The following is a 56658-nucleotide window of genomic DNA, read 5'->3' on the forward strand; positions in this document are numbered from 1 at the left end:
AGGGGATGTTGTCCACGATGGCGGACAGCGCCGCGGAACCCCACAGCAGCACCATCGTCGCCGGCAGCAACCGGCCCTCGGTGGCGCCGATCGCGGCGCGGGAGATCTGCTCGACCACGCCCGTGTTGACAAGTGCGCCGACCATGATGAACAGCCCGGCGAAGAACACCAGGGTGGGCCACTCCACGTCCCTGCTGATCTCCCCGGCGTCGAGCCGCGACAACGCCAGCAGCAGCAGGCCGCCGAGCAGCGCGACCACGGCCGGTTCCAGGTGCAGCGTGGTGTGCAGGACGAACGCGGCGGTCACGGCGCCCAGCACGGCCAGCCCGAGGACCAGCAGACGGCGGTCGCGGATCGCGTCACGCTCGTGCAGCGCGGCGATCTGTGCGGCCCGGTCCGGGTCGTAGCGGAACGCCGAGCGGAACAGCACCCGGCACAGGCCCAGGAACACCACCAGCAGCAGCACCACGAACGGCGCGAGGTGGATCAGGAAGTCGTTGTACGACAGCCCGCCCCGGCTGCCGATGATGATGTTCGGCGGGTCGCCCACCAGGGTGGAGGTGCCGCCGATGTTCGAGGCCATCGCCTCGGCGATGAGGAACGGCGCGGCCGGCACGCCGAGCCGCTCGCAGACCAGGAAGGTCACCGGGGCGATCAGCAGCACCGTGGTGACGTTGTCCAGCGCCGCCGACGCGACCGCCGTGATCACGACGAGGATCACCATCACCCGGTACGGCCGGCCCCGCGCCCGCTTCGACGCCCACACGGCGACGTACTCGAAACCCCCGGTGCGTCTGAGGACGGCGACGATGAGCATCATGCCGACCAGGAGGAAGATCACGTTCCAGTCGATGCCGGCTTCCTCGGAGAAGAACGCGTGCGCGGTGTCGGTCGCCCCGATCAGGAACATCACCGCGGCGCCGCCCAGCGCGGCAGCCACCCGGTGGATCTTCTCGGTGGCGATGAGCACGTACGCGACGGTGAAGACGGCCACCGCCGCCCAGGCCACCGCCGTCACGCGTCGAGCATCCGGTCGAGCAGGGCGTCGAGGGTGATGCCGCCGATCATCGGCTCACGGGGCGCGGCCACCGCGACCAGCGGGCTGCGCTTCTGCGCCATCACCGCGGCGACCTCGAGCACCGTCGCCTGGGGTTCCACCACCGGCGGCTCGGGGCGCTCGGTCGGCAGCAGGTCGGCCACCGTACGCCCTTCGGCGCCGCGCAGGAACACGTCCGCCGACGGCTCGTCGATCATCCGGGCCAGGGTCGGGTCCTCCCGGCAGTAACCGGGGATCACCAGGCGCAGCACCTGCGTGCCGGGGAGCACGGTGACCGGGCGGCCACGATCGTCGACCACGATCAGCCCGGGCAGGTTGTAGCCGGCCAGCAGGCGGGCCGCCTCCAGGACCGGCGCGGCGACGGTGATGGTGGGAAAGGGTACGGCCAGGTCTCGGGCTCGCACGACGACTCCTGCCGGATCGGTGGACGCGACGGATCACACGCCGACCAGACTTCCCGGCACACCGACGATCACCCTAGTCCCCGACACCCCCGAACTCATCGGTACACCGGACATCGGTGACCGGTCATGCGGTCACCCCGTGCCGATTGCCGGATCCCGGAAGGACCCGCCGCCCGATCTCGGCCGGGTCCCGCCCTGGATGGTGGCGGGGCGCAGCGCCACGATGTGAGGCATGACAAGCGACATCGCCGTGCTCGTCGAGGACCTGACGAAGTTCTACGGCCAGCGCCGCGGCATCGAGGGCCTCACCCTGGAGGTCCGTACCGGGGAGGTGATGGGCTTCCTCGGGCCGAACGGCGCCGGGAAGACCACCACCATCCGACTGCTGCTGGATTTCCTGCGCCCGACCTCCGGCCGCGCGACCGTGCTCGGGCTCGACCCGCGGCGGGACAAGGCCGCCCTGCACCGGCAGATCGGCTACCTGCCCGGCGAGCTGGCGTTTCCCGGCCGCGAGAAGGCCGAGGACCTGCTGCGGTTCTTCGGCGCCGCCCGGGGTGGCGTGGCGTGGTCGCAGGTGACCGACCTGGCCGAGCGGCTCGACCTGGACCTCTCCCGTCCGGTACGCGCCATGAGCAAGGGCAACAAGCAGAAGGTCGGCCTGGTGCAGGCGTTCATGCACCAGCCGGCCCTGCTGATCCTGGACGAGCCCACCAGCGGCCTGGACCCGCTCATGCAGCAGGAGTTCCTGGCCATGGTCCGCGAGGCCCGGGACGGCGGCCAGACGGTGTTCATGTCCAGCCACGTCCTCGCCGAGGTGCAGCACACCGCCGACCGGGTCGCGATCGTCCGCGACGGCAGGCTGGCCGCGGTCGAGCGGGTCGAGTCGCTCGGCAAACGGGCGATCCGGTCGGTGGAGATCCACTTCGACGATCCCGTCGACCCGGCGGAGTTCGCCGTGCTGCCGGGGGTCAGTGACGTGGTGGTGTCCGGGCCGGTGCTCAGGTGCACGGTGGACGGCCGCCTCGACCCGCTCGTCAAGGCCGCGGCCCGACACGACGTCGTGGACATGCTGTCGGCCGAGCCGGACCTCGAAGAGACCTTCCTGTCGTTCTACTACCACTCCGAAGGGGCTGGCGATGTTTCCCGCGCTGGTGCGTAAGACGTGGCGCGACGACCGCCGAGCCGTGATCGGTTGGGCCGTCGGCGTCGCAGTGTTCACCGTCATCTACACCTCCTTCTACAGCCAGTTCCAGGGAGCGGCGGAGCTGAAGCAGGACGCCCTGCCCCAGGGAATGCTGGACTTCCTCGGCATCGCCGACATGATCTCGCCGGCCGGCTACCTCCAGGCGACGATCTTCAGCCTGATCGGGCCGCTGCTCGTCCTCATGTGCGCGGTCACCCTGACCGCCCGCACGATCGCCCGGCCCGAGGAGGACGGGGGCATGGAACTGCTGCTGGCCAACCCGCTGTCGCGTACCGCCTTCGCCGGGCAGCGCCTCGCCGCCACGGGCAGCGCCGTCACGGTGGTTGCGGCCATCCCGACGCTCCTTCTGTTGATCATCGTGCCCAGGGTGGGCATGGACATCGCCCTCTCCAACGTCGCGGCCGCCGGCGTCGGCCTGGTCGCCCTGGCCTGGTGCTTCACCGGCATCGCCTTCGTCGCCGGCGCGGCCACCGGCAGACGCGGGACGGTTCTGGCCGTCACCGGTGTCCTCGCCGTCACCACCTACATGGCAAACGCCATCGGCGCCATGTCCGACGGCTGGCACTGGATGCGCTGGCTCTCGCCGTTCCACTACTTCATCGGCACCGATCCGCTGCACACCGGCTGGCACCCGGCACACCTGCTCACCCTCGCGGCTGTCGGCGCGGTGACCACGGTCGTCGGGGTGTTCGTGTTCGATCGCCGCGACGTCGGTGTCTGAGGCGGACCGTCGCGGCCACCGGCGGCGGTGGGACGGCCGCGGCCACGTCCGGGAGGACCGGCCCGGGAGCGGGCACACCTGGCTGGCCCGGACCTGCGACGACCTCGTGCGTGCCCCGGCCGGCGACCAGCGGAACGCCGCGGCCGCCCGGCTGGGCGCCCACGCCGCCGACCAGGACCTGCCACCACACGACCTGGTCAGCGGCGTCTTCGCCGCCGCCCGCGCCTGCTGGAGCGGGTCACCCCCCGGATCCGCCGACACCCCGGCCGCCGTCCACGACCGGGCCGCGGCGCTCCTGGACACCGCGCACTCGGTGGTGGTGGCCGCCCTCGACGGCTACCACCAGCAGACCCGCGCCGAACTGGCTCGTCACGACACCGAACGCACCGCGTTCGTCAACGACCTGCTCACCGGCCGGGCCGAGCCGGGCAGCCTGGCCGAACGCGCCCACCGATACGGCATCCGCCTGTCGGCCACCCACACCGTCCTGGTCGCCCGCGCGCCCCGCCTCACCGCCGACCTCATCCACCGCGTCGACGCGGCGCTCGCCGCCCGGTTCGGTGAGGGGAACACCCTCACCACCCTGCGCGAGGGTGACCTGGTGTGCATCAGCGCCGGCGGCCTCCGCGGCATCGGGGCGGAACTGGCCCACCTGCTCCTCGCCGAACTCGGCGCCGACGGCTGGCAGGTGGCCGTCGGCCGCCCGCACCCCGGCGTACACGGACTGGCCACCTCGCTCGACGAGGCCCGTAACGCCCTCGACCACGCCGCCAAGCTCGGCTTCAGCGCGCCCGTCCTCAACGCCGCGGACCTGCTGGTCTTCCCCGTCCTGCTGCGCGACCGCGACGCCATCACCGACCTGGTCACCACCGTCCTCGGCCCGCTCACCACCGCCCGCGGCGGCGCCCAGCCCTACCTGGACACCCTCACCGTGCTCTTCGACAACCAGGGCAACCACACGGCCACCGCCCGCCAGATGCACCTCTCCGTACGGGCCGTCACCTACCGCCTCGACCGCATCCACCACCTGACCGGCTACCACCCCAACGAAGCCACCCAACGTTTCACCCTCCACGCCGCCGTGCTCGGCGCGCGGCTGCTCGGCTGGCCAGGAGCGGCCGGCGCGTCGTGAATGCCGTGCCGGCCCTTTCGGTGGTGCTGTACGTCGTGGTGCTGGTCCTGCCGATGCTCTGGCTGTCACCGTCCACATCACGCGGGGGAGCCCCCTGGAGGTGCCTTCCCCGTTCCTGAGGCGCCCGACCCGGTAGCGGATGTCGCCGTGCGGTCGGATCACGGTTCCGGGCGGGGCTCGCGGGCTGCCCGCGCCGGCCGGCGCCGCGGGTCTCGCCCGCCGGCATCTCGGCCGACACCGGGGAACCGGTGGGGCAGTGCGATGGAGACGCCGACCGGCCCGGCCACGGGGGGAACGCGACGGGGCGTGAACCCGTCGACGGCCGACGACGTCGGCGAACAGCGCGGTGGCGGCGAGCAGCGCCAGTCGGGGTCGCTTCACGACGGGGCGCCGTCCCACAGTTCGTAGACGGACGTTCGCCGGAGCGGACGGAAGCCGAGGTGCCGGAGTGTGGCGAGCAGGTGCCGATCGTCGGCGGCGCCGGCGGTTTCGATCTCGGTGACCTGTGGGTGGACCTCGCGCAGCCGCTGGATCAGGGCGGCGTTGACCCAGCGGCTCAGCCGACGTCCGCGATGGCCGGGGAGCACCACCGGTCCGTACTGGTGGGCGCGGCCCCCGGAGGGCGTGCCGACGACCGCCACGACGTAGGCCCCCACGTCGCCGTCCGCGTCCGCGGCGGTCCACACGGCGTCACCGGGCCGGCTCGGGCTTCGGAGCAGGTCCTCAACCCGAGGCGCGCCGAACAGGTCGCCGGTCCAGTGGCTCAGGCGGTAGCCGGGGTGCTCGGCGTCGACAAGTTCACCCAGCCACGCCTGGTGGACGTCGCCGTAGGTGAGCAGCTCGTGGCGCCAGGACCGGGTGTGCGAGAAGCCGTGCCGTGCGTAGAACCGCTCCTCCGGCGAACCCACGGCCACGTAGGAGACCAGGCACGGCACGGCGGTCTGTTCCCGGACCGCGGTCAGGAGCCGTGAGCCGACGCCGCGACGGCGCCACCGCGGCGCCACGTACACCCGCAGCTCGGCGGCGCCCGGCCTCGTGACCGGGGCGGTCGGCAGCAGGAAGTCGAGCCCGAAGGGGGTGACCGGCCACAGGCCGGCCACCCCGGCCACGGACCCGTGCGGCGCCAGGGCCTGCCACCGTGGGGCGCCGGACCGATCCGGCGCCGGCACGATGTCGAGCGGAGGTTCCATGGCGACCACGATCGCCGCGCCGGCGGTGCCGAACAACGCCGAAGATCGCACCGCCGCATAAGCCACGGGTTATCGCTCACCGCCACCCGCGGCTCCACGGTCGCGTCCCCGCCACCGCCGTAGACTTCTGGGCCGCGTACGTCAGGACGGGTCGCGGACGCGCCGAGGACGGGGGAGAGACGGCCGAGTGGAGCTGCGGGACATCGAAATCTTCCTCACGCTCGCCGAAGAGCTGCACTTCGGGCGTACGGCCGAACGTCTCCGGGTGTCCCAGGCGCGCGTCAGCCAGTCGATCAAGCAGCAGGAGCGCCGGATCGGCGGCGCCCTGTTCGAGCGGACGAGCCGGAGCGTGCGGCTCACCCCGCTCGGCGAGCGGCTCCGTACCCGGCTCGACGTGGGTTACGGCGAGATCATGGCCGGCCTCGACGAGGCTTCCGCCACCGCTCGTGGGCAGGTCGGCACCCTGACCGTCGGCACGTTCGACGCGCAGGCCCAGGAGATCGCTTCCGTTCTCGACCTGTTCCGGCAGCGGCATCCGCAGTGTGAGCTGCGCATGCGCGAGATCCTTCCCAGCGACCCGTTCGGCGGGTTGCGCTCCGGCCGGCTGGACGTCGGGGTGATCTGGCTGCCGGTCCGCGAGCCCGACCTCGCCGTGGGACCCGAGCTGTTCACCGAGCCGCTGGTGCTCGCCGTCGCGCCCGATCACCCACTCGCCGGGCGGGGCCAGGTCGAGATGGAGGATCTCGGCGACTACCCGGTGGTGTATCCGGACGGGCCCGTCCCGGACTACGTCTGGGAGGCGCACACTCCGTCCGTGACACCGGCCGGGCGACCGGTCCGCCTCGGAGCCGCCGTGGCCACCCTCGCCGAGGCGTTCACGGCGATCAGCGCCGGCGGTGTCATCTCGCCCGTCGGGTCGTACTCGGCCGTCTCCCGGGTGCGCCGGGACATCACCTTCCTGCCCATCGTCGACGGACCGGTCCTGCGCTATGCGCCGGTGTGGCGCCGCACCGGTGTGACGCCGCTGGTCCGTGCCTTCGTCCGAGCCGCCGCCGACGCGCCGGCCCGCACGGATGACGCAGACCGGCCGCGGAACTCAGATCATGCGTCGTAGCGCGGTCTCCACGGCGTCGATCAGCGGATCACCGTCGCTGCGGGGGTGCCGCGCGAGACCCAGTTCGACGTCCGGCAGGGTGGGCAGGCCCCCCGCGTCGTGGCAGGCCATGGCCGGTTCGAGGTTCGCGGGCATGAGCGCCGCGACGCCGAGTCCGGCCCGTAGCGCGGCGAGCACCCCGACCAGGCTGTTGCTCTCGAACGCCACCCGCCAGGGCCGGTCGGCGCGTTCCAGCGTCTCCAGCACCGACGTACGCCAGGAGCAGGTGCCCGAGAACAGCACCACCGGCAGCGGATCGGCCGTCACGTCCACCCCCTGACCGACGGCCCAGACCAGCGGGCGGCGTACCGTCCAGCGCGCCGGCCCGGGGAGGTCCGGCGCCTCGTCGAGCACGAGTTGGACCCGGCCCCCGTCGTACGCCTCCCGCATCGCGCTGTCGGAGAGGCTGAGCACCTCCAGCCTCGCGCCGGGGTGCAGCCGGGCGAGGTCGGCGAGGGCCTGCGGAAGCCGCGACGCGGCGAGGTCTTCGAGCAGCCCGATGCCGCAGCGGCCGGTGAGCGCGCGCCCGGTCTCGGTGAGCGCCTGCGCGGACAGCGAGAGGATGCGTTCGGCGTACGGCAGGAGTTCCGCGCCCGCCCGGGTCGGCGAGACACCGGACGGCGACCGGTGGAGCAGCGGACGGCCGACGACGCTCTCCAGCTTGCGCAACTGCTGGCTGAGGGCGGGCTGGGTCTGCCCGAGCGCGGTCGCGGCGCGGCTGATGCTCCCCGCCCGCACGGCGGTGACGAAGGTGCGCAGCAACGCGGTTTCCAGATCCCTTGCCATAAGAACCCATTATGCAAGCCCCAACAAAATAAGCGGTTCCTATGGCGCGATGGACGATCTAGCGTCGGGTGGTGACGAGATACCGGGACGTGCTCGCCCTGCCCGGGATGGCGGCGCTGCTGGGCGTGTCGCTGCTGGCCCGCGCCGCGATCACGGCTGACGTGCTCGCGCTGACGATGTACGTGGTGCTCGGCCTCGGCCTGAGTTACGCCGCGGCGGGCGGTGTGGCGGGGGCGCTGACCGCCGGGGTGGCACTGGGCGGGCCGCTGCTCGGCCGCATGATCGACCGGCGGGGCCTGCGTACCGTCCTGCTGGCCACGGTCGCGGTGCAGGTCGTGTTCTGGCTGAGCGTGCCGCACCTGCCGTACGGGATCCTGCTCGGCGCCGCCTTCGTGGCGGGTCTGCTGATGGTGCCGGCCCAGGCGGTGACCAGGCAGGCGATCGCCGCGATGACGACGGCGGAACACCGCCGGACCGCGTTCGCGCTGGAATCGGTGCAGGGCGAGTTGTCGTACCTCGTGGGCCCCGCGGTGGTGATCGTGGGTGCGGCCGAAGCGTCCCCCTCGGCGGTGGCCTGGGGGGTCGGCGCCGCCGTCGCGGCCGGCGGAGTCGGGATCGCCGTGCTCGACCCGCCGCTGCGCGCCGAGGGCGAGGCGGCTGCCGGGGCGGGCCGGCGGCCCCCGCGCCGGGAGTGGCTCGGCACCGGCATGGTCGCCGTGCTGACGATGGCGTTCGGCGCCACGACGCTGCTCAGTGGCGTGGACCTCGCCATCGTCGCCACGCTCCAGGAGGCGGGCCAGGTCTCGTGGGCCGCCGTGGTCGTGGCCGTCTTCGGCGTCTCCTCCGTCGCCGGCGGGCTTGTCTACGGCGCGCTGCCCCGGCCGCTGCCCACCTGGTTGCTGCTCGGCCTGCTGGGGCTCGTGACGATTCCCGCCGGTCTCGCCCACGACTGGCCCTGGTTGTGCGCGGCCGTGGTGGGCGCCGGGATTCTCACCGCGCCGACCCTGTCCACGGTGGCCGACGCGGTGAGCCGGCTGGCGCCGGCCGGCGCGCGGGGCGAGGCCACCGGTCTCCAGTCCTCGGCGCAGAGCGCGGGATTCGCGCTCGGCTCCCCCCTCGTCGGGGTGGCGATCGACGCCTCCGTGCCGGCGGGCGGCTTCGCGGCGGCCGGGCTGGCCGCCCTCGCCGCCGCACTGACCGGAGGCCTGCTGTCCCGCCGCGCGTCCCGAACGCGGCACCCGCTCACCGAACCGCGCCGCGTGGAGGTGCCGGACCGCGAGCCGTGCCGGGTCGACGCCGGTGCTCCGCGCTGAACGGATCGCGGCGGGCGGTCACGGTGCGGCCGCCGCCGGTTGGAACAGTTCGATCAGGTTGCCCGCGGGGTCGGCCAGCAGGATCTGCCGCCCACCCGGGCCGGCGACGACGTCGCTGCGGAACGGCAGCCCGGCCGCCCGGTGCCGCTCGATCTGGGCGGCCAGGTCGTCGACGACGAGGTGGACGGTTGCGGCCGGGCTCGGCGGCGTCCTCCGGCGTGGCCCGGGCGCCCGAGCTGGCGGGCCCGGACAGCAGCAGCCGCAGGGGGCCGCGGAGCACCTCGGCGAAGGCGGGTGCGGCGTCGGCGCCCAACCGGAAGTCGAGGTGGGTGGTGTAGAAGTCGACGGCTGCGGCGACGTCGTCGACCAGGTAGCGGACGCTGGCGTACTCGTGGCTTCCGGTCATGGCGGACCCCCTTGCTCGAGGACGGGTAGCAGATGGCGGATGCGGGTGTCGATGTCGGCCGCGGTGCGGGTGAAGGCCGGGTGGCCGGCCTGCTCGCCGTCGCCCGCCGACGCGGGGTCGGGGATGCTCCAGTGGATGCGGCGTGGGTGCCGCGGGAACTCGGGGCAGACCTCGCGGGCGCGGTCGCACAGCGTGATCACGTAGTCGAACCGGCGGCCGGCCAGGGTGTCCAGGTGGCGCGGGCGTTGGTCGGCCACGTCGATGCCGTACTGGTCGCGCAGTACCCGCACGCCGCCGGGGTGCAGTCGCGGGCCCGGTCGGCTCCCGGCGCTGACCGCCTCGACGCGTCCCGCCGTGTGCCGGCGGAGCAGGGCCTCCGCGATCGGTGAGCGGCCGCTGTTGCCCGTGCAGACGAACAGCACGGCGAGGCGGCGCGACCGCCGGGGGCGGACAGGCGGCGGTGGTGGGCCGATGACCGGACGCAGGGCCGGGTGCAGGGCGGCACCCGCACCGGCGAGCCCTTCGGCGCAGCGGTCCAGATCGAGGTGGTAGTAGCTGTCGCGGCCGTCGAAGCTGCTCCGGGTGGCGGCGACCAGACCGCCGTCGCGCAGCAGCCGCAGGTGGTAGGACACCAGGTTCTGCGCCTCGCCGGTGAGCGTGGCCAGCTCCCGGACCCGCAGGTCGCTGCCGGCCAGCTCGGTCAGCAGCCGCCAGCGCAACGGATGGGCGGCCAACCGCAGGAAGGCGGGAGGGGCCGGCCCGGACGCATCCATGCCTCAGAAGATACATCAAATCGGTTTGATGTATCGCGGCGACGTCGGACCTGGTGCAACCTTCCTCCCGGCGGCCGCCGACATAGAGACGACCGGAGCGCCACGGCCCACGCCGGCAGGACAGGGGAGCAGCATGCGGCCCGACCTCGAACGGGAGTACGTCGAGTACGTGACAGCGCGGTTACCGCGGCTGCACCGCACCGCGTACCTCCTCTGCGCCGACGCCTTCCAGGCGGACGACATCGTCCAGGCGACGCTCACCGCCCTCTACCTCAACTGGCAGCGGGCCGCCGGCGCCGACAACCTCGACGGCTACGTGCACCGGATCCTCGTGCGCCGGTACCTCGACGAGCGGCGGCGCGGGTGGACGAGAGTGCTGCTCGGAGACCGGCTGCCGGATCTCCCCGTCCCCGCGGAACAGGGCATCGAGGAGCGGGACGTGCTGCTGGCGGCGTTGCGCTCGCTGCCGCCGGGGCAGCGCGCGGTCGTGGTGCTGCGCTACTTCGGCGACCTCTCCGTCGAGGCGACCGCGGAGGCTCTCGGCTGCTCGGCGGGCAACGTCAAGAGCCAGTGCGCGCGGGGGCTCGCCGCGCTGCGCGAGGTGCTGGGCACCGGGCGTCCGGTCGTGATCGCACAGGGGGAAGGGGCTCGGCCATGAACGACGAACAGGAACTGCGGGAACGGCTGCGCGCGATCGAGGTGCCGGCCAGCCGGATCGAGATCGACGGGCTGGTGCGCGCCGGCCGCCGGCGCGCCTTTCGCCGCCGCTCGGTGGCGGGGGCCGGAGGCGTGGCGCTGGCGACAGCCCTGCTGCTCACGGCGCCGTCGGTCCTGACGACGGCGGGCACGCGGCCCGACGCCGCGCCGGCGGGCGCCTCGCCGGGCGCCACCGGTCCGACCGGCGCGGGCACCACCGCGGCGGCCGCGCCCGCCCCGTGCCAGCCGAGCGAACTGCCCCTTCCGGCCGGGATGAGGAACGTCACGGCCGCCGGCGTCGACCCCACCGGACGGTACGTGGTCGGCAACGACGTCGTCGGACAGGACTTCCGGCCGGTCCTGTGGACCGACGGGAAGCCGCAGGCGCTCCCGGTGCCCGGCAGGTCCGTCGAGGTGACCGCCGTCAACGCCGCCGGCGTCGCGGTCGGCCTGGTCCAGGACGGGCGACAGGAGTACGTCTTCCGCTACCAGCACGGTGCTTCCACGCGGCTGCGCACCCCGCCGGGGAACTGGCACGTGTACCCGAGGCCGGCGATCAACGCGGCCGGCGACGTCGTCATCAACGCCGAGCCGAGCGGCAACTCCGGTGGCGAGGACAGCGTCGTGCTGCTCTGGCGGGCGGGCGCGACGCAGGCGGTGAAGCTGCCGCTCCCGGCCGGCGCCAACGCCTTCGACATCACCGACGACGGGACCGTCGTCGGCGCGCTGTACCGGGACGGCGTCGCGAGCGCGGCGTACGCCTGGGATCAGCAGGGCAAGGGCCGGAAGCTGGCGGCGCCGGCCGGCGAGACGGCGGCCGGCTACGCGGCACAGGGCGACTGGGCGACGGGCGGCCTGTGGCCGTCCCGGTCCGCGGCCCTGTGGAACCTGCGGACCGGCGCGCTCACCCGGCTGACGGCCGACGGTCCCGGCGACGCGGTCAACACCTCCGGCTGGGTGGTGGCCGCCGGCGTCCTCCTGCGCGACGGGGCGGCGGTCGAGCTGCGGGTGCCCGGCGGGCGGACCGGCCTGGCCGTGGCCGTGTCCGACACCGGGCTGGTCGTGGGCCTGGCGCGGCCCGGCGGCGACGGCGCGGAGAACGCCGGCCCGCGCGTGTGGCGGTGCTGACAGCCTGACGCGCCGGCGCCGCCGGCCGGCCGGTCAGCCACGCTGCTGGCACGGTACGCAGAACCGGGCCGAGGGCCGGATCTCCAGCCGAGCCGTCGGGATGTCCCGGCCGCAGCCCTCGCAGACGCCGTAGGTGCCCTCGGACATGCGCTTCAGCGCCTGGGCGGTGTCGGCGACGCCCTGCTGGGCCGCCTCGATGAGCCGGCGCAGGGTGTCCGGGTCGTGGCCGCCGTGGCCACGCTGCCGCGAGAGCAGCGTCAGCTCCGTCAGCTGGTCGGTGTGCTCGACGAACTGGCGTTCCAGCACGTCCCGCAGCGTCTCGGTGCGGTCGTCGAGGGTGTCTGTCATGGTCGTGGTCCTCTCCGGTGGAAGGTCTGGTTCAGTCGCTCGCGGGGTGTCGGATCGCCGCGACGGCGGCCATACCGGCGCCGGTCAGCGCGGCGGTACGCGGTGACGCGGCACGGTGCACCGTCGCGCCCAGCGTGGCGACCAGCCGGGCCGTGAGGTCGGGTCGGGTGGCTCCGTCCCCGACCACGATCACGCCCCGGCCCAGGGAGGCGCGGACCAGCGGCCGCAACGCGGGCTCCTGTCGCAACTCGCGGATCAGCCGGGTCGTGGTCTCGGCGAGCATGGCGGCGGTCACCGCGTGGTTCAGGTCGCGGGTGCCGACCTCGGCGCGCCGGGCGGCGACCACCCGCCCGTCCTCCAGCAGGGCCACCTCCGTGAGCTGGGCGCCGATGTCGGCGAGCAGGAGGGTGCCGGCGGCGGCGCCGGCGCCGATGGCGCCCGCGCGCACGCTGTCGACGAAGAGCAGCCGGGACGGCGCGAGTACGGCGTTGAGCACGCGGCGCGTCGCCTCCTGGTCGGCCGGGGTGGCGAGTACCGGACGGCACGCCACGACGAGCGCCCCCACCGGCACCGGGGTGCGCTGGTCGCGCAGCAGCCGCCGCAGCTCGGTGGCGCAGGCCGGGCCGTCGACGACCCGGCCACGCCGCACGACAGGTGTCCGCAGGCCCTGGCCGACCGGCACGCTCAGCACCCCGCCGGGTCCCAGCCAGATCCGCAGCTGGGCGCTGCCGAGGTCCACGGCGATCGGCTCGGGGCGGACGGCCACGACCGGGCGGGTGGTGTGGGACCGGCCGACGAGCATGCCGGTGCGGGCGGGAACGTGAACGGAAGTGGCGTTGCCGGACATACCGACCTCATTTACGTAGCGGTGCACAGCCGTCCGGTGGACGGCGCGGGATGCGGGGGGACGGGGTGGCCGGGCCCGTCCGCGGGCGACCGTCAGGCCGCCGCGCTCGACGGCGTCAGCCTTCCGGCGTCACGGGCGTCGGCGGTCCGCCGGCGGCGGGGGAACGTGGCGGTCCGGGACGGGGCCGCCGCCGGCCGGACCGGGAATCCGGGCCGGTCCGAGCCGGGACAGCGGCGGACGACAGGCGGACACGGGCGGCGTGGCCACCGGCGTGCGGGTCGTCATCACCGCCTCCTCGCTGTTGGTTCGGGTACCGCGTCGGACCTCCAGCGTCGCCCGCAAGCAGAGGGTTGGCATTGCGCGTGGCCGGCAAATAACAGCGCGCCCGATTGCCGGCCGCCGGAGGGCGTCATCGCTTCCCGTCCGGCCACCGTCACCGGTCGTGGTCGTCTCGCTTCCGGGGGTCGGCTCCGGGAGGCGTCCCTGTCTCGGGGCTCCGGCGCGGTGTCCGGCGGTTCGGGACAGCCGCTCGACAGTCCACCGCGTTGCCGTAGCGCCGACCCGCTCCCGGCCGGCCCTGGCAGCCGTCCCGCAAGGAGCGCTCCCTGTGAACATCGAACGCACGACGCTGCCCGGCATCGGGGTACGACACACCTTCACCACCGGACAGGGCCGCCGGATCGGCATCGTGGAGTACCAGGTGGGCGACCGCCGGGACATCGTCCACGACGACCCCGACGATCCCGACCGCATGGTCAGCCTCACCCTCACCCGGAGCGAGGCCAGCGCGTTGGCCGCCCTGCTCGGCTTCCCGGAACTGGTCGCCGTCGCGGCCTGAGCCGCTAGGCCGCCAGCGGCCGGCGCGGCCAGTCCAGGGCCCGCGCGCCGAGCACGGCGGCGTGCAGGGTGAACCGGTCCCGGGGATCGGCCGGGTCGTAGCCGCTCAGCGCCCGGATCCGGTCCAGCCGATAGGTGACGGTGCGGACGGACACGTGCAGGCGGCGGGCCGCCTCGGTGGCGACCTCGCCGCAGGCGAAGTACTCGTTCAGCGTGTCCAGCAGCGGCTCGACACCGCCCCGCCTGACCCAGCGGTGCCAACACCGCCTGCACGAGGTCCACCATGGCCGCCTGGTCCCGCAGCAGGACGCGGTAGATCAGCAGGTCGTGGGCGTCGATCACCGGTGTGTCGGCGTGCAGTCGGCGCGCCGTGGTCAGCGCCTCGCGGGCCTCCTCGTAGGAGCGGGCGATGCCGTAGACACCCGGGTGCGGGCGGCCCACCGCCACCTGCCACGGCCGGCCCCGCACCAGGCGGTCCAACTCGCCGTGCATCAGCCGGCCCAGATCCGCCACCGACCCACCGTCGCCCCCGCCCCGGCCGGGCGCCACCGTGTCCGCCGGGGCGATCACCACGAGCAGCCCCTCCTTCGTGGCCACCAGCACGTCCCGGTCACCCAGCCGGTCGAAGATGACCCTCTCCAGCGCGCTGATCGCCGTCTCGGTGTCCGGCAGCCGATGACCCGGCGAGGCGAGCGCGACCTGGTGCACCCGGGCCAGATCCAGCCCGAACGGCTCGGCACGCTCCACCAACCCACCGAGGTCGGAGTCCCCACGCAGCAGGTCGTCGACGAGTTCCCGGCGCAGCGTCTCCTCGCGGCGGACCAGTTCCCGTCGGGCCGCCGCGTAGCCCTCGGCGAGAGTGGCCACCGCGGTGTCGACCACGTGGAGCACGGCGTCCGCCGCCGCGCGTACCGTCTCGCTGTCGGTGGACCGGGCCAGGTGCGGCAGGTGCCGCCACAGCCGCCGTGCCGCGGACAGGTAGAGACGGACCGCCCGGCCCGCGGACACGCCCTGCTCGGCGGCGCGCCGGCCGAGCGCGCCCACCGCGTCGAGTTCGCCGCGGCGCGGGCGGCGGCCGGTCATCGCCGCCTCGGTCAACAGCCGCAGGTAGTCGCCGAGCAGTTCCACCGGCACGCCGCCGGCGTCGGCGCTGGCCCCACGGGCCACCTCGGTCAGCCACCCGTCGTCGCCGTGGGCCCCGGCCGGAGCCGGTCGCCGGGCGCTCTCGCTCATCGCGGTCTCCCCGAGCGGGGCCGGCACCGGACACCGACCCGATCCGTCCAGCCTATGGGCGCGGCCCCGACGCGTCGGGTCAGCCGATCTGGTTGTTGTCCTTGAGCGCACCCCACCCGTGCCAGCGGTCGATCTCGATCAGCGCGCTGACCCGACGGCGGTCCCGCCGCGGATACGCCCTCCCCGTGTAGTGCTCGGCGAGCCGGTCGATGTCGGCCAGGTCCTCGTCGTCGTGGAGTTCGACGACCCGCCCGACGATCGTGACATGCGTGTACCAGGCCTGCTCGTCCAGCACCGTCAGGGTGACCCGGGGGTCGTTGCGGATGTGGTCCAGCCGGCGGCGGCCCTCGTCCATGTTCACCAGGATCCGGCCGTCCTTCCACAGGTACCAGGTGGCCGCGGAGACCGGCTGGCCGTCGGGTCGGACCGTGGCGATGACGGCGGGGTTCGCCTTCCGGAGCATGGTGATCGCGGGTTCGGGCAGCGGCGGCTTCGACATGGCTCTCCTCTTCGCGGCGGCGTGACCTCCGCAATGTACGCAACCGCCCGGCTACGGTCTGGCCGCCGCGCGCGCCGCCCTCCGTCGCCAGGGGACCGCCAGGAGCAGGACGGCCAGGGCGCCGGCCGCGCCGGGGCCGAGGATGATCAGCCACGGCATCGACCGCCCGGTCCGAGCCTGCCCGTGCTGCTCGGCTCTGACCTGCTGGGCGACGGGGCGGTCGGGCTTCTTCTCGTCCGGTGTCACCAGGCGACCGACCGACGCGCCGGAGGGAAGCGCGAATCCCCAGTTCAGCAGCGCCGCGGCCTCGCCGAGGCTGCCCAGCGGCGCGGTCTCCGCGCCGAGCAGGGTGACGGCGAGCCGCCGGCCGTCGCGTTCGGCCACCCCCACGTACGTCTGCCGTGCCAGGTCGGTGAAGCCCGTCTTCCCGCCGAGCGTTCCCGGGTAGTGGTCCAGCAGCGTGTTGTCGTGGGTGATGGCGAACCCGGGCCGGCCCGGCTCGGCCGGTATCTCCGCCACCCGGGTGGCGACGTACCGCCGGAAGTCCGCGCGGGCGTAGGTGGCGCGCGCGATCAGCGCCAGGTCGTACGCGCTGGTGTACTGACCGGGACCGTCCAGGCCGGACGGTGTCGCCGCGTGGGTCTGGTTGGCGCCCAGGCGGTGCGCCTCCTCGTTCATCGCCTGCACCCCGCCCTGCCGGCCGGCGGCGCCGCCCCCGACGCGGGCCAGCACGTTGGCGGCGTCGTTCCCCGATCGGAGGAGGAGCCCCAGCCACAGGCTCTCGACCGAGTAGCGGCCGCCCGGCACCAGCCCCATCACCGAACTTGCCGGATCGAGGTCCTGGAGGTCCGCCCGCGTCACCTCGACCACCTGTTTCGGGTCGAGGTGGGGCATCAGGGCCGCGGCGAGCAGCATCTTCTGCACGCTGGCCGGCGTCCGGTGTTCGTGCGGGCCGCACCCGCCCAGCACCGTGCCGCTGTCGAGGTCGGCCACGACCCACGAGGTGGCGGTCACCGCCGGGGCCGCCGGCGCGCCGGCCGGAATGGACAGTCCGGCCGTCGCCAGCGACTGCCCGCCGACGGCCAGGTCCGCGGGTGCGACTGGTGGCGGCGACGGTGCGGCGGGCGGGGGCACCGGCGGCTTCACGGCCGGGCAGGGCACGTACGGCGCGGCCGCCTGCGCCGGTGCCGCGGGCGCGACGGGTGTGGTCACCAGGGCGCTGAGCGCCACCGCGACGATCCTGATGATGGTCACGTCAATGCACCGTAATCGCCATGCGTGCGGCGCCGGCCCGGTTGCCGAAAGTGGTCCGCGGAGGGGCGGGAATTCCGGCCTGGGCCCGGCCGGCACTCCTTCGGCCGCCTTGTGCCCGTCCGCGAGGCTTCCGCGCCCGTGACGATCGGCGCTCCAACGGTGAACCGGCACAGTCGGGACATCCTCCGGCCTGCCCGAACTACGCGGTCGGGCCAGGAGGGGATGAGCGGGCGGTCCGGCGCTCATCCGTGGCGCGGGACGACAGACGAGGTCAGGTGCGGCGCGACGCCCCGAACAGGAACCACCCGCGCACCGCGCAAAGCTGGCGCGGCGTACACCCGTCGCGCTCGGCCTTTGATCTTGCCGACCGTCCACTGTGGGATCATGGTGGCTCGTGCGCGCGGTCTCCGCGCCGGAGCATCTGGAGGAATGTGTGCGTGCATCAGCGCGACGACTGGCCATTGCGAGTGTCACCGCGACCGTTGCCGCGGTGACACTCGCCTCGCCAGCGCGGGCGGCGACGAATCCGTTCACGGCGGCCCAGGCGTGCAACAACGACTTCGGTGGCTCGTGGGCCTACGCCAGTGACGGGCACCGGTCGATCTACGCCTCGGACGGCACCAAGGTGGGCGACGTCTACCTCATGTACAACGGCGCGAGCGGCTACAACTGCGTCGCCACCCTCAAGCGGGTCGCCGTCGGCTCGACGACCGGCGTCTCCGCGGGGATCCGGGTGGAGGGCAGCTCCTGGGTCGACGACTCCGGGAGCTACAAGTACTACGCCGCGATCCAGCGTTCCGCCGTCGACAAGTGTGTGATGTACCGCGGTGAGGTCCTGTACGGCACGAGCTGGCAGGGCGCCGGCCGGTCCAGCTGGGGCAACTGCGGCTGAGCCGCCACCGCCGTCGGCCCTCCGGCCGGTCCGAGGACGAGCCCGTGGGTCACGCCTCGGACCGGTCGCGGGCCGGCGGAACCGCCGCGGTGCCGGGTCAGCCGGGCCGGCGCTCGACCCGGAACACGGGGTAGCGCGCAGCCACGGCCTCGAACTCGCTCACGGGCGCGGCCGGGTCCACGGGGATGTGCGGGCGAGCGCCCGGCGCCTTCCGCACGTAGCGCCGCAGGATCGGCGCGCGGTCGCCGGCCGGCACCTCGACCAACCGGCAGGGCGTTCGACGACGCCGGTGGATGATCGCCCGGCCACCGTTCGCCCGCACGTTGCGGACCCAGTTGCACTGCTCGCCGAGCATCGACACCAGGAACCAGTGGCCGTCGTGGTCGGCCATGCCCAGTGGGAAACCGGTGACCCGGCCGGTGCGACGCCCGGGAACCTCCAAGGTCACCCACCGCTTCGGTGCCAGGCCCAGGCGGAACACCGCCGCCCAGAACCGCGCGAACCGCCGGGCCGTGGCGTCGCCCCGGCCGCCGGCGTACATCCGCCGGGCCGCGCTGTCCGACACCAGCCATCCGGCCATTCCGCCTCCTCAGAGAACGCCCGGCCGCCCGATCGTACCGTGACGGCCCTGCGTGATGCGGGCATGGCCGGCCGTCGGGATGCGGCGTCGTCGAAGCCCATGTGATTTAATCAGCAAGCATCGATGTTATCGATAACATTTGGTCGGGGTCCCCGCCTCCGGGGCTGTGGCGCCAGCCGAGTCAGCGCTTGCTGGCCGCCTGCAGCGGCGGCAACGACCAGAAGTGGAGCCGGGGCTGACGCCCCGACCAGCGGCTACCGGGAAGGAACGATCATGCGCACAACGGCACGATGGCTCGCGGGGTGCGCCGCAACGGCCGTCCTGGTCACCGGCGCGGTGGCCCAGGCCGGCCCGGCCGGCGCGGAATCCAACGGTGGGGTACGGGTGATGCCGCTCGGTGACTCGATCACCGAGGGCACCCAGGTGCCCGGCGGCTACCGCATCGGCCTGTGGCAGCGCCTCGCCAACGGCCGGTACACCACCGACTTCGTCGGGTCCCAGTACAACGGGCCCGCCGCTCTCGGGGACCACGACCACGAGGGCCACCCCGGCTGGCGCATCGACCAGATCGACGCCAACATCGTCGGCTGGCTGAACACCTACCAGCCGCACACCGTTCTGCTGCACATCGGCACCAACGACATCCTGCAGAACTACAACGTCGCCGGCGCGCCGAACCGGCTCTCCGCGCTTATCGACCACATCACGAGCACCGCCCCCGGGGCCGAGGTGTTCGTCGCGCAGCTGACCCCGTTGGCCAACAGCGGCCAGGAATCAGCCGTGCGCGGCTTCAACGCGGCCATCCCGGGCATCGTGCAGAGCAAGGTGAACGCCGGCAGGCACGTCCACCTCGTCGACATGCACACCGCCGTGACGACGGCCGACCTGATCGACGGCATCCATCCCACCGCCAACGGCTACGACAGGATGGCCGCGGTCTGGTACAGCGCCCTGCAGGCGGCGCCCGGCAGCATCGGCACCCCGGGTGGCGCCGGTGGCTCGGCCACCCAGGTCGTGGGCGCGCAGTCCGGGCGGTGCCTGGACGTCCCGAACGGCAGCACCACCAACGGCACCCAGGTGCAGTTGTACGACTGCTGGGGCGGCACCATGCAGCGCTGGACATACACCTCGGCCAGGCAGTTGCAGGTGTACGGCACCAAGTGCCTGGACGCCGAGGGCGGTGCCGGCGCGAACGGCACCCGCGTGATCATCTGGGACTGCAACGGCGGCGCCAACCAGCAGTGGAACATCAACGCCGGCGGTACCATCAGCGGAGTCCAGTCGGGACGCTGCCTCGATGCGTACAACTTGGGCACCGCCAACGGGACGAGGATCGTTCTCTGGGACTGCCACGGCGGCGCCAACCAGCAGTGGAGCCTGCGCGGCTGACAGCTTCGCAGCGTGGCCGTACGAATGCGGATGTCCCGGTGCTCCCTGGGCGGGAGCACCGGGACATCCGGTTCAGCGGGCCGATCCTCAGGCGCCCGGGGCAGCGGCGTCGGCTGCGGGGAGCGCGCCCGTCACCCCACCCGGACGAGTTGCCATTGCTGGTTGGCGCCGTTCCAGTCGGTGTACTGGACGATGTTGGCGCCGTCGGTGGTGGCGGCTCCCTGTACTTCGACGGCTTTGCCGCTGTTGCGGTTGAGGAGTCGGAGGTAGCCGCCGGAGTCGGCGAGTTGGAATTGTTGGTTGGTGGCGTTGGCGTCGGTCCATTGGATGAGGGGTGCGCCGTCGGTGGTGGCGCGGTTGGAGACGTCGAGGACCTTGCCGGAGTTGCGGGACTTGAGGCGGTAGTAGCCGCCGCCGGAGTCGACGAACTGCCATTGCTGGTTGGTGCCGTTGTTGCGGGTCCACTGGGTGATGCGGGCGCCGTCGGTGGTGGAGGCGCCGTAGACGTCGAGGGCCTTGCCGCTGTTGCGGTTGAGCAGCACGTACCAGGCACTCGTGTCGACCGGCCCCGGGGGCGGTGTGGTGCCGCCCGCGTTGAGGGCGTTTAGCACGGCGGTGTAGGCCGGCTTCTTGTTGCCGCTGCCGTCGAAGAGCAGGGGGTTGTCACCGCTGCGCCAGGAGTCGCTGTCGCGGACGCCCCAGGTGGTGATGCCGGTGCAGCGGGTCACGGCCAGGCACGCCTTGGTGACGGCCGCGTACATGTTGGCCTGGTTGGAGCCCTGGCTGATGTCCAGTTCGGTGATCTGGACGTCGACGCCGAGGTCGGCGAAGCGCTGGAGGTTGGCCTGGTAGTCGCCGGGCAGCGTGGTGCCGAGGTGGGACTGGAAGCCGACGCAGTCGATGGGCACGCCGCGGGACTTGAAGTCGCGGACCATGTTGTAGACGCCCGTCGACTTCGCGTTGACCCCGTCGGTGTTGTAGTCGTTGTAGCAGAGCTTCGCGGCGGGGTCGGCGGCCCGCGCGGTGCGGAAGGCGACCTCGATCCAGTCGTTGCCGGTGCGCTGGAGGTTGGAGTCCCGGCGGGCGCCGCTGCCGCCGTCGGCGAACGCCTCGTTGACGACGTCCCAGGCGTAGATCTGGCCGCGATAGTGGGTGGCGACCTGGGTGACGTGGTTCATGGCGGCGTTGCGCAGGGCCGTGCCGGACAGGCTCTGCGCCCAGCCGGGTTGTTGGGCGTGCCAGAGCAGGGTGTGCCCGCGGACCCGCATGCTGTGGGCCTGGGCGTGGCTGACGATCTGGTCGCCGCCGGTGTAGCGGAACTGGTTCTGGGACGGTTCGGTGGCGTCCCACTTCATCTCGTTCTCGGGCGTGATCGCGTTGAACTCGCGGTCCAGGATGCCGGTGAACTGGCCGTCCGACAGCTTGAACGCCGGGACGGCGGCGCCGAAGTAGCGGCCCTTCTCGGCGGCCGAGGCACCGAGCGTGGTGCCCGCGTCGGCGGAGCCGGCGATCACCAGTGGGGCGCCGACCGCGACAAGCGCCGCCGTCAGCAGGAGCAGGATCGCCCGTAGCCCCTGCGGGAGTCGCCAGTGCGGCGGGCGGGGATGTTGCCTCATCTTTCACACCTTTCGGGTCATGGCTGGTGGCGGTGCGCGGTCAGGGGGTGGTCATGTCGAATGTGCGGACGGTGACGGCGCCACCGAGGGCCCGGGTGGCGTAGTTGAAGATCGCGTAGCGGTAGCCCATGAAGAACTGCCAGGCGTTGTTGAGGGTGAAGGCCGGGCCCAGGGCAGTGAAGGTGACGCCGTCGGTGCTGTAGGAGAACCGGGCCTGCCGGCCGGTGCCCGGGCGGATGTCCGCGGTGGCCCGCAGCCAGATCCGGCCGCCGGAGACCGCGGCGGAGGCCGCCTCGGTGCCGATTCCGGTGGTGTTCCAGTTGCCGTCCATGGTCAGGCCGTTGACGAGCGTGACCCGGGTGGCGCCGCCGTCGCGTCGGACGCCGATCCACGCCGAGGAGTCACGCAGCATCGCCAGGCCGGACCGGTCGCCGTCGGCCATGGCCGAGTAGTCCAGCTCCACCGTCGCCGTGGACGTCGGTCCCTGGATGCGGTGCGTGAGCGTGTTGCGGGCCGCGTACAGGTCGTTGGTGACGGTCGCGGTCTGCAGGCGCAGCCCGCTGCCGGTCGACCACTTCGTGTTGTCCGGGTTGTGGTTCCACTCCCACTGCGGCCCGAGGCCGCTGCCGGTGAAGGTGTCCGCCCCGGTCATCGGGCGCACGGTCTTCGACGAGGCGGGGATGTTCGGCGCGGGGTAGGTGGCGCCCCAGGCCCCGTTGACGGTCTGCACGGTGGGCCACCCGTCGGCGGTCCACGTGATGGGCGCCAGGACCGGGACCCGGCCGCCCGGGTACGCGTCCTGGAAGGCCATGTAGTACCAGTCGCCGTTCTGGGTCTGCACGAGGCCGCCCTGGTGCGGCACGCCCCCACCGGCGATCGGGCCGGGCATGTTGAGCAGCACCTGGTGCATCTCGTACGGGCCGAACGGGCTGCTGGACCGCAGGACGTACTGGCCGTTGGCGGGGCGGGTCAGGAAGATGTAGTAGTAGCCGTTGCGCTTGTAGAACCGGGAGCCCTCGAGCGTCCCGACGCTGGACGGGGTGGTGAACACCTGCTGGGCGCGGACCTGGCTCAACCCGTCGGCGGACAGCTGGGCGACGCTGATGGTGCCGTTGCCGTAGGCGACGTACATCGTGTCGTTGTCGTCGACGAGCAGCCCGGTGTCGTAGTAGCAGTTGTTGATCTGCGAGCGTTTCTGCCAGGCGCCGTCGACGGCCGTCGAGGTGTACACGTACGTGCGGTTGAACTCGACGCAGCCGATCCAGTAGTAGGTGCTGTTGCTCCTGCGGTAGTTGAAGGCCGAGGCCCAGATGCCCTTGACGTACGCGCGACCGCCGGTGAGGTTGTACGCGCTGGAGCCGAAGTCGAGGCTCGGCACCGAGTGTCCGGCGTACTCCCAGTGCACCAGGTCGTACGAGCGCAGGATCGGTGCGCCGGGGGAGTAGTGCATGGTCGAGGCCGAGTAGTAGTAGGCGTCACCGACCCGGATGATGTCGCCGTCGGCGAAGTCCTGCCACACCACGGGGTTGGCGTAGGACGTCGCGGGCGGTGTCGACGTGGTGGGTGTCGGGTCGGTCGTGTCGACCCGGACGAGTTGCCATTGCTGGTTGGCGCCGTTCCAGTCGGTGTACTGGACGATGTTGGCGCCGTCGGTGGTGGCGGCTCCCTGTACTTCGACGGCTTTGCCGCTGTTGCGGTTGAGGAGTCGGAGGTAGCCGCCGGAGTCGGCGAGTTGGAATTGTTGGTTGGTGGCGTTGGCGTCGGTCCATTGGATGAGGGGTGCGCCGTCGGTGGTGGCGCGGTTGGAGACGTCGAGGACCTTGCCGGAGTTGCGGGACTTGAGGCGGTAGTAGCCGCCGCCGGAGTCGACGAACTGCCATTGCTGGTTGGTGCCGTTGTTGCGGGTCCACTGGGTGATGCGGGCGCCGTCGGTGGTGGAGGCGCCGTAGACGTCGAGGGCCTTGCCGCTGTTGCGGTTGAGCAGCACGTACCAGGCACTCGTGTCGACAGTCGCCGCGGCCGCCTCGGTGGCGGTCACCGCGGCGGCGGCGACGCTCGCCAGCAGCGTCACGGCGGCGGCGACGGCCAACCCCGGACGTCGGCCGCGTCGGTGTCCTGCGGTCGGTGGGGCCGTGCCGTTGATGGTCATGGGCGTGTTCCCTCCGGTGGGGAGTCGCTACCGGCTGTTAGCGCTAACAACAGGCGGTCGACATGCGGTGTGGGTGGTGGTGGTCGGGGGATCCCGAGGCGTGCCGGGCGGCGCCGAATGCACGGACAACGGGGCCGTCAACGTTGCCAGAATGTTTCTCCGCATTCAAGAGCTAAGGCGTTTGTCGATGCGTTGCGTCCCGTGCGGAGATCCACCACCACGCTGTTCCGGCGGGTCGACTTGTCGCCGTCATGCCGCATAACGTTTTTCGGCCGCCAATTCTCGTCGCGCATGAGGCCGCGGATCAGCGGGGCTCGCACCCCGGCCGCCCCTTCTTGACGCGGCCGCCCGGATCGAGTTGTGTGACTGCGACGTGAAGATGCGAGCTACCGGCGCCAACGAGGCGGACCTCGTGGTCGCGGCGCAGGCGGGTGACCGGCGGGCCATGGACGAGTTGATCGCGGCCGGCCTGCCGCTGGTCTACGCCCTCGCGCACCGCGCGCTCGGCGGGCACCCGGACACCGACGACGTCGTCCAGGACACCATGCTGCGTGCCGTCCGCCGGCTCCCGGAGCTGCACGCGCCGGAGAGCTTCCGGCCCTGGTTGGCGGCGATCGCCCTGCGCCAGCTCAGCACTCTCCTGCACCGCCGGCAGGTCGCCGCCCGACGGGCCGCCCCCCTGGACGAGGCCGCCGGGCTGCCGGATGCCGGCGCCGCCTTCGAGGACCTGGCGACGCTGCGCCTGGAGCTGTCCGGGCAGCGCCGACAGCTCGTCCGGGCGAGTCGATGGCTCGACCCGGACGACCGGGCGTTGCTGTCCCTGTGGTGGCTGGAGACGGCCGGCGAACTGACCCGGACCGACGTGGCGGCGGCCCTGGCCGTCAGCGTCGCGCACGCGGCGGTGCGGGTGCAGCGGATGCGCCATCAACTCGACGTGAGCCGCGGCCTGGTCGCCGCGCTGGAGTCCGGACCGAGGTGCGCCGGGCTGGAAGCCGCGGCGGCGGGGTGGGACGGCGTCCCGAGTCCGTTGTGGCGCAAGCGGTTGGCCCGGCACACCCGGTCCTGCGGCCGCTGCGCACGCGCCGACAGTGGCATGATCGCCCCGGAACGGCTGCTGCTGGGCGTCGGCCTGCTCCCCGTTCCGGTCGGGCTCGCCGCCGTGCTGCTCGGCCGGGGCGCGCTCGGCGCGGCCGCCCCTTCCACGGCCGCCCTGTCGGGTGCGATCGGCGGCGGATCCGGCGGTGGTGTCGGCGCGGGCGCCAAGGCCGGACTGCTCGCCCAACTGCTCCAGGCGGTGGTGGCGCACCCCGTCGCCGCGACAGTGGTCGCCGGTGCGGTCGCCACCGGCGCCGCGGCCACCGTGACGGTCCTGCCCACGCACCCGCCACCCCCGGCGTCCGCGCCGGTCGCGGCACCGACCTCGCCGTCCGGGCCGCGTGCCGTCCCGTCCTCGCCGCCGGCGGCCGCGGTGCCCGAGCCGGCACCCCGGACGACTCCGGCCGCCGGACCCTCGGCCGGCCGTACCGCGTCCCTGACCGCGGGACGGCCCCTGTCGCTGGAGTCGGCAAACGGAAACGGACGGTACGTCGCCACCGTCGACGGTCTCGGCGTCCTGATGCCGGTCGGTCCGGACAGCACCGACGCGGCGCGCCGCCAGGCGACCTTCACGGTGCTCGCGGGCCTGGCCGACCCCCGCTGCTTCTCCTTCCGTGCCGGGGACGGGCGGTACCTGCGGCACTCGTCCTGGCGGCTGCGGCTCAGCCCCGCCGACGGGACCGAGCTGTTCCGTGGTGACGCCACCTTCTGCGCGCGCGACGGCGCGACCGCCTCCTCCACGGCGCTGGAAGCGTCGAACTACCCCGGCTGGTTCCTGCGGCACCGCGATGGGCAGTTGTGGGTGGACCAGGCGGACGGCACCCCCGCCTTCCGCGCCGACAGCTCATTCCGAATCCGGCCCGCCCTGGCGGGCTGACCGGCTCCGCCTGACCCCACCCAGGCGCCGGTGATAACAGTTTTCGGCATTACGGTTCCGGTCCTGGTGAGTGACACACCCGAACAATTTACATAGACGCAATTCATTGAGGATGGCGTCTGTTATCGCTAACATGCGTGCTGCGGGACTGAGCGGGACGCTGGGAGCCGGGCGATGCGGCGCCCGCTCAGCCCGGGGGCGGCCCGGCTCGGCCTGCCCGCTGCAGCCGCGAGCCCCCGCACCTGCCTGCCCGCAGGTCACCTCGACGTGCTGACGCCACCACCGGCACCGGCACACACACGCGGCGCGCGTCCACCCTGCCGGCGCGTGACCCGCAGCGAAGGAGTGGTTCATGAATGTCAACGGTCCGGCCCGTTCCACCGCTCCACACGGGCATCGCCGGCGGTCGCCACTGGCCGCGGCAACGGCGGCGCTCGTCGCGGCCGGCGCACTCGTCACGGTGAACGCGGCGCCCGCCTCGGCGGCGACGGTGGACACAAACGCCTCGTACGTCCTGGTCAACCGCAACAGCGGCAAGGCGCTGGACGTGTACGGCGCGTCGACGGCCGACGGCGCGCGGGTCACCCAGTGGACCCGCAACAACGGCGCCAACCAGCAGTGGCAGTTCGTGGACTCCGGTGGCGGCTACTACCGACTGAGGTCCCGCGGGTCCGGCAAGGTCCTGGACGTCTCGGGCGGCTCCACCGCCGACGGCGCACCCGTCGTGCAGTGGAGCGACCACAACGGCGCCAACCAGCAGTTCCGGTTGGCCGACTCGTCCGGCGGCTACGTACGCCTCATCAACCGCAACAGCGGCAAGGCCGTCGAGGTCCAGAACGCCGCGACCACCGACGGCGCCAACGTCGTGCAGTACACGGACTGGAGCGGCGCCAACCAACAGTGGGAACTGGTCATGCTGACCGGCGGCGGCACCGGTGGGGGCTGTGGCAGGCCCCCGGGTCTGTCCAACGGCAGCCACACGATCCTGAGCGGCGGCAAGAGCCGGAGCTACATCCTGCGCCTCCCCGGCAACTACGACAGCAACCGCCAGTACCGGTTGATCTTCGCGTTCCACTGGCGCGGTGGCACGGCCAACGAGGTCGACTCGGGGGGCACGAGCGGCGCCGCCTGGTCCTACTACGGCCAGCTGGAGCAGTCGAACAACAGCGCCATCCTCGTCGCCCCGCAGGGCCTCGGCAACGGCTGGGCCAACTCCGGCGGCGAGGACGTCACCTTCGTCGATGACATGATCAGGCAGATCGAGGGTGCCCTCTGCGTCAACACCGGGCAGCTCTTCGCCCTCGGATTCAGCTGGGGCGGCGGCATGAGCTACGCGCTGGCGTGCGCCCGGGCGAACGTCTTCCGGGCCGTCGCGGTCTTCAGCGGCGCGCAGATCAGCGGGTGCAGCGGCGGCACCCAGCCCGTCGCGTACTTCGGGCTGCACGGCATCGGCGACACGGTGCTCAACATCGCGCAGGGCCGGGCGCTCCGTGACACCTTCGTCCGGAACAACGGCTGCACGCCGCAGAGCCCACCGGAGCCCTCGGCCGGCAGTCGCACCCACGTCACCACCGCCTACTCCGGCTGCCGTGCCGGCTACCCCGTGCAGTGGGCCGCGTTCGACAACGGCCACATGCCGGGCCCGGTGGACGGGACCTACGCCGAAAGCGGCGTCACGACGTGGACCAAGGGCGAGGTGTGGAGATTCTTCGCCCAGTTCTGACGCCCTGCCGCCCCACATCAGACAGCAACCCGCAGCCACTGGAGGCAGACATGAGGGTGTTCCCTCCACTTCCCGGGAGAGCCCGCATCCGGCGGGTCGTCGCCTGGGTCGCGGCGGTGCTCTGCGCCGCCGCTCTCGTCCCCGGCGTGGCCAGGGCGGACAACCCCATCGTCCAGCACATCTACACCGCCGACCCGGCTCCGCTCGTGCACAACGGCCGGGTGTACCTCTACACGGGCCACGACGAGGACGGCTCGACCTGGTTCACCATGAAGGAGTGGCGGGTCTGGTCGTCGGCCGACATGGTGAACTGGACCGACCACGGTTCCCCGCTCAACCTCGCCAGCTTCAGCTGGGCCAGCGCCGACGCCTGGGCCGGCCAGGTCGTCGCCCGCAACGGCAGGTTCTACTGGTACGTACCCATGACCGTCCGGGCGACCGGCGCGAAGGGCATCGGGGTGGCGGTGGCCGACAGCCCGACCGGTCCCTTCCGGGACGCCATCGGCCGGCCGCTGGTCTCCAACGGTGAGATCGACCCGACCGTCTTCGTCGACAGCGACGGACAGGCCTACCTGTACTGGGGCAACCCCAACCTCTGGTACGTGAAGCTGAACGCCGACATGATCTCCTACTCGGGCAGTCCGACGAAGATCCCGCTCACCACCGCCGGATTCGGCACCCGCACCGGCGACGCGAACCGACCGACGCTGTTCGAGGAAGGCCCCTGGGTCTACAAGCGGAACGGCCTCTACTACAACGTCTTCGCGGCGAAGTGCTGCTCGGAGTTCATCGCCTACTCGACGGCGCCCGGCCCCACCGGACCGTGGACCTACCGCGGGACGGTCATGCCGACCCAGGGCAGCAGCTTCACCAACCACCCCGGCATCGTCGACTTCAACGGCGGGTCGTACTTCTTCTACCACAACGGCGCGTTGCCGGGCGGCGGCGGCTTCACGCGGTCGGTCGCCGTCGAGAAGTTCTCCTACAACGCCGACGGCTCGATCCCGACCATCTCCATGACCAGCGCCGGGGCGCCCCAGATCGCTGCCCTCAACCCGTACAACCGGCAGGAGGCCGAGACGATCGCCTGGGAGTCGGGTATCGAGACCGAGGTCGCCAGCGAGGGCGGGATGGACGTCGGCTGGATCGAGAACGGCGACTACATCAAGGTCAAGGGTGTCGACTTCGGTGCGGGGGCGAACTCGTTCACCGCGCGGGTGGCCTCGGCGACCAGCGGCGGCACCATCGAACTGCGCCTCGACGGCACCACCGGCCCGGTGGTGGGACGGTGCGCCGTCCCGGGCACGGGCGGCTGGCAGACGTGGGCGAACACCTCCTGCGCCGTGACCGGCGCCGCCGGCACCCACGACCTCTACCTGCGGTTCACCGGCGGCAGCGGCAACCTCTTCAACGTCAACTGGTGGCAGTTCGGCGGGAGCGGCGGGGGCAACCTCATCGCCAACGGTGACGCGGAGAGCGGCACGTCGGGCTGGGGGGTCATGGGTGCCGGAACCCTGTCGTCGAACGCCGCGGTCGCCCACGGCGGCGCGGCGTCGTTGTCGGTCAGCGGGCGTACGGCGTCGTGGAACGGTCCCAGTCAGGACGTGACCTCGAAGCTCACCAACGGCCGGAGCTACACCACCACCCTCTGGGTGCGGAGCCAGAGCGGGACGCCGACCGTGAAGGCGACCCTGGCCCTGACGGCCAACGGCACGACGAACTACGTCTCCCTGACGCCGGGAACCGCGGTGAACCCCGACGGCTGGACGAGGCTCACCGGCACGGCGACGGTGTCCTGGAGCGGAACGCTCTCCGGAGCCACCTTCTACGTGGAGACGGCGTCGGGCACCGACGGCTTCTCCGTCGACGACCTCTCGCTGCAGTAGCGCGCACCGTGCGGAGAGCATCGATGTTAGCGACAACATCGACGCCAACCGGCTGCACCACCGGCTGCCACATGGCGTGCTGTTTCCAGAAAGTTGCGGGTTGACTATCGGAATGTTATCGCTCACAGTCGATGGACAGGGACGGCGACGCCAGGGGCTTACCGGGCAGGCCCGCTTCGTCCGACCTCGGATCAGGCGCGGGCCGGCACACGCGGGCCAGCTGTCAGCGCTGACAACCCAGCCTGTACGTCCGCGCCGCGGTGCGCCCATCGTCGGCGGACCGTTCGGCTCTTGGTCACAGAAGGAGGATCATGTCTGCCTTTGGTACGGCTCCCTCGGTCGCGCCGCCGTCACGGCGGCGTGGATGGCTGCCGCGGCTGGTCGCCGCCGGCGTGGCAGCGGTGGTGGTCGGCGGCGCCGCCGCGGTGGCGGTCTCGACGCCCGCCGCCGCGGCGACGGTCGACACGAGCGCGTGGTACGTGCTGGTCAACCGCAACAGCGGCAAGGCCCTGGACGTGTACAACCTGGCCACGAATGACGGCGCCCGGATCGTGCAGTGGACGCGGAACAACGGCAACCAGCAGCAGTGGCAGTTCGTCGACTCGGGCGGCGGCTACTACCGGCTGCGGTCGCGGCTGTCCGGCAAGGTGCTCGACGTCTACAACTGGTCGACCGCCAACGGCGCCAACATCGTGCAGTGGACCGACGGCAACCAGGCCAACCAGCAGTTCCGGCTCGCCGACTCCGACAGCGGCTACGTCCGGTTGATCAACCGGAACAGCAACAAGGTGGTGGAGGTGCAGGGCGCCTCGACCGCCGACGGCGGCAGCATCGTGCAGTACGACGACTGGAACGGCGCCAACCAGCAGTGGCAGCTCGTCCGCGTCGACGGCGGGAGCAACCCCACCACGCCGCCGCCGGGCGGCTCGTGCACCCTCCCGTCGACGTACCGCTGGTCGTCGACGGGCTCGCTGGCGAACCCGAGGTCGGGGTGGGTCTCGCTCAAGGACTTCACAAACGTCGTGCACAACGGCCGGCACCTGGTCTACGCCACGACGCACGACACCGGGTCGTCGTGGGGCTCGATGAACTTCAGCCCGTTCACGAACTGGTCCGACATGGCCTCGGCCAGCCAGAACGCGATGCCGTTCTCCGCTGTCGCGCCCACGCTCTTCTACTTCGCCCCGAAGAACATCTGGGTGCTCGCCTACCAGTGGGGCGGGACCGCCTTCTCCTACCGGACGTCGAGCGACCCCACCAACGTGAACGGGTGGTCGTCGCAGCAGACGCTCTTCACCGGCAGCATCTCCGGCTCCGGCACGGGACCGATCGACCAGACGCTCATCGGTGACAGCCAGAACATGTACCTGTTCTTCGCCGGGGACAACGGCAAGATCTACCGGGCCAGCATGCCGATCGGGAACTTCCCGGGCAACTTCGGTTCGAGCTACACCACGATCATGAGCGACTCGACGAACAACCTGTTCGAAGGCGTCCAGGTCTACAAGATCCAGGGCCAGAACCAGTACCTCATGCTCGTCGAGGCGATCGGCTCGCAGGGGCGCTACTTCCGCTCGTTCACGGCCACCAGCCTGGGCGGTTCGTGGACGCCGCAGGCCGCCACCGAGAGCAATCCCTTCGCCGGCAAGGCGAACAGCGGCGCCACCTGGACCAACGACATCAGCCACGGCGACCTGGTGCGCAGCAACCCCGATCAGACCATGACCGTCGATCCCTGCAACCTGCAGTTGCTCTACCAGGGTCGGGCCACCAACTCCGGCGGGGACTACGGCCTCCTGCCGTACCGGCCGGGTGTGCTGACGTTGCAGCGCTAGTGGCGTGACGCGGGTCCGACCCGGATCGGCCCTCGGAAGGCTCGCGGGCGGGACCGGGTGGAACCGGAGCGGGCGGGCTCGGTGCGAGGCCGAGCCCGCCCGCTCGCGCCTGAGGCACATCGACCACCGGGGCGGGCCGTGCCTCGGCGGGCGGGACGCGGTCTGGGCGTACACTGGCGCTGGTCCTGTGCCGGGCTGCCCTGAGGGTTCAGCCGGGGTGGGTGCAGGGCCGCGGATGGCGCGTCCCGCGGCTCCGGCGTCGACCGCCGGGCGTGGTCGAGGGCTTGGCGGGGAGGGTGGGTGCCGTGCGGGGTCCCGCGATGACGGATGTGGCCCGCCTTGCCGGGGTCTCCCATCAGACCGTGTCGCGGGTGCTCAACGGGCACCCGAACGTCCGGGAGCAGACCCGGCTGCGGGTGCAGGCGGCGATCGCCGAGTTGGGCTACCGGCCCAACCGGGCCGCTCGCGCGCTGGTGACGGGCCGGTCGCAGGTCATCGGCGTGGTCGCGCAGAACACCACCCTGTACGGCCCGGCCTCGCTGCTGGCGGCACTGGAGCAGACCGCCGCCGAGGAGGGCTTCGCGGTCAGCGTGGGCAGTGTCCGGGACCTGGACCAGGTCTCCATCTCCGACGCGGTCGAGCGGCACCTGGCGCACCGGGTCGCGGGGATCGTCGTCATCGCGCCCGTCGAGTCGGCCGGTGAGGCGCTGGAGCACCTGCCGAAGGACGTCCCCCTGGTGACCGTCGACGGCGACCCCCGGCGCCCGGTGCCGCTGGTGACTGTCGACCAGGTGGCGGGCGCGCGGGAGGCCACACGGCACCTGCTGGAGGCCGGTCACCGCACGGTGTGGCACGTGTCGGGGCCCGCCGACTGGTTCGACAGCGCCGGGCGGATCGAGGGCTGGCGGGAGGCGTTGGAGGCGGCGGGCGCCGAGGTGCCGCCGCTCGTGCCGGCGGACTGGTCGGCGGCGTCAGGCTACCGGTGCGGGCAGATGCTGGCGCGGATGCCCGAGGTGACGGCGGTCTTCACGGCCAACGACCACCTGGCACTGGGCGTGTTGCGGGCCCTGCACGAGTTCGGCCGCCGGGTGCCGGACGAGATCAGTGTGGTGGGCTTCGACGACGTGCCGGAGGCGGCGTACTTCATTCCGCCGCTGACCACCGTCCGGCCGGACTTCGCCGCCGTGGCCCGGGCCAGCCTGGACCTGCTGCTCGCGCAGTTCGAGACCGATGCGGTCGGCGAGCTGCGGCAGACCATCGCACCGACACTGATCACCCGGCAGAGCGTCGCCGCCCCACCCCGGTGACCGCCGGCCGGGCTGGTCCACCGCCGGACCGGCGCGGCGGTGCCGCCTGGCTGCCCCACCCCGCCGATCCGCGGTCTGATCCGGTGCGCCGACGCCGGCCCGGCCGGCGGCACCGTCAGTTGCGCAGGCTCCACTGTTGGTTGGCCCCGCCGTGGCAGGTCCAGAGCACGATCCTGGTGCCGTTCGTGGTGCCCCAGTTGTAGGCGTCGAGGCAGAGCCCGGACTGCACCCCGCTGATGGTGCCGTTCGAATTGAGGTTCCACTGCTGGTTGGACTGGCCGTTGCAGTCCCAGATGATGGCGCGGGTGCCGGGTGCGGTGCCGGCCGCCTCGGCGTCGAGGCACTTGTTGCCGTACACGGTCAACTGCTTGCCCGACGTGTACGTCCAGCGCTGCATGGCGCCACCCCAGCAGTCCCAGAGCTGCAGTTGGGTCCCGTTGGTGGTGCTGCCGTCCGGCACGTCGAGGCAGCGGCCCGACTGGTTGCCGACGATCTCGACGTTCTGCCGCCCGCCGCCGGTGCCGGCCGCGTAGCCGGCAGCGGCGATGTTGGCCTGGACCGAGTTCTCGGTGGCGTCCGAGGGGTAGCCGGAGGTCATCACGCCCTCGTAGAAGGTGCCGGCGGCGCCGTGGCTGTTGTCACCGCCGATGCCGAGGATGATCGCGCCCTCCTTCTTCATCGGGTTGTAGCCGGCGACATTGGGGCGCGGCCCGTTGTAGTAGGTGGACAGCCCGCCGGACTGCGCGTTGCCGGCCCGGATCGCCCAGTGGTTCGGCTCGCCCTTCACGATGGCGGTCAGGAACCGGTGGGTCACCGTCGGGTCGTTGGCGTTGTAGCCGGCGTTGACGCCGGAGAAGAGGCCGTTCTCCAGGTCGGCCATGACCCAGGGGCCGGGTCCGGTGCCGTAGCCCCAGACCTTGATGTTGCCGAAGTAGATGGCCTCCATGGTGCCGTTGCCGTTGTCGCGGCTGTTGGTCTCGGCGTTGCCGTAGTCGAAGCAGCATCCGCCGTTGTAGTGCGTGCCGTCGAAGATGGCGTACATGCCCTCCGGCTGGTCACCCTTTGCGATGCCGTTGGTGCTGTTGTTGCGGTAGCCGGTCCCCGGTGCCACGAACACGCCGTACGCCTTGTGGCCGTTGAGGGTGACCGGCGCGAGGGTCGCGTCGGCGAGGTTGTCGTAGCCGCCCGGCGCCGGGCCGGAGAATCCGCCGGGCGGCGCCTGGGTCAGGTGGTTGCCTCGACCGGACTGGTCGTAGATGACGGTGATCAGACAACTGGTGCCGGCGCAGAACGCGTCCTGCGTGGCGGCGTTGGCCACGTCTCCCGGCGCGAGTGGGGCGACGTCGCGGGTGGCGTTGTCTGATGCTCGCCTGAGCTGGTAGAGCGGCCCGTTGTAGGAGCCGTAGAGCGCTCGGGTGGTGCTGTGCGCGGCGACGCACGGCGTGCCGCCGGCCGCGTAGATGTCGCAGGGTCCGGTGGTTGCCGCCTGCGCCTCCGGCGACGCGGAGGTCACCGCGGCGGCGGTGGCCGCGATGAGCAGTGCGAGGGGTGCCAGGCCGGTTGCCAGACGACGCCGCCGGCGGACGTACGGTTTCATCGTTACCTCCCGGTGCGGACGGTCCTGTGAGCGTTAACATCGATACTCAGCGTCATCCTCACATTGACTTGTGTCAACACTCCCTGCCGGAGAGGCTATTGACGCGGATGCCCATCCGCCTGTTTCATAGCAACGACGAGCGATGTTATCGATAACAGCAGCTCGCACCATTCCGGCTCGCCGCGGCCCCACCCCGATGCCGGGGTCGCGCACGCCGGCCGCCCCGTCCGGGTCCGCGCCCTCCGCTGCCACCGTCACCGGGCGACGGCGATCCCTCGCTGACCCCGAAAGGACTCAGATGGGAACCCAGGACCTGCCCATCCACCGTCGGACCCTGCTGCGCGCGGCCGGCGTCGTGCCCGCAGCCGTGGCTGTCGGCGCCACGACGCTTCCCGTGTCCCGGGCCGAGGCGGCCGTCGCTCCCGCCCGCCCGGACATCGGTGTCTCGGCGTACCCGTTCCCGCCGGGCCAGGTGCAGCTCACCGCCAGCAGGTGGATGGACAACCAGAATCGAACGCTGAACTACCTGCGCTTCGTCGACGCCGACCGGATGCTGTACAACTTCCGCGCCAACCACCGGCTCTCCACCAACGGCGCCGCGGCGACCGGCGGCTGGGACGCGCCGAACTTCCCCTTCCGCACCCACATGCAGGGACACCTGCTAACGGCCTGGGCCCAGGCCGCGGCCGTGCTTGGCGACACCACGTGCCGGGACAAGGCCACCTACTTCGTCGGCGAGCTGGCCAGATGCCAGGCGAACAACGGCGCGGCCGGCTTCACCGCCGGCTACCTCTCCGGCTTTCCCGAGTCGGATTTCACCAGCCTGGAATCGGGCTCGTTGTCCAACGGCAACGTGCCCTACTACGTCATCCACAAGATCATGGCCGGCCTTCTCGACGTCTGGCGGTACCTCGGCAGCACGCAGGCCCGGGACGTGCTGCTCAAGCTCGCCGGTTGGGTGGACTGGCGCACCGGGCGGCTGAGCTACAGCCAGATGCAGTCGGTGTTGAACGTCGAGTTCGGTGGGATGAACGCGGTGCTGACCGACCTCTACCAGCAGACCGGCGACGGCCGCTGGCTGACCACCGCGCAGCGCTTCGACCACGCTGCGGTCTTCAACCCCCTGGCGGGGAACCAGGACCAGCTCAACGGGCTGCACGCGAACACGCAGGTGCCGAAGTGGGTCGGCGCGGCCCGGGAGTACAAGGCCACCGGGACCACCCGGTACCGCGACATCGCCGTCAACGCCTGGGCCATCACCGTCGGGGCGCACACCTACGCCATCGGCGGGAACAGCCAGGCCGAGCACTTCCGCGCGCCGAACGCGATCGCCGGGTACCTCAACCGCGACACCTGCGAGCACTGCAACAGCTACAACATGCTCAAGCTCACCCGGGAGCTGTTCACCCTCAATCCCGACCGGGTCGACCTGGTCGACTTCTACGAGCGGACGCTGCTCAACCACGTCATCGGGGCGCAGAACCCGGCCGACAGCCACGGCCACATCACCTACTTCACCCCCCTCAACCCGGGTGGCCGCCGAGGTGTCGGGCCGGCGTGGGGTGGCGGCACCTGGAGCACCGACTACACCTCGTTCTGGTGCTGCCAGGGGACGGGGGTCGAGGCCAACACCGCGCTCACGGACTCGATCTACTTCTGTTCCGGCACGACCCTGTTCGTGAACCTGTTCATGCCGTCGGTGCTGACCTGGACCGAGCGGGGCATCACCGTCACGCAGACCACGAGCTACCCGGCGAGTGACACGACCACCCTGACGGTCACCGGCGCCGTCTCCGGGACGTGGGCGATGCGCCTGCGCATCCCGGCCTGGGCCAGTGGGGCCACGATCAGTGTCAACGGCGTGGCACAGAACCTCGCACCCGCACCCGGCACCTACGCCACCCTCAGCCGGTCCTGGACCTCCGGCGACACGGTCACCCTCCGGCTGCCCATGCGGGTGGTCCTGCGCGCCGCCAACGACAACGCCAGCGTCGCCGCTGTCACCTACGGCCCGGTCGTGCTGGCCGGCAACTACGGCAACACGAGCCTGTCGTCGCTGCCGTCGCTGACCGCCTCCTCGGTCACCCGGTCCGGCGGCTCGTCGCTCGCCTTCACCGCCACCGCCAACGGTGCCGCGGTCAACCTGGCCCCCTTCTACGACGCGCAGGGATACAACTACACCGTCTACTGGAGTCTCGCCGGGGGTTCCCCTCCGACCGGCTACGTGAAGATCGCGAATGTGACGACGGGTCTTGTGGTGGACAGTGGCGGGAGTGTCGGCTCGGGGTCGGTGGTCAAGCAGTGGAGCGATGTCACAAGCGTGAATCTGCAGTGGCAGATGGTCGACGTGGGGGGCGGCTTCCACCGGATCGTGAATCGGGCCAACGGCATGGTGGTCGACAGTTGGGGCAACGCGGCCAACGGGGCGGCCGTGCTCCAGGCGCCGTGGAACGGCGGTGACAACCAGCAGTGGCGGTTGACCAGCGTGGGCGGCGGTCGCTACCAGATCGTCAACCGGGGCACCGGCACGGCCCTCGACGGGATGGGCAACGCCACCGTCGGGTCGACGGTCTGCATGTGGGCGCCCAACGGGAACACCAACAACCACTGGACCATCACCGCCGTCTGAGCGAGCCCCGATCGCGCGGCCCGACCACGTCGGGCCGCGCGATCGCGTCGGGCCGCGGCCTCGCCATCCGCTCGACCTCGACCTCCGGCGAGTCGCGGCCGGCCCTGGGTCCGCATCTGGTTGTGACCGTTCACAGCGGCGTGGCCGCCTGCGCCCGGCATCCCCTCCACCAGGGCTCCGGTGAGGCAGGAAGGGTTAGCGCTAACAGCTCACCGTCGCGCCGTCATGAGGTCGACGGTCTCATGAGGGGCGCAGCCTTCCATCGATGTCTGTGTACGTTAACACCTGTGCGTCCGCGTGGGCCGTGCGGCGCGGGCAGCCCGCCGAGGTCGGTGGCGTACCCGTTACGGGACTGTTGCGATCGCGTCTTGACCGACGCCGATGTGAGCGCTAACAATGTGAGCCACGGCACGCGGAGGTGGAGATGACGGGTGTGGACGGACCGGGGGACCGGTACGTCGTCGGGGTCGACTACGGGACGTTGTCGGGCCGGGCGTTGGTGGTCCGTGTCGGTGACGGCGCCGAGCTGGGCACCGCGGTCCACGAGTACCGGCACGGGGTGATCGAGTCCTCGCTCCCAGGCACGGCGGCGCCGCTCCCACCGGACTGGGCGCTCCAGGACCCCGAGGACTACCGGGACGTGCTGCGCCACGCGGTGCCCGCCGCCGTGGCCGCCGCGGGCATCGACCCGGCGCGGGTGATCGGCATCGCCACCGACTTCACGGCCTGCACCGTGCTGCCCACCCTGGCCGACGGCACGCCGCTCTGCGAGGTGCCGGAGCTGCGCGACCGGCCGCACGCCTGGGTGAAGCTGTGGAAGCACCACGCCGGGCAGCCGCACGCCGACCGCATCAACGTCCTCGCGCGGGAACGCCGCGAGCCCTGGCTCGGCCGGTACGGCGGGAAGATCTCCGCCGAGTGGCAGTTCGCGAAGGGCCTCCAGCTCCTCGACGAGGACCCCGAGATCTACCGGCGCGCCGAGCGGTTCGTCGAGGCGGCCGACTGGATCGTCTGGCAGCTGTGCGGCGTGGAGACCCGCAACATCTGCACCGCCGGCTACAAGGGCATCCGGCAGGACGGCCGCTACCCGTCCCGGGAGTTCCTGGCCGCACTGGACCCGGGATTCGCCGACTTCGTCGCCAAGCTGGACGGTCCGCTGCTGCCGATGGGCGCCCGGGCCGGCGGCCTGACCGCCCGGGCGGCGGCCTGGACCGGCCTGCCCGAGGGCATCGCGGTCGCGGCCGGCAACGTCGACGCCCACGTCACCGCCGCCTCGGCCCAGGCCCTGGCGCCCGGGCACCTCGTCGCCATCATGGGCACCTCGACCTGTCACGTGGTCAACGGCGCCGACCTGGCCGAGGTGCCCGGCATGTGCGGCGTCGTCGAGGGTGGACTCAGCCCCGGCGCCTGGGGGTACGAGGCCGGCCAGAGCGGCGTCGGTGACATCTTCGGCTGGTTCGTCGAGCACGCCGCCCCGGCGGGCGTGGACTCCCACGAGCGGCTCTCCGCGCTGGCCGCGGAACAGCCGGTCGGCGGCCACGGGCTGATCGCGCTGGACTGGTGGAACGGCAACCGCTCCCTGCTGGTCAACCACGACCTGAGCGGTCTCGTCGTGGGGCTCACGCTGGCCACCCGGCCGGCGGACGTCTACCGCGCGCTGCTGGAGGCGACGGCGTACGGCACCCGCATGATCATCGAGGCGTTCGTCGAGGCGGGGGTGCCGATCCGCGAGCTGGTGGTGGCCGGCGGCCTGGCCGGCAACCGGCTGCTCATGCAGATCTACAGCGACGTCACCAACCGGCCGTTGAGCCTCATCGGGTCGGCCCAGGGACCCGCGCTGGGCTCGGCCATCCACGCCGCGGTCGCCGCCGGCGCGTACCCGGACGTCTACGCGGCCTCCGCGGCGATGGGCCGGGTGGACCGCGACGTCTACCGGCCGGATCCCGAGCGGGCACGGGCCTACGACGCGCTCTACGCCGAGTACCGGACCCTGCACGACCACTTCGGTCGCGGCGGCAACGACGTCATGTCCCGCCTGCGCGCGATCCGCAACGCCGCCGTCGACCGATCGGCGGAACCCGCCACGACGCCGCTGGAGGTGGTCGCATGAGTGCCGAGCCCGGTCAGCAGATCCGGCGGCTCCGGGAGAGCGTCGCCCGGTTGCACGCCGAACTGACCCGCTACCGCCTGGTCGCCTGGACGGCGGGGAACGTCTCCGCCCGGGTGCCCGGCCAGAACCTGATGGTGATCAAGCCGAGCGGCGTGGACTACGACGACCTGGCGCCGGAGAACATGGTCGTGTGCGACCTCGACGGGGTCGTGGTCGAGGGCGACCTCTCGCCGTCCAGTGACACCGCCGCCCACGCCTACGTCTACCGGGCAATGCCCGAGGTGGGCGGGGTGGTGCACACCCACAGCGCGTACGCGACCGCCTGGGCGGCCCGTGGGGAGCCGATCCCCTGCCACCTCACGGCGCAGGCCGACGAGTTCGGCGGCGAGATCCCGGTCGGACCGTTCGCCCTCATCGGCGGCGACGACATCGGCAAGGGGATCGTGGAGACCCTCGCCGGGCACCGCTCGCCGGCCGTGCTCATGCGCAACCACGGCGTGTTCACCATCGGCCGGGACGCCCGGGCCGCGGTCAAGGCCGCCGTGATGTGCGAGGACATCGCCCGCACCGCCCACCTGGCCCGCGCGCTCGGCGAGCCGCTGCCGATGGCGGCTGTCGACGTCGACGCCCTGCACGACCGCTATCAGAACGTCTACGGACAGCGACCCCCCTCACCCGCGAGCCCCTGACGGCCGCCCCGATCGCGCGGCGCCCACCCGGGCCGTCCGCGTCGCACCACCCCCGGACACCACCACCTACGCAGGGCGTACGCCTTCCCGGGCGTGCGGCTCGCGGAACGCTTACCCCGAGGAGATTGCGGTGAAGAGAATGAGGACCCACCTGCCGTCCCGGAAGGTCATCGCGGTGCTCACCGCCGCGCTGCTCGCCACCGGCATGGCGGCCTGCGGCAACAGCGACACGGGCGGCAGCGCCGGCGGCGACGACGGCAAGATCACCCTGGGCTTCTCCCAGGTGGGCGCGGAGAGCGGCTGGCGTACGGCGAACACCACCTCGATCAAGGAGGCCGCGGCGGGGGCCGGGATCGACCTGAAGTTCGACGACGCGCAGCAGAAGCAGGAGAACCAGATCAAGGCCATCCGGAACTTCATCCAGCAGAAGGTCGACGTGATCGCCTTCTCGCCGGTGGTCGAATCCGGCTGGGACACCGTGCTCAAGGAGGCCAAGGACGCGAAGATCCCGGTCATCCTCACCGACCGGTCCGTCGACTCGGCCGACAAGTCCCTCTACAAGACCTTCCTCGGCTCGGACTTCGTGAAGGAGGGCAGGCTCGCGGGGGAGTGGCTGGTGGAGCAGAAGAAGGCCGCCGCCGGCCCGGTCAACATCGTCGAACTCCAGGGCACTACCGGTTCGGCCCCGGCGAACGACCGGAAGAAGGGCTTCGCCGAGGCGATCGCCGCCAACCCGAACCTGAAGATCATCGCCTCGCAGTCGGGTGACTTCACCCGGGCGGGCGGCAAGCAGGTGATGGAGCAGTTCCTCAAGGCCAACCCGAAGATCGACGTGCTGTTCGCCCACAACGACGACATGGGTCTCGGCGCGCTGGAGGCGATCACGGCGGCCGGGAAGGTGCCTGGCAAGGACATCACCATCATCACCGTCGACGCGGTCAAGGACGGCATGCAGGCCCTCGCCGACGGCAAGTTCAACTTCATCGCCGAGTGCAGCCCGCTGCTCGGTCCCCAGCTCATGGACCTCGTGAAGAAGGTGCACAACGGCGAGGAGGTCCCCGCCCGGATCGAGACCCAGGAGACCACCTTCACCCAGGAGCAGGCCAAGGAGGCGCTGCCCAACCGCAAGTACTGACACCGACCGCGGGGGTCGACGCCCCCGGCATCCGACGCGGCGGCCGGGCCTCGGGCCCGGCCGCCGCGCGGCCCCACCGACCGGGGCCCGCGTGCCCTTCTCACCCATCTCAGGAAAGGCCCGGTGGCATGACAGGCAGCCATCCCGTCCTGACAATGACGGGGATCAGCAAGTCCTTCCCCGGCGTACGCGCGCTCGACAACGTGGCCTTCCGCCTCTTCCCCGGAGAGGTGCACGCCCTCATGGGCGAGAACGGAGCCGGCAAGTCGACCCTCATCAAGGTGCTCACCGGTGTCTACGGCACCGACGACGGCACCGTCACGCTCGGCGGCGAGCAGGTGTCCTTCACCGGCCCGATGCAGGCCACCGCCGCCGGAGTGAGCACCGTCTACCAGGAGGTCAACCTCTGCACCAACCTCTCGGTGGCGGAGAACATCTTCATCGGCCGGGAACCCCGCCGGCTCGGCGCGGTCCGGTGGGGCGAGATGCGGCGCCGGGCCCGCGGCCTCCTCGCCCGGCTCGACCTGGACATCGACGTCAACGCCCAACTCGGCAGCTACTCGCTGGCCGTCCAGCAGATGGTGGCGATCGCCCGCGCCATCGACATCGAGGCCCGGGTCCTGGTCCTGGACGAGCCGACCTCCAGCCTCGACGCCGGTGAGGTCGCGCAGCTGTTCCGGGTCATGCGGCAACTGCGCGACGACGGCATCGCGATCCTGTTCGTCACCCACTTCCTCGACCAGGTCTACGAGATCGCCGACCGGATCACCGTCCTGCGCAACGGCCAGCTCGTCGGCGAGTACGCGACGAGCGAGCTGCCCCAGCTCGGCCTGGTGGAGAAGATGATCGGCAAGGAGTTGCGCGTGCTGGAGCGTCTCGACGAGCAACCCCGGCACGACCCCGCCGACCGGGCGGACGGCCCGCCGCTTCTCGACGTCCGCGAGCTGGGACGCCGCTCCGCCGTGGCGCCGTTCAGCCTCACCATCCACCAGGGAGAGGTCGTCGGCCTCGCCGGCCTGCTCGGCTCGGGCCGTACCGAGGTGGCGCGGCTGCTGTTCGGCGCCGACCGCGCCGACCACGGCAGCGTCCGGGTGCAGGGCTCGCCCACCTCGCTGCGTACGCCGGTGGCCGCCATCGCCCACGGCATCGGCTTCTGCTCCGAGAACCGGCGGGCCGAGGGGATCATCGCCGAGCTGTCCGTGCGGGAGAACATCATCCTCGCCCTCCAGGCCGCCCGGGGCTGGCTCCGGCCCGTTCCCCGCCGCCGCCAGGACGAACTGGTCGACCGGTACGTGCGGGCCCTGAGCATCCGCCCGGCGGACCCCGACATCCCGGTGGGCAACCTCTCCGGCGGCAACCAGCAGAAGGTGCTGCTCGCGCGCTGGCTCATCACCGAACCCCGCCTGCTGATCCTCGACGAGCCGACCCGGGGCATCGACATCGGCGCGAAGACCGAGATCCAGCGGCTGGTCGCCCAGCTCTCCGACGGTGGCATGGCGGTGCTGTTCGTCTCCGCCGAACTGGAGGAGGTGCTGCGCCTCAGCCACAAGATCGCCGTGATGCGCGACCGCGAGATGGTCGCGCAACTCGGCAACGACCAGAGCGTCGACGCCGACCGGATCATGCAGAGCATCGCGGCCGGCGCCGGGCACGAGGGGATGCCGTCATGAGCAGCCGACGGGCCGGCCTCCGGGCGCTGACGACACACCGGCTCTTCTGGCCGGTCGCCGTCCTCGTCGTCATGCTGGCCGCCAACACCGTCTACCGACCCGGCTTCCTCTCGGTGCAGATGCGCGACGGTCACCTGTACGGAAGCCTCATCGACATCCTGCGGCTGAGCGCGCCGCTGATCCTGGTCGCGCTCGGCATGACACTGGTGATCGCCACCGGCGGCATCGACCTGTCGGTCGGCTCGCTCTGCGCGATCAGCGGCGCCATCGCCTGCCTGTACATCAGCCGGCAACCCGACCAGAACGACCTCGGCGGCGTGTTGACGGCGCTGGCCCTGGGCCTGGGGGTGGCGCTGGTGCTCGGCGCCTGGAACGGCGTGCTGGTCGCCGTCATCGGCATCCAGCCGATCATCGCCACGCTGATCCTCATGGTCGCCGGCCGGGGCCTGGCCCAGCTGATCACCGAGGGGCAGATCCTCACCATCAACTCCGGCCCGTACAAGGCCATCGGCGTCGGCCACCTGCTGACCCTGCCGCTCGCCATCTTCCTCGCCCTCGCCGCCGCGACGGTCGTCGCCGCGGTGACCCGGCGCACCGCGCTCGGCCTGATGATCGAGTCCGTCGGCGGCAACGCGAGGGCCAGCCGCCTGGCCGGCATCCGGTCCGGGCGGATCACCTTCCTCGTCTACGTGATCAGTGCGGCCTGCGCCGCGATCGCCGGGTTCATGATGACGGCAAACGTGTCCAGCGCCGACGGCAACGCCGCCGGCCTCTGGGTGGAACTCGACGCCATCCTCGCCGTGGTCATCGGCGGCACGTCGCTCGCCGGTGGCCGGTTCTCCCTCGGCGGCACCATCCTCGGCGCGCTGCTCATCCAGACCCTCACCACCACGGTGTACGCCATGAACATCTCGCCCCAGACCTCGCTGCTGTTCAAGGCGGTCGTGGTCATCGCGGTCTGCCTCATCCAGGCGCCCGGCTTCCGGGCCCGGTTCACCCGACGCCGCGCCCCGGCGGCCGCACCCGTCCCCGTGACCGAGCAGCCAAAGGAGCAGGTGCCGGCATGACAACCCTGTCCCTGATGGCCACCCGCACCTGGTCGCGGCTGCCCCGGCGGCACGTCCCGGTCCTGGCCACCCTCGCCCTGCTGCTCGTCCTCTACGGCGTCGGCGTCTCCCAATACCGCGCGTTCTCCAACATCCAGGTCGTCTTCAACGTCTTCATCGACAACGGGTTCCTGCTCGTCGTCGCGGTCGGCATGACCTTCGTGATCCTCACCGGCGGGATCGACCTCTCCGTCGGCTCGGTCGTCGCGATGACCGCGATGGTGTCCGCGTTCCTGCTGCGGGAGGGGCTGCCGGCCGCGCTGGTGCTGCTCGTCGCGCTGCTCATCGGGCCGACGCTCGGCTTCCTCATGGGCTGCGTGATCCACTTCTTCGACATCCAGCCGTTCATCGTCACCCTCGCCGGGATGTTCCTGGCCCGCGGCATGTGCACCTTCATCAGCGGCTCGTCCATCCCGATCACCGACGGGTTCTGGACGCGCATGTCGCAGGAACGGATCGGAGATCCGAGCGGCAACTTCGTGTCGGTAAGCGTGCTCATCGCCTTCGTGGTGGTCGCCGTCGCCGCGTACACGCTGGCGTACACCCGGCTGGGCCGCAACGTGTACGCCATCGGCGGCAACCCCCAGTCCGCGCTGCTCATGGGGCTCCCGGTGGGCCGGACCCGGATCGCCGTCTACACGATCAGCGGCCTCTGCGCGGCGATCGGCGGCATCCTGCTGTCGTTCTACACGCTCTCCGGCGCCCCGCTGATCGCCGTGGGCATGGAACTCGACGTCATCGCCGCCGTGGTCATCGGCGGGACCGTGCTCACCGGCGGCTCCGGCTACGTCTTCGGCACCGTGCTCGGGGTGCTGGTCCTCGGGGTCATCCAGACGCTCATCACCTTCGACGGCAGCCTCAACTCCTGGTGGACCAAGATCGTGATCGGCGGCCTGCTCTTCGCGTTCATCCTGCTCCAACGTCTGATCGGAATCCGCTACAAGTGACCGACCACCTCGCGGAAGGCAATCCCATGGCAACGCACGCTGAGCCTGAGATCTGGTTCCTCACCGGCAGTCAGGCCATGTACGGCGAGGACACCCTTCGCCAGGTGGCCGAGCAGTCACGGCAGATCGCGGCGGCGCTCCACGACTCGCCGCAGATCCCCGCCCGGGTCGTCTGGAAACCGGTGCTCACCACCAGCGGCGACATCCTGCGGGTCTGCCGCGACGCCGCGGCGCAGGGGGCCATCGGGGTGATCGCCTGGATGCACACCTTCTCGCCGGCGAAGATGTGGATCGCCGGCCTGGACGCGCTGCGGACGCCGCTGCTGCACCTGCACACCCAGGCCAACGTCCTGCTGCCGTGGGACGAGATCGACATGGACTTCATGAACCTCAACCAGGCGGCGCACGGCGACCGGGAGTTCGGGTTCGTCCAGACCCGGCTCGGGGTGGCCCGCAAGACCGTCGCCGGGCACGTCAGCGACCCGCGCGTGGTGTCCCGCGTGGGCGCCTGGGCACGGGCGGCCATCGGCTGGTCGGCGATGCGGTCCCTGCGGCTGGCCCGCTTCGGCGACAACATGCGCGACGTCGCGGTGACCGAGGGCGACAAGGTGGAGGCGGAGCTGCGCTTCGGCGTCTCGGTGAACACCTACGGGGTCAACGACCTCGTCCGGGTGGTCGGCGAGGTCACCGACGCGCAGGTGGACGACCTGGTCAAGGAGTACGACGACAGCTACCGGATGGTGCCCGAGCTGCGCCCCGGCGGCGACCGGCACGAGTCCCTGCGCTACGCCGCCCGGCTGGAGCTGGGCCTGCGTACCTTCCTGGAAGCCGGTGGTTTCCGCGCCTTCACCACCAATTTCGAGGACCTGGGCGGGCTGCGCCAGCTGCCGGGCATCGCCGTGCAGCGGCTCATGGCCGACGGCTACGGCTTCGGCGGCGAGGGCGACTGGAAGACGTCCGTCCTGGTCCACGCCCTCAAGGCGATGGCCGTGGGGGTCGACGGCGGAACGTCCTTCATGGAGGACTACACCTACGACCTCACGCCGGGCCGGGAACTGGTCCTCGGCGCGCACATGCTCGAGGTGTGCCCGAGCATCGCCGCGGACGTACCGTCCGTGGAGATCCACCCGCTGAGCATCGGCGGGCGGGAGGATCCGGTCCGGCTGGTCTTCGACGCCGAGCCCGGTCCCGCGGTCGTGCTCGGCCTGGCCGACATGGGGGAGCGCTTCCGGCTCGTCGCCAACGAGGTCGACGTGGTGCCGCCGCCGCACCCGCTGCGCCGGCTGCCGGTGGCCCGGGCCGTCTGGCGCCCCCGCCCGCACCTCGCCGGCTCCGCCGAGGCGTGGATCACCGCGGGCGCCCCGCACCACACGGTGCTGTCGCGGGCCGTGGGGGTGGAGGAGTTGCACGACCTGGCCGAGATGAGCCGGACGGAGCTGGTCGTCATCGACGCCGACACGGACCCGCGCCGGTTCGCCGAGGAGATCCGCTGGAACCAGGCGTACTACCGGCTCGCCCGGGGGTTCTGAGGCGGCCGGCGCCCCGGCAGGCGGTGACCCGCCTGCCGGGGAGCGGATTCAGCAGGTGGAGTTGGTCTGGGTGAGCAGACCGAGGCGCCAGGGCAGGCCGTTGTAGTCGCCGCCGGCGGCGGGGTCCAGGCCCTGGTAGAGGTAGCGCAGGTTGCAGGGGCTGACGGTGAGGGTCTGGTCGTAGCCGCTGCGGATCAGCTCGCCGTGGCTGATGTCGCGGGTCCACGCGTCGCCCGGGAAGGTGACGGTGTCGGCGCGGGCGAACGGGTTGCCCTCGGTGTCCGCCAGGGCGGTCCACGGCCCGGTGACGGCCGGTGCGGTCCAGGAGCGGAACCAGCGGCGGCCGTCGCTGCCGATGGCCTCGACGAGCAGCAGGTACTGCTCGCCGACCCGGTAGACGTTGGACGCCTCGAACAGCCGGTTACGGTCGCTGTCCTGCATGGCGATGACCGTGTTGGTCATGCCGTTCGGGAAGTCCGCCAGCGTGGTCTGGGACCGGTAGAGGTGCCCGTTGTCGTCGGAGGAGAACAGGTAGCAGTTCGCCGAGTCGCAGATGACCCACATGTCGACCCAGTAGCCGTTGCCGATGTTGTCGCTGATGATCTGCGGCATGCCGCTGTAGAAGTTCCTCGGCGCGCTCCACCCGGCCGGGTTGCTGATGTCCGGATTGGTGGAGTACGACGCGTTGCCGGTCTGGTAGACGAGGTACCACAGCCGCTGCGGGGCGAAGTAGAAGACCTGCGGCGCGGCGCGGTACCCGGCGCCGATCGGGGTCTGGTCCAGGTAGGTGAAGGGCGCCGAGCCGGCCTGCGACCAGTCGGCGAAGCTCGTGTAGACCAGGTTGTAGCCGGAGGACTTCGCCGTGCTGGCGAAGAGGTGGTACCTGCCGTTGTAGTACACGACGGAGGGGTCCTTGATGCCGGCGATGCCGCGGCCGTCGTTCTTCGGGCCGATGAGCGCGCCGCTGGAACTCCACCGGAAGCTGCTCGGCAGGCTGCCGGTCCACGAGCCGTTGAATCCGAATGACACGGTGGCGTTGCTCCCGATGCTGAGGGGCGAACATAGCATGTTATCGATAACAGGCTCAATGCCGTATCCATCTACGGATTGCGATGTTAGCGCTCACAGAGTAGGTTGCGGACGGGAGCCAAGGGCAGGGCAGGCGCGCACCCCCTGACGGGGCGTCGAGCGCCACCACGTCAGGGCCGGCCGCGCGAATCCGGACCGTCATCATCCAGCTACGCCGCCCGGCGCGGCGAAGGGAGACACCCCATGCCCCGACCCAGATCCTTCCTCGGCGCGATCGCCGTCGCGGCGCTTGCCATCGCCACGGCCTCCTCCACCGTCTTGAGTGGTGGTCTCGGCGCAACCACCGCGGCCGCGGACGTCGGCGCCGCCGCGACGACCGCCGGGTGCGGCAGGGCACCCGCCCTGTCCAGCGGCACCCACTCGATCCAGAGCAGCGGCCGGACCCGCACGTACATCCTCAGGGTCCCCGACAACTACGACAGCAACCGTCCCTACCGGGTGGTCTTCGGGTTCCACTGGCTGAACGGCACCGCCACCGACGTGGCCACCGGACAGACCGTGCAGCGGGACGTCTGGTCCTACTACGGCCTGCAGCGGCTGGCGAACGAGAGCACGATCTTCGTGGCGCCCCAGGGCCTCAACAACGGCTGGGCCAACACCAACGGTGAGGACCTCACCTTCGTCGACGACATGATCCGCCAACTCGACGCCGGCCTGTGCGTCGACACGACCCAGCGTTTCGCGGTCGGCTTCAGCTACGGCGGGGCCATGAGCTACGCGATCGCCTGCGCCCGGCCCACCGTCTTCCGAGCGGTCGCGGTCCAGTCCGGCGGGCAGCTCAGCGGATGCAGCGGCGGCACCCAGCCGGTCGCCTACCTCGGGGTGCACGGCATCCGCGACAGCGTGTTGAACATCGCCGGCGGGCGCACGCTGCGGGACCGGTTCGGCCGGAACAACGGCTGCGCCGCGCAGAACCCCGCCGAGCCGGCGCAGGGGAGCCTCACCCACCGGGTGACGACCTACTCGGGCTGCTCGGCCGGGCACCCGGTGGTGTGGGCCGCGTTCGACGAGGGGCACATCGCCGCTCCGCAGGACGGCGCCACCGGGGACAGCGGCTACCGGACCTGGGTGCCCGGCGTGGTCTGGTCGTTCTTCACCCAGTTCCAGGGCGGCACGCCGACACCGGACCCGACCACCCCGACGCCCGGCCCGACCACCCCGACGCCCGGCCCGACCACCCCGGCGCCGGGGAGCGGGGCGTGCCGGGTGACCGCCACGGTCAACGCGTGGAACAACGGCCTGACCGAGGACATCACGGTCACCAACACCGGCACCAGCACGATCAACGGATGGTCCCTGGTCTTCACCCTGCCCGGCGGCCAGAACATCGTCGGCGGCTGGAACGCCACCTACGCGCCCACCTCCGGCCAGGTGACCGCCCGCAACGTCGACTACAACGCCACCCTGGCGCCGAACGCCTCGCTGAGCATCGGTTTCCAGGCCACGCACACCGGCAACACGGCCCGGCCGAGCGGGTTCACCCTCAACGGCGCGGCCTGCACCGTGGCCTGACCGCCAGGACCTCACCCGCGCGACCCGGCGCTCCCCGCCGGGTCGCGACGGGCCCGCCCGCGCCGACGAGCCGTCGGCCGACCATCCACCGCCGGTCCCGCCCACCGGCCGGACCACGACCTGCGACGGGGTACGCCGCCGCGGGAAGGAGAACCGATGAGACATCTCGCCTCGGCCCGGCGCTGGGCCGCCGGCGCGGCGGCCGCGCTGCTGCTGGCCGGCACCCTGACCGGGCTACGTCCGCCCGCCGCGCTGGCGCTGGAGAACGGGGTGGCGCGCACCCCGCCGATGGGCTGGAACAGTTGGAACTCGTTCGGCTGCAACATCAACGAGACCCTGATCCGGCAGTCCGCCGACGCCATCGTCGCCAGCGGGATGCGCGATGCCGGCTACCAGTACGTCGTGGTCGACGACTGCTGGTTCAACCCGAACCGCGACGCGGCGGGCAACCTTCAGGGCGACCCCGGCCGGTTCCCCAGCGGCATGAAGGCGCTCGGCGACTACCTGCACGGCAAGGGCCTGAAGTTCGGCCTCTACCAGGTGCCCGTGGACCGGACCTGCGCGCAGTACTTCGGCTCGTACCCGGGCGCCACCGGCAGCCAGGGGCACGAGGCGCAGGACGCCCGGCAGTTCGCCGCCTGGGGCGTGGACTTCCTCAAGTACGACTGGTGCTCGCCGAACGGCACGATCGACCAGCAGGTGGCCACCTTCGCCAGGATGCGGGACGCCCTCGCGGCGACGGGCCGGCCCATCGTCTACAGCATCAACCCGAACAGCATCCACGCCAAGACCGGCCCGCAGCGCAACTGGGGCGACGTGGCGAACATGTGGCGGACCACCGAGGACATCACCAACGCCTGGGACACCGGCCAGACCAACGGCTACCCGATGGGCATCCAGAACATCATCAACGTCACCGTGCCCCTGGCCGGCTACGCGCGCCCCGGCGCCTTCAACGACCCGGACATGATGGAGGTCGGCCGGGGCGGCATGACCGACACGGAAATGCGCAGCCACTTCGCCATGTGGGCCGTGCTCGCGGCGCCGCTGATCGCCGGCAACGACGTCCGATCCCAGTCGGCGGCCACCTTGAGCATCCTGACCAACCGGAACCTGATCGCGATCAACCAGGACGGCCTCGGCCTCCAGGGCGCCCAGGTCTCCTTTGACGGCACCCGACGCGTGCTGGCCAAGCCGCTGGCCAACGGCGACGTGGCGGTCGCGCTGTTCAACCAGGGCAGCGCCACCACGACGATCTCGACCACCGCCGCCGCCGTCGGCAAGACCGGCACGAGCTTCACCCTGCTCGACGCCTGGACCGGCGCCACCAGCACCACCGGTGGCACCATCTCGGCAAGTGTCCCCGCGCACGGCACCGTGGTCTACCGGGTCAGCGGCGGAGGAACCACCACCCCGCCACCGGCCACCAGCGGCGCACTGGTCAGCGCGGCCTCCGGTCGCTGCCTGGACGTTCCGCAGAGCAACACCGCCAACGGCACCCAGCCGGTGATCTGGGACTGCAACGGCGGGGCCAACCAGCGCTGGAGCATCAGCGGTGACACCCTCCAGGCCCTCGGCAAGTGCCTGGACGCCCCGCTGAACGCCACCGCGGGCGCCAAGGCGCAGATCTGGGACTGCAACGGCGGCGCCAACCAGCGCTGGAGCCGGAACACCGACGGCACCGTCCGGTCCCAGCAGTCCGGCCTCTGCCTCGACGTCAACGGCGCGGCCACGGGCAACGGCACCACTGTCATCCTCTGGACCTGCACCGCCGCGGCGAACCAGCGGTGGACCGTCCGGTAGGGACCTGCCCGGCCCGGCCCGGTGCGGCCGGGCCGGGCCGGTGTCCGACGGCCGTTCAGGCCGGGGGCGACGCGCTGCGGAAGGTGCGGCGGTAGACGTCCGGGGGGACGCCGAGGGTGCGGTGGAAGTGCCGGCGCAGCGTCGCGGCGGTGCCCATGCCCGCCAGGTGCGCGATGGTGTCGATGCTGTCGTCGGTGTTCTCCAGCAACTCCTGGGCCCGGCGGACGCGCTGCGTCGACAGCCACTGGAGCGGAGTCGTGCCGGTCACCGACCTGAAGTGGCGGGCCAGGTGGCGGGAACTCATCTTCGCCCGGCGGGCCAGGTCCTCCACGGTCAGCGGACGGTCCAGCCGCTCCATGACCCAGGGAACCAGGTCGCCGAGGGGATTGTCGTCGCGGGCGGGCACCGGGGTGGTGACGAACTGGGCCTGGCCGCCGGCGCGGTGCGGCGGCACGACGAGGCGGCGGGCGACGGCGTTGGCGACCGTCGCGCCGTGGTCGCGGCGGATGAGGTGCAGGCACAGGTCGATCGCGGCGGCCTTGCCGGCCGAGGCGAGCACGGTGCCGTTGTCGACGTAGAGGACGTCCGGGTCGACCCGTACCCGGGGATAGCGGGCGGCCAGCGCCTCGGTGTGGGCCCAGTGCGTGGTGGCGCGCAGCCCGTCCAGCACCCCGGCGGCGGCCAGCACGAAGGCGCCCGTGCACAGTGAGACCATCCGGGCGCCCGCCTCGTGGGCCGCGCGGACGGCGTCGACCAGGCCGGCCGGCAGTTCCGCGTCGACGTCCTCCACGGCGGGGACGATCACGGTGTCGGCGCGGGCGAGCCGGTCCAGCCCGTCGTCGGGTTCCATCCAGAATCTGCCGATCCGGACCGGGCCCGGGCCGCAGACCACGAGGTCGTACCAGGGGTCCGCCAGGCCGGAGGGGTCGCGGACGAAGACCTCGCAGGCCATGGCGAGCTCGAAGTGCAGCATCGAGTCGGTGGCGGCGAGCGCGAGGGTGGCCATGTCCGAAACTGTACGGGGCATGGCGTTCCAGACACTGTCGGGAGGCGGCCGCCGCTGAGAGGCTCTTCCCAGTCGATCTTTCGAGGGAGGAACCGCGGATGGATACGGGTCAGACCGTGGCGGTGTTCGGCGCGTACGGGCACACCGGGCGCTTCGTGGTGACGGAGCTGCGCGAGCGCGGGTTCGTCCCGCTTCTCGTCGGTCGCGACGCGGGCCGGCTCCAGGCGCTGGCGGCGTCGCATCCGGGGCTCGTACACCGGGTGGCGTCGGTCGACGACCCGGCCTCGCTGGACCGGGCCCTTCGGGGCGCTGCCGCGGTCGTCAACTGCGCCGGCCCGTTCGCCTCGACCGCGGGCCCGGTGATCGAGGCCGCGTTGCGGGCGCGGATCCCGTACGTGGACGTGGCCGCCGAGATCGAGGCCAACCTCGACACGTTCGCGCACTACGCGGACCGCGCCCGGGCTGCGGGTGTCGCGGTGGTCCCGGCGATGGCCTTCTTCGGCGGGCTCGGCGACCTGCTGGTGACGACGGCGATGGGCGAGTGGACGGCGGCCGACGAGGCGCACGTCGCGTACGGGCTGAGCAGTTGGCACCCCACGGCCGGGACCCTCGCCTCCGGCACGGTCTCCCGGGACCGGCGCGCCGGCCGGCGGGTCCGCTACACCGGTGGCCGCCTCGAGTACCACGCCGACGAGAGCGAGCTGCCGACCCTGGACTGGGAGTTCCCCGCGCCGATGGGTCGCCGGCCCGTCCTCGGCGGGTTCACGATGGCCGACGTCGTGACCGTGCCCAGCCACCTGTCCATTCCCGAGGTGCGCACCTACATGACCACGGACGCGGCCCGGGACCTGGCCGGTCCGGACACCCCCGCGCCGGCCGCTGTCGACGAACTCGGCCGGTCCGCGCAGACGTTCACCGTCGACGTCGTCGTGCGCGCGGGCGACACGCGACGGCGCGTCGTCGCCCACGGCCGGGACATCTACGCCGTCAGCGCGCCGCTGGCGGTCGAGGCGGTGCGGCGCATCCTCGCCGGCCGGATCAGGACGAGCGGCGTCGCCTCCGCCGGTCGGATCTTCGACGCGCCGGACTTCCTCCGCGCGCTGTCGGCGTACCTCTCGGTCGAGCCCTGCCCGGAGTCGCACGCGCCGCAGGTCGCCTGACCGCCCCGGCGCCGGCGGGACAACCCCGGTGGTACGGCGCCGCGGGCGCGCGCAACCCCGGTGGTAGGGCCAGAGGCAACTCCGGCATGACGACCGGTGACCACCCTGGTACATACGCTGCCGCAGGAAGTCGTCAGGCCAGCGAAGGGGATCCCCGATGAACGTCCGTCACCTGCTCACCGTCGCCACCGCCGTTCCGCTCGGCGCGTTCGGGCTCGCCGCGCCGGCGGCCGCGCACGTCTCGGCCCAGCCGATCGCCGCCAGCGCCTACACGATGAGCGCCGGGCGGCTCGGCGCCAGCGTCGGCGCCCTCCTGGGCCTGGCCGGCGTGATCATCGGCGGGCTGGCGCTGGCCCGTCCCGCCGGTCGTCTCGGCACCGCGTCCGGGCGGCTCGGCGCCACGGTGGCCCTGGCGGCGGGGATCGTCGGCATGGCGCTCGGCGGGCTGGTCGCGGCCACCGCCGACGGTGGTGTGGGCACCGGCAACGGGCTGGGCGGCGCGTACGTGGCCCTGCTGGTGGGGCTGATCGCCGTGGTCCTCGGTGGGCTGGCCCTGGCCCGCTCCCGCCGCACCGCCTGACCGGCCGGCCGCGGCACCGGCAGGCCGTGGTCAGGAGGGGGTGAGCCAGCGGGGCACGGTCAGGCCGGACTCGTACGCGAGGATCACCAGCTGGGCGCGGTCCCGGACCCGGGTCTTGGTCATGATCCTGCTGACGTGCGTCTTCGCCGTGGCCGGGCTAAGCACCAGGCGTGCCGCGATCTCGTCGTTGGACAGGCCGGCGGCGACGAGCGCCATCACCTCCCGCTCCCGTTCGGTGAGCGCGGCCAGCCGCGGCCCCGGGTCCGGGTGGGTGGCCCGGGCGGTGAACTCGGCGATCAGCCGGCGGGTGATGGCCGGCGCGATGAGCGCGTCGCCGCGGGCCACCACCCGCACGCCGTGGATCAGCTCCGCCGGCTCGGTGTCCTTGACCAGGAAGCCGCTCGCGCCGGCACGCAGGGCGCCGTAGACGTAGTCGTCCAGGTCGAACGTGGTCAGGATGATCACGCGGATGTCGGAGTCCGGGGCGATCTGCCGGGTGGCGGCCAGGCCGTCCAGCCCGGGCATCCGGATGTCCATGAGGACGACGTCCGGGCGCAGCTGTCGGGAGAGCCGCACCGCCTCGGCGCCGTCGGCGGCCTCGCCGACCACCTCGATGCCGGGCTCACCGTCGAGGATGGACCGGAAGCCGGCGCGTACCAGGGTCTGGTCGTCGGCGAGCAGCACCCGGATCACGCCGGGTCTCCCGCCGGCACCGGGCCCGGCCGCAGCGGCAGCCGGGCGCGGACCCGGAAGCCGCCGTCCGGCCCGGAGCCCGTGGTCAGCGAACCGCCCAGCGCCCGCGCCCGCTCGCCCATGCCGAGGATCCCGTTGCCGGGCGCGCCCGGCGCGGTGGTGCCGTCGTCCTCGACCTCGACGAGCACGTCGTCGCGGTCGGACCGGACCCGCACCACCGCGGAGGTGGCCGTGGCGTGCCGGGTCACGTTGGTGAGCGCCTCCTGGACGATCCGGTACGCCGCGAGGTCGACCTCCGGTGGCAGTGGCCGGATCTCGGCGACCTCGGTGCGGATCGCCAGCCCGGACCGCCCGGCCGTGGTGACCAGCTCGCCGAGGCGGTTCAGGCCCAGCGCGGGCGTGGTCGGCGCCGCGCCCTCCTGCCGGAGCGCGTCAAGTGTGCCGCGCAGCTCCCGCAACATCTCCTTGCTGGTCTGCTTGATCGCGGTGAGCGCCTGCTCGGACCGGGTGGGGTCCGGCCGGTGCAGCGCGGCGCTGGCCTGCACGTTGATCAGCGAGAGGTGGTGGCCGAGCGCGTCGTGCAGGTCGCGGGCGATCCGCAGCCGCTCCTCGGTGGCCCGGCGCCGGGCCTCCTCCTCCAGCCGCCGCTCCGCGGCGAGTGTCCGGGCCCGTGCCTCGGCCAGGTAGGCCCGTCGGTTGCGGGTCACGCCGACGATGACGGCGGTGAGCCAGCCGGCGTGCAGCAGCGTGGCCCCGTTACCGGTGGTCGCGGTTCTGCCGGCGCCGTCCGCGACGGCGAAGGCGGCCACCGAGGCGACGCCGAGCCCGATGGCGACGGCCAGGTGTCCCTCGTCGACCACCGTGTAGAGCGCCACGACGAACACCAGCATGATCGGCCCGGGGCGGTGCAGCAACGCCCCGTACGCGGCGACGGCGGCAAGCGCCACCACGCCCACCGCGACCGGATGGCGGCGACGGAGCCACAGCGCGCCGGAGGAGGCCAGCACGGCTGCCAGCGCCGCCCACTCGGCGGCGGTGTCGATGCCCCGCGACTGCGCCACGAGGCCGCCCAGGGCGACCAGGCCGACCACGAGCACCAGGGCCACGTTCGTCGCCCGGCCGTGCCGAAGCCCCGTCCACATGCGTCGAAGCCTAACCCTCCCCGGCCGGCGCGCGACCCTTGACGCTGGCATCGGTAAGCCGTAACGTACCGTTCGTGGCTACTTACCGAACGGCCGACGGATGGGACGCGTTGGGCGATCCGACCCGGCGCGCCATCGTCGCCTGCCTGGCCGAGCGACCCCGCGCCGTCGGCGAGCTCGCCGACGAACTGCCGGTCAGCCGGCCCGCGGTGTCCCAGCACCTCAAGGTCCTCAAGGAGGCCGGGCTGGTCACCGACCAGGCGGCCGGCACCCGCCGGGTCTACCGGCTCAACCCGGCGGGGGTGGCCGCGCTGCGCGACCAGTTGGAGACGTTCTGGCACCGCGCGCTGGACAGCTATCAGGACGTCGTCGAAGAACCGACCGAGGAGACACCATGACCGGAACAACAGCCGCGGCCGTCCGGCGGCAGATCGTCGTCGAGGCGCCGCTCGAACGGGCGTTCACCGTGTTCACCGAGCGGTTCGGTGACTTCAAGCCGCCGGAGCACAACCTGCTCGGCGCGCCGATCGCGGAGACGGTGTTCGAGCCCAAGGTCGGCGGCCACATCTACGACCGGGGCGTCGACGGCAGCGAATGCCGGTGGGCGCGCGTGCTCGCCTTCGAACCGCCGCACCGGGTCGTGTTCAGCTGGGACATCAGTCCCCAGTGGCAGGTCGAGGCCGACCCGGACAACACCAGCGAGGTCGAGGTCCGGTTCGTCGCCGAGACCCCGCAGCGCACCCGCGTGGAGCTGGAGCACCGCCACATCGACCGGCACGGGCCGGGCTGGCAGGCCGTCAGCGACGGTGTCGGTCACGACGAGGGCTGGCCGCTCTACCTCGCCCGGTACGCCGCGCTGTTCACCGGAGCGTCCGAAAGTTAGTTTCGGGTCAATCGGCACCAACGGCAAGAATATCCAAACGGGCGTGGACCGGGCCGCGGGCGACCGCTAGCTTCCCCAGTCATGTGGAAGATTGTCGATGTCTCGCGCGGCCCGGCCGCGGCGGTCACCGCCGCCGCGCTTTCCGTCGTCCTGATCGGGGCCGTGCCCGGCACGGCGTACGCGTACGCCGACTCGGCCACCGGCACCGTCAACACCGCCGGCACGGCGCTGAGCGTCCGGTCGGGACCCGGGACCGGCTACGCGGCCTGGCGCACGGTGTCCGACGGGTCGACGGTCACCCTGCTGTGCCAGACCAACGGCCAGTCGGTGACCGGCACCTACGGCACCACGACGCTGTGGGACCTGCTGTCCAACGGCGGCATGGTCTCCGACGCCTACGTGCACACCGGCTCGGACGGCCAGGTCGTCAACAGTTGCGCCTACGTCGGCGACGAGCCGTCGTCGAAGACGAACCCGCGGTCCGCCAACGGGGCGATCGACTGGGCCTTCCAGCGGTACCGCTCCACCGCCTACGAGAACCTCTGCCTGGCCTTCGTGGCGCAGGCGTACGGGTGGGGCGGCTCGGGCTGGAACACGGCGGAGATCGGCGGCGACTGGGAGAGCAGCAACGGCTACCTGAAGACCTCCGGCATCCCGCCGCGGGGCGCGCTGGTCTGGTACCACAACTCCGTAGGCACCGGCCACGTGGCGATCAGCCTGGGCGAGGGCAAGGTGATCGGCACCTCCGTCGGCGGCGGGGTCGGGGTGGCGGGCTACCTCGACCACGGCTCCTACCGCGGCTGGTCGGTCGCCTACCTGCCGGCGGCCTGGTGATGCCGGGAACGTCGGCCGGGCCGGGGCCGCGACCCGGGCGCCGCGACCGGCCGGCGGCGGGGACCCTGCTGGACCGGAGGGGACTGCTCGGCCGCGCGGCCGCGGCGACGCTCGGCGCGGTCGGTGCCGGGCTGCTCGCGGCGGGTCCGGGCCGGGCGGCCCTGCCGGAGGTCGACATGGAGGCGCTGATCAAGGCGGCGCAGATCGACCCGAG

Annotated in this window: 49 protein-coding genes and 1 pseudogene (2 of these 50 only partly in view); 31 read left to right on the forward strand and 19 right to left on the reverse strand. The window is 72.2% G+C overall.

The annotated features are described in order from the left end of the window. A protein-coding gene (locus GA0070603_RS30700; RefSeq protein ID WP_091321204.1) for an ArsB/NhaD family transporter crosses the window boundary here: on the reverse strand, positions 1-1018 show its 5' portion. 281 nt of this gene lie to the left of the window's left edge; 1018 of the gene's 1299 nt are visible here — the first part of the coding sequence; its start codon is at positions 1016-1018; the stop codon falls past the left edge of the window. Then, positions 1015-1461 (reverse strand): CBS domain-containing protein, encoded by a 447-nt coding sequence (locus GA0070603_RS30705; RefSeq protein ID WP_091321206.1) that lies wholly within the window; start codon positions 1459-1461, stop codon positions 1015-1017. The genes GA0070603_RS30700 and GA0070603_RS30705 overlap by 4 nt, the downstream gene beginning before the upstream one ends. 232 nt (positions 1462-1693) lie before the next feature. On the opposite strand from GA0070603_RS30705, the gene GA0070603_RS30710 reads away from it, so the two are divergent. Genes GA0070603_RS30710 through GA0070603_RS30720 form a run of 3 tightly spaced genes read left to right on the forward strand, consistent with a single transcriptional unit; the run spans position 1694 to position 4518 of the window. Then, positions 1694-2620, forward strand: a complete 927-nt coding sequence (locus GA0070603_RS30710; RefSeq protein WP_091321208.1) for an ABC transporter ATP-binding protein — start codon at positions 1694-1696, stop codon at positions 2618-2620. Then, positions 2598-3386, forward strand: coding sequence for an efflux permease Rv1217c-related protein (locus GA0070603_RS30715; RefSeq protein WP_091321210.1), 789 nt, complete (start codon positions 2598-2600; stop codon positions 3384-3386). The genes GA0070603_RS30710 and GA0070603_RS30715 overlap by 23 nt, the downstream gene beginning before the upstream one ends. Continuing rightward, positions 3379-4518 (forward strand): PucR family transcriptional regulator, encoded by a 1140-nt coding sequence (locus GA0070603_RS30720; protein WP_244282663.1) that lies wholly within the window; start codon positions 3379-3381, stop codon positions 4516-4518. Before GA0070603_RS30715 ends, GA0070603_RS30720 begins: the two co-directional genes overlap by 8 nt. 377 nt (positions 4519-4895) lie before the next feature. On the opposite strand, the gene GA0070603_RS30725 is transcribed toward GA0070603_RS30720, so the two are convergent. Then, the gene (locus GA0070603_RS30725) at positions 4896-5708 is read right to left on the reverse strand and encodes a GNAT family N-acetyltransferase (RefSeq protein ID WP_139131959.1); all 813 of its coding nucleotides are present in this window, start codon (positions 5706-5708) and stop codon (positions 4896-4898) included. 187 nt (positions 5709-5895) lie between these two features. Between GA0070603_RS30725 and GA0070603_RS30730 the strand changes: the two genes are divergently transcribed. Next, the gene (locus tag GA0070603_RS30730) at positions 5896-6822 is read left to right on the forward strand and encodes a LysR family transcriptional regulator (RefSeq protein ID WP_091321215.1); all 927 of its coding nucleotides are present in this window, start codon (positions 5896-5898) and stop codon (positions 6820-6822) included. Here the strand turns inward: GA0070603_RS30730 and GA0070603_RS30735 are convergent. Further along, a complete protein-coding gene (locus GA0070603_RS30735) occupies positions 6805-7647 on the reverse strand; it encodes a LysR family transcriptional regulator (RefSeq protein ID WP_091321217.1) in 843 nt (280 codons plus the stop codon). The genes GA0070603_RS30730 and GA0070603_RS30735 overlap by 18 nt on opposite strands. Positions 7648-7718: 71 nt before the next feature. Here GA0070603_RS30735 and GA0070603_RS30740 point away from each other — a divergent pair, with 71 nt between their 5' ends. Next, positions 7719-8960, forward strand: coding sequence for an MFS transporter (locus tag GA0070603_RS30740; RefSeq protein ID WP_091322469.1), 1242 nt, complete (start codon positions 7719-7721; stop codon positions 8958-8960). A gap of 402 nt (positions 8961-9362) precedes the next feature. Here the strand turns inward: GA0070603_RS30740 and GA0070603_RS30750 are convergent, their stop codons facing one another. Then, positions 9363-10139: an arsenate reductase/protein-tyrosine-phosphatase family protein gene (locus tag GA0070603_RS30750; RefSeq protein WP_091321219.1), complete on the reverse strand. Its 777-nt coding sequence runs from the start codon at positions 10137-10139 to the stop codon at positions 9363-9365. A gap of 133 nt (positions 10140-10272) precedes the next feature. Between GA0070603_RS30750 and GA0070603_RS30755 the strand changes: the two genes are divergently transcribed. Together GA0070603_RS30755 and GA0070603_RS30760 are read left to right on the forward strand one after the other, a co-directional pair. Next, positions 10273-10797 carry a SigE family RNA polymerase sigma factor gene (locus GA0070603_RS30755; RefSeq protein WP_091321221.1) on the forward strand — a complete coding sequence of 175 codons (525 nt, stop codon included), beginning with the start codon at positions 10273-10275 and terminating at the stop codon, positions 10795-10797. Next, a complete protein-coding gene (locus GA0070603_RS30760) occupies positions 10794-11963 on the forward strand; it encodes a hypothetical protein (protein ID WP_091321223.1) in 1170 nt (389 codons plus the stop codon). The genes GA0070603_RS30755 and GA0070603_RS30760 overlap by 4 nt, the downstream gene beginning before the upstream one ends. A 33-nt stretch (positions 11964-11996) precedes the next feature. On the opposite strand, the gene GA0070603_RS30765 is transcribed toward GA0070603_RS30760, so the two are convergent. Together GA0070603_RS30765 and GA0070603_RS30770 are read right to left on the reverse strand one after the other, a co-directional pair. Further along, entirely contained in the window at positions 11997-12311 is a 315-nt protein-coding gene (locus GA0070603_RS30765) for a TraR/DksA family transcriptional regulator (RefSeq protein WP_091321225.1), read from the reverse strand. A gap of 31 nt (positions 12312-12342) precedes the next feature. Then, positions 12343-13158 (reverse strand): rod shape-determining protein, encoded by an 816-nt coding sequence (locus GA0070603_RS30770; RefSeq protein WP_091321226.1) that lies wholly within the window; start codon positions 13156-13158, stop codon positions 12343-12345. A 607-nt stretch (positions 13159-13765) separates the two neighbouring features. Between GA0070603_RS30770 and GA0070603_RS30775 the strand changes: the two genes are divergently transcribed. Then, entirely contained in the window at positions 13766-13996 is a 231-nt protein-coding gene (locus GA0070603_RS30775) for a cation:proton antiporter regulatory subunit (protein WP_091321229.1), read from the forward strand. 4 nt (positions 13997-14000) lie between these two features. On the opposite strand, the gene GA0070603_RS32280 is transcribed toward GA0070603_RS30775, so the two are convergent. From GA0070603_RS32280 to GA0070603_RS30790, 4 genes and pseudogenes are all read right to left on the reverse strand, one after another. Continuing rightward, complete coding sequence (locus GA0070603_RS32280) at positions 14001-14219, reverse strand: helix-turn-helix domain-containing protein (RefSeq protein ID WP_341864957.1); 219 nt, start codon at positions 14217-14219, stop codon at positions 14001-14003. 208 nt (positions 14220-14427) lie between these two features. Then, a pseudogene (locus tag GA0070603_RS32285) lies at positions 14428-15228 on the reverse strand (RsbRD N-terminal domain-containing protein); the annotation flags it as partial. 79 nt (positions 15229-15307) lie between these two features. Continuing rightward, positions 15308-15727, reverse strand: a complete 420-nt coding sequence (locus GA0070603_RS30785; RefSeq protein ID WP_091321232.1) for a PPOX class F420-dependent oxidoreductase — start codon at positions 15725-15727, stop codon at positions 15308-15310. A 51-nt stretch (positions 15728-15778) separates the two neighbouring features. Next, on the reverse strand, positions 15779-16981 hold the full coding sequence (locus GA0070603_RS30790; RefSeq protein WP_091321235.1) for a D-alanyl-D-alanine carboxypeptidase family protein: 1203 nt from the start codon (positions 16979-16981) through the stop codon (positions 15779-15781). Positions 16982-17471: 490 nt separating this feature from the next. Between GA0070603_RS30790 and GA0070603_RS30795 the strand changes: the two genes are divergently transcribed. Next, positions 17472-17873 (forward strand): hypothetical protein, encoded by a 402-nt coding sequence (locus GA0070603_RS30795; RefSeq protein WP_091321236.1) that lies wholly within the window; start codon positions 17472-17474, stop codon positions 17871-17873. Positions 17874-17970: 97 nt separating this feature from the next. Here GA0070603_RS30795 and GA0070603_RS30800 read toward each other — a convergent pair whose 3' ends face one another. Continuing rightward, a complete protein-coding gene (locus tag GA0070603_RS30800) occupies positions 17971-18453 on the reverse strand; it encodes a nitroreductase/quinone reductase family protein (protein ID WP_244282664.1) in 483 nt (160 codons plus the stop codon). A gap of 273 nt (positions 18454-18726) precedes the next feature. On the opposite strand from GA0070603_RS30800, the gene GA0070603_RS30805 reads away from it, so the two are divergent. Next, complete coding sequence (locus tag GA0070603_RS30805) at positions 18727-19842, forward strand: RICIN domain-containing protein (RefSeq protein WP_091321238.1); 1116 nt, start codon at positions 18727-18729, stop codon at positions 19840-19842. A 131-nt stretch (positions 19843-19973) separates the two neighbouring features. Here GA0070603_RS30805 and GA0070603_RS30810 read toward each other — a convergent pair whose 3' ends face one another. Together GA0070603_RS30810 and GA0070603_RS30815 are read right to left on the reverse strand one after the other, a co-directional pair. After that, positions 19974-21458 (reverse strand): endo-1,4-beta-xylanase, encoded by a 1485-nt coding sequence (locus tag GA0070603_RS30810; protein WP_091321240.1) that lies wholly within the window; start codon positions 21456-21458, stop codon positions 19974-19976. A gap of 40 nt (positions 21459-21498) precedes the next feature. Next, positions 21499-23607, reverse strand: a complete 2109-nt coding sequence (locus tag GA0070603_RS30815; protein ID WP_091321243.1) for a family 43 glycosylhydrolase — start codon at positions 23605-23607, stop codon at positions 21499-21501. Between the two features lie 379 nt (positions 23608-23986). Here GA0070603_RS30815 and GA0070603_RS30820 point away from each other — a divergent pair, with 379 nt between their 5' ends. The 5 genes from GA0070603_RS30820 to GA0070603_RS30840 all read left to right on the forward strand — a co-directional run bounded on the left by GA0070603_RS30820 (position 23987) and on the right by GA0070603_RS30840 (position 32330). Beyond that, positions 23987-25579 (forward strand): sigma-70 family RNA polymerase sigma factor, encoded by a 1593-nt coding sequence (locus GA0070603_RS30820; RefSeq protein WP_091322472.1) that lies wholly within the window; start codon positions 23987-23989, stop codon positions 25577-25579. Between the two features lie 352 nt (positions 25580-25931). Beyond that, complete coding sequence (locus tag GA0070603_RS30825; RefSeq protein ID WP_091321245.1) at positions 25932-27302, forward strand: RICIN domain-containing protein; 1371 nt, start codon at positions 25932-25934, stop codon at positions 27300-27302. Between the two features lie 50 nt (positions 27303-27352). Continuing rightward, entirely contained in the window at positions 27353-29188 is a 1836-nt protein-coding gene (locus tag GA0070603_RS30830) for a family 43 glycosylhydrolase (RefSeq protein ID WP_091321247.1), read from the forward strand. 311 nt (positions 29189-29499) lie between these two features. After that, positions 29500-31023, forward strand: a complete 1524-nt coding sequence (locus GA0070603_RS30835) for a non-reducing end alpha-L-arabinofuranosidase family hydrolase (protein ID WP_091321248.1) — start codon at positions 29500-29502, stop codon at positions 31021-31023. A gap of 320 nt (positions 31024-31343) precedes the next feature. Continuing rightward, complete coding sequence (locus GA0070603_RS30840) at positions 31344-32330, forward strand: LacI family DNA-binding transcriptional regulator (protein WP_208862976.1); 987 nt, start codon at positions 31344-31346, stop codon at positions 32328-32330. A gap of 115 nt (positions 32331-32445) precedes the next feature. Here the strand turns inward: GA0070603_RS30840 and GA0070603_RS30845 are convergent, their stop codons facing one another. Then, positions 32446-33927 carry an arabinofuranosidase catalytic domain-containing protein gene (locus tag GA0070603_RS30845; protein ID WP_091321251.1) on the reverse strand — a complete coding sequence of 494 codons (1482 nt, stop codon included), beginning with the start codon at positions 33925-33927 and terminating at the stop codon, positions 32446-32448. A gap of 298 nt (positions 33928-34225) precedes the next feature. Between GA0070603_RS30845 and GA0070603_RS30850 the strand changes: the two genes are divergently transcribed. From GA0070603_RS30850 to araA, 8 genes are all read left to right on the forward strand, one after another. Further along, positions 34226-36556 carry a beta-L-arabinofuranosidase domain-containing protein gene (locus tag GA0070603_RS30850; protein ID WP_091321253.1) on the forward strand — a complete coding sequence of 777 codons (2331 nt, stop codon included), beginning with the start codon at positions 34226-34228 and terminating at the stop codon, positions 36554-36556. 424 nt (positions 36557-36980) lie between these two features. After that, positions 36981-38666 (forward strand): ribulokinase, encoded by a 1686-nt coding sequence (araB, locus tag GA0070603_RS30855; protein WP_091321254.1) that lies wholly within the window; start codon positions 36981-36983, stop codon positions 38664-38666. After that, positions 38663-39355, forward strand: a complete 693-nt coding sequence (locus tag GA0070603_RS30860; protein WP_091321256.1) for an L-ribulose-5-phosphate 4-epimerase — start codon at positions 38663-38665, stop codon at positions 39353-39355. The genes araB and GA0070603_RS30860 overlap by 4 nt, the downstream gene beginning before the upstream one ends. A gap of 139 nt (positions 39356-39494) precedes the next feature. After that, positions 39495-40490, forward strand: coding sequence for an ABC transporter substrate-binding protein (locus tag GA0070603_RS30865; protein WP_091321258.1), 996 nt, complete (start codon positions 39495-39497; stop codon positions 40488-40490). Positions 40491-40618: 128 nt separating this feature from the next. After that, a complete protein-coding gene (locus GA0070603_RS30870; protein ID WP_091321260.1) occupies positions 40619-42160 on the forward strand; it encodes a sugar ABC transporter ATP-binding protein in 1542 nt (513 codons plus the stop codon). Next, positions 42157-43227 carry an ABC transporter permease gene (locus tag GA0070603_RS30875; RefSeq protein ID WP_091321262.1) on the forward strand — a complete coding sequence of 357 codons (1071 nt, stop codon included), beginning with the start codon at positions 42157-42159 and terminating at the stop codon, positions 43225-43227. Before GA0070603_RS30870 ends, GA0070603_RS30875 begins: the two co-directional genes overlap by 4 nt. After that, on the forward strand, positions 43224-44213 hold the full coding sequence (gene yjfF / locus GA0070603_RS30880) for a galactofuranose ABC transporter, permease protein YjfF (RefSeq protein ID WP_091321264.1): 990 nt from the start codon (positions 43224-43226) through the stop codon (positions 44211-44213). The genes GA0070603_RS30875 and yjfF overlap by 4 nt, the downstream gene beginning before the upstream one ends. A gap of 26 nt (positions 44214-44239) precedes the next feature. Further along, positions 44240-45742, forward strand: coding sequence for an L-arabinose isomerase (gene araA / locus GA0070603_RS30885; RefSeq protein WP_091321266.1), 1503 nt, complete (start codon positions 44240-44242; stop codon positions 45740-45742). A 48-nt stretch (positions 45743-45790) separates the two neighbouring features. Here araA and GA0070603_RS30890 read toward each other — a convergent pair whose 3' ends face one another. Then, positions 45791-46771 (reverse strand): glycoside hydrolase family 62 protein, encoded by a 981-nt coding sequence (locus tag GA0070603_RS30890; RefSeq protein WP_208862977.1) that lies wholly within the window; start codon positions 46769-46771, stop codon positions 45791-45793. Positions 46772-47014: 243 nt separating this feature from the next. Here GA0070603_RS30890 and GA0070603_RS30895 point away from each other — a divergent pair, with 243 nt between their 5' ends. Then, entirely contained in the window at positions 47015-48343 is a 1329-nt protein-coding gene (locus tag GA0070603_RS30895; protein ID WP_091321268.1) for a CE1 family esterase, read from the forward strand. Positions 48344-48499: 156 nt separating this feature from the next. Continuing rightward, the gene (locus GA0070603_RS30900; RefSeq protein WP_091321270.1) at positions 48500-50146 is read left to right on the forward strand and encodes a glycoside hydrolase family 27 protein; all 1647 of its coding nucleotides are present in this window, start codon (positions 48500-48502) and stop codon (positions 50144-50146) included. Between the two features lie 55 nt (positions 50147-50201). Here the strand turns inward: GA0070603_RS30900 and GA0070603_RS30905 are convergent, their stop codons facing one another. Continuing rightward, entirely contained in the window at positions 50202-51152 is a 951-nt protein-coding gene (locus GA0070603_RS30905) for a helix-turn-helix domain-containing protein (protein WP_091321272.1), read from the reverse strand. 98 nt (positions 51153-51250) lie between these two features. Between GA0070603_RS30905 and GA0070603_RS30910 the strand changes: the two genes are divergently transcribed. Both GA0070603_RS30910 and GA0070603_RS30915 read left to right on the forward strand, forming a co-directional pair. Continuing rightward, positions 51251-52312, forward strand: a complete 1062-nt coding sequence (locus GA0070603_RS30910) for a saccharopine dehydrogenase family protein (RefSeq protein ID WP_091321273.1) — start codon at positions 51251-51253, stop codon at positions 52310-52312. A 157-nt stretch (positions 52313-52469) separates the two neighbouring features. Next, on the forward strand, positions 52470-52892 hold the full coding sequence (locus GA0070603_RS30915) for a DUF6223 family protein (protein WP_091321275.1): 423 nt from the start codon (positions 52470-52472) through the stop codon (positions 52890-52892). A 30-nt stretch (positions 52893-52922) separates the two neighbouring features. Here GA0070603_RS30915 and GA0070603_RS30920 read toward each other — a convergent pair whose 3' ends face one another. Together GA0070603_RS30920 and GA0070603_RS30925 are read right to left on the reverse strand one after the other, a co-directional pair. After that, positions 52923-53585, reverse strand: a complete 663-nt coding sequence (locus GA0070603_RS30920) for a response regulator (protein ID WP_091321277.1) — start codon at positions 53583-53585, stop codon at positions 52923-52925. Next, positions 53582-54727, reverse strand: a complete 1146-nt coding sequence (locus GA0070603_RS30925) for a sensor histidine kinase (RefSeq protein ID WP_091321279.1) — start codon at positions 54725-54727, stop codon at positions 53582-53584. Before GA0070603_RS30925 ends, GA0070603_RS30920 begins: the two co-directional genes overlap by 4 nt. Positions 54728-54801: 74 nt before the next feature. Here GA0070603_RS30925 and GA0070603_RS30930 point away from each other — a divergent pair, with 74 nt between their 5' ends. The 4 genes from GA0070603_RS30930 to GA0070603_RS30945 form a co-directional block, all read left to right on the forward strand. Then, on the forward strand, positions 54802-55125 hold the full coding sequence (locus tag GA0070603_RS30930) for an ArsR/SmtB family transcription factor (RefSeq protein ID WP_208862978.1): 324 nt from the start codon (positions 54802-54804) through the stop codon (positions 55123-55125). Next, a complete protein-coding gene (locus GA0070603_RS30935; RefSeq protein WP_091321283.1) occupies positions 55122-55610 on the forward strand; it encodes an SRPBCC family protein in 489 nt (162 codons plus the stop codon). Before GA0070603_RS30930 ends, GA0070603_RS30935 begins: the two co-directional genes overlap by 4 nt. An 81-nt stretch (positions 55611-55691) precedes the next feature. Beyond that, positions 55692-56444, forward strand: a complete 753-nt coding sequence (locus tag GA0070603_RS30940) for a hypothetical protein (RefSeq protein ID WP_091321285.1) — start codon at positions 55692-55694, stop codon at positions 56442-56444. Further along, positions 56444-56658, forward strand: partial view of a peptidoglycan-binding domain-containing protein gene (locus tag GA0070603_RS30945; RefSeq protein WP_208862979.1) — the beginning only. 688 nt of this gene lie beyond the right edge of the window; 215 of the gene's 903 nt are visible here — the first part of the coding sequence; its start codon is at positions 56444-56446; its stop codon lies beyond the right edge, outside the window. The genes GA0070603_RS30940 and GA0070603_RS30945 overlap by 1 nt, the downstream gene beginning before the upstream one ends.

This window comes from Micromonospora chersina (genome assembly GCF_900091475.1).
GTDB lineage: Bacteria > Actinomycetota > Actinomycetes > Mycobacteriales > Micromonosporaceae > Micromonospora > Micromonospora chersina.

Coding starts and splice junctions, on each gene's coding strand:
- GA0070603_RS30710 (WP_091321208.1), top strand. CDS start 1,694: ATGACAAGCGACATCGCCGTGCTCGTCGAGGACCTGACGAAGTTCTAC.
- GA0070603_RS30715 (WP_091321210.1), top strand. CDS start 2,598: ATGTTTCCCGCGCTGGTGCGTAAGACGTGGCGCGACGACCGCCGAGCC.
- GA0070603_RS30725 (WP_139131959.1), bottom strand. CDS start 5,708: ATGGAACCTCCGCTCGACATCGTGCCGGCGCCGGATCGGTCCGGCGCC.
- GA0070603_RS30735 (WP_091321217.1), bottom strand. CDS start 7,647: ATGGCAAGGGATCTGGAAACCGCGTTGCTGCGCACCTTCGTCACCGCC.
- GA0070603_RS30750 (WP_091321219.1), bottom strand. CDS start 10,139: ATGGATGCGTCCGGGCCGGCCCCTCCCGCCTTCCTGCGGTTGGCCGCC.
- GA0070603_RS30755 (WP_091321221.1), top strand. CDS start 10,273: ATGCGGCCCGACCTCGAACGGGAGTACGTCGAGTACGTGACAGCGCGG.
- GA0070603_RS30760 (WP_091321223.1), top strand. CDS start 10,794: ATGAACGACGAACAGGAACTGCGGGAACGGCTGCGCGCGATCGAGGTG.
- GA0070603_RS30765 (WP_091321225.1), bottom strand. CDS start 12,311: ATGACAGACACCCTCGACGACCGCACCGAGACGCTGCGGGACGTGCTG.
- GA0070603_RS30770 (WP_091321226.1), bottom strand. CDS start 13,158: ATGTCCGGCAACGCCACTTCCGTTCACGTTCCCGCCCGCACCGGCATG.
- GA0070603_RS30785 (WP_091321232.1), bottom strand. CDS start 15,727: ATGTCGAAGCCGCCGCTGCCCGAACCCGCGATCACCATGCTCCGGAAG.
- GA0070603_RS30800 (WP_244282664.1), bottom strand. CDS start 18,453: ATGGCCGGATGGCTGGTGTCGGACAGCGCGGCCCGGCGGATGTACGCC.
- GA0070603_RS30805 (WP_091321238.1), top strand. CDS start 18,727: ATGCGCACAACGGCACGATGGCTCGCGGGGTGCGCCGCAACGGCCGTC.
- GA0070603_RS30810 (WP_091321240.1), bottom strand. CDS start 21,458: ATGAGGCAACATCCCCGCCCGCCGCACTGGCGACTCCCGCAGGGGCTA.
- GA0070603_RS30815 (WP_091321243.1), bottom strand. CDS start 23,607: ATGACCATCAACGGCACGGCCCCACCGACCGCAGGACACCGACGCGGC.
- GA0070603_RS30820 (WP_091322472.1), top strand. CDS start 23,987: ATGCGAGCTACCGGCGCCAACGAGGCGGACCTCGTGGTCGCGGCGCAG.
- GA0070603_RS30825 (WP_091321245.1), top strand. CDS start 25,932: ATGAATGTCAACGGTCCGGCCCGTTCCACCGCTCCACACGGGCATCGC.
- GA0070603_RS30830 (WP_091321247.1), top strand. CDS start 27,353: ATGAGGGTGTTCCCTCCACTTCCCGGGAGAGCCCGCATCCGGCGGGTC.
- GA0070603_RS30835 (WP_091321248.1), top strand. CDS start 29,500: ATGTCTGCCTTTGGTACGGCTCCCTCGGTCGCGCCGCCGTCACGGCGG.
- GA0070603_RS30840 (WP_208862976.1), top strand. CDS start 31,344: ATGACGGATGTGGCCCGCCTTGCCGGGGTCTCCCATCAGACCGTGTCG.
- GA0070603_RS30845 (WP_091321251.1), bottom strand. CDS start 33,927: ATGAAACCGTACGTCCGCCGGCGGCGTCGTCTGGCAACCGGCCTGGCA.
- GA0070603_RS30850 (WP_091321253.1), top strand. CDS start 34,226: ATGGGAACCCAGGACCTGCCCATCCACCGTCGGACCCTGCTGCGCGCG.
- araB (WP_091321254.1), top strand. CDS start 36,981: ATGACGGGTGTGGACGGACCGGGGGACCGGTACGTCGTCGGGGTCGAC.
- GA0070603_RS30860 (WP_091321256.1), top strand. CDS start 38,663: ATGAGTGCCGAGCCCGGTCAGCAGATCCGGCGGCTCCGGGAGAGCGTC.
- GA0070603_RS30865 (WP_091321258.1), top strand. CDS start 39,495: ATGAGGACCCACCTGCCGTCCCGGAAGGTCATCGCGGTGCTCACCGCC.
- GA0070603_RS30870 (WP_091321260.1), top strand. CDS start 40,619: ATGACAGGCAGCCATCCCGTCCTGACAATGACGGGGATCAGCAAGTCC.
- GA0070603_RS30875 (WP_091321262.1), top strand. CDS start 42,157: ATGAGCAGCCGACGGGCCGGCCTCCGGGCGCTGACGACACACCGGCTC.
- yjfF (WP_091321264.1), top strand. CDS start 43,224: ATGACAACCCTGTCCCTGATGGCCACCCGCACCTGGTCGCGGCTGCCC.
- araA (WP_091321266.1), top strand. CDS start 44,240: ATGGCAACGCACGCTGAGCCTGAGATCTGGTTCCTCACCGGCAGTCAG.
- GA0070603_RS30895 (WP_091321268.1), top strand. CDS start 47,015: ATGCCCCGACCCAGATCCTTCCTCGGCGCGATCGCCGTCGCGGCGCTT.
- GA0070603_RS30900 (WP_091321270.1), top strand. CDS start 48,500: ATGAGACATCTCGCCTCGGCCCGGCGCTGGGCCGCCGGCGCGGCGGCC.
- GA0070603_RS30905 (WP_091321272.1), bottom strand. CDS start 51,152: ATGGCCACCCTCGCGCTCGCCGCCACCGACTCGATGCTGCACTTCGAG.
- GA0070603_RS30910 (WP_091321273.1), top strand. CDS start 51,251: ATGGATACGGGTCAGACCGTGGCGGTGTTCGGCGCGTACGGGCACACC.
- GA0070603_RS30915 (WP_091321275.1), top strand. CDS start 52,470: ATGAACGTCCGTCACCTGCTCACCGTCGCCACCGCCGTTCCGCTCGGC.
- GA0070603_RS30925 (WP_091321279.1), bottom strand. CDS start 54,727: ATGTGGACGGGGCTTCGGCACGGCCGGGCGACGAACGTGGCCCTGGTG.
- GA0070603_RS30935 (WP_091321283.1), top strand. CDS start 55,122: ATGACCGGAACAACAGCCGCGGCCGTCCGGCGGCAGATCGTCGTCGAG.
- GA0070603_RS30940 (WP_091321285.1), top strand. CDS start 55,692: ATGTGGAAGATTGTCGATGTCTCGCGCGGCCCGGCCGCGGCGGTCACC.